Raw genomic sequence first — 57,671 nt, 5'->3', positions numbered from 1 at the left:
ACCTCCATTCGTGGCTTGGCCCGACAACTGTTGGATCACCCGCTCCCGCCGGAGCAAGAACGGAAGTATTTGCAGATTATCGATGATGAGAGTTCTCGGCTGTCCGGTCTAGGGCGGCAGCTCCTGACCCTCGCGGCGCTGGAGAGAGGGAAAGAATCGCTGAAGCACGCCCCCTTTCGGTTGGACGAGCAGTTAAGACAAATCATTATCGTGCAGGAGCCTCAATGGGGCGAGAAGAATTTACAGCTGGATTTGGAGCTTGAAGAGGTCGTCATTCATGGTGATCCAGGTCTGCTTCATCAAGTGTGGAGCAATTTGTTGAGCAATGGGATCAAATTCACTGAACCCGGAGGCCAGCTCCATATACAATGTAGGAAACTGCTGCATGAAGTAGAGGTGATATTTTCGGATACGGGTGAAGGTATCCCCGAAGAGGCGCTCCCCTATTTATTTGATCGTTTTTACAAGTATGACAAACGAAAGGGAAATGCCCACGGAACCGGACTTGGGTTATCAATCGTGAAACGAATCGTTGAATTGCACGAAGGAACCATTCGCGCGACAAACAATACCGGCGCGGGAGCGGCATTTTCGGTCAGGCTTCCGGTAAGGGAGATATGAAAGACACGGGTTATAGAGCCATTGTAACAGTCCATTCATCTTCAGTTCACAGTTCTCGATTATACTCGCTACAAGCGGTACATAATCGTCGCATTAATTGAAAAGGAGATCATCACGTTGAGAAAACTATATGTAACTTCTTTTGCCTACGCTATTCTCGGCTTAGTGGCGGGTATCTTTTTTCGCGAGTTTACTAAAATAAACGAATACACGGCCTACACGACACTCAAACCGCTGCATACGCACATTTTGGTGTTAGGATTTATGTTCTTTCTCATTCTTACGCTACTCGCCAAAACCTTCCGCGTCCACGAAACACGCTCGTTCGATCCATGGTATTTCGTATATAACGGCGGTCTCATTGTTACCTTAATCGCTATGACAGTCCGCGGCGTCTTACAAGTAAACGGAACGGATATGAACGGATTAAATCACATCGCGGGCTTGGGACATGCCATACTTGGCGCTTCTATCATTTGGTTTATGGTGCTGCTCGGCAAAAAAATAAAAGAATAGCGACATAACTGCCCACTGTCGAATAGAAAGCTTCGTAAATAAGTAATTCGAACTGTGGATTATTTCAGGAGAGGGGGCATCCCCTCTCTTAGCTTGTCTCATCCTCCATTGGATTTATCCAATGAAATAGCATGTAAATCTCTGTGCAGGCAGACTTCATTGGAATTGATCCAATCCATTCACACTCATTTCGCTGCGTTCGCTAAAAACAGCTAATTCCACTGTACAAAATACAGTCCACGTGCCGTTCGACCGTCCAATCCGTACATTTGACTGCATATTTTCCAATGGGGCTTACTTAGAAAAATAATTCATTACTTTATAAGTTGAACTATTGAATTTCTTGTTCAGAGTTTGATACAGCTTCGTTACTTATCTCATATTGGAGAGGCGGTACTCTTTCCATTCGGCGTTTCCGATCACTCTCCCCTCCGCTCAGTAACAACGATTCCAGCATCGCCCATGCGCTCTATGGTGTGGTCGAACGGTTGATGTAATATTGGGAAGAGCGTCTCCAACTGTAGGCGTTGTGATATAAAGGTGATGTTGCTGCATCGTCTGAGAAGCACAACCATATACTATTCAAAATAAAGACCTCTCTAATGATTAATTCAACATTAACCATTAGAGAGGTCTGTCATTAACAGTTCTAGCTTAATCGTCGCATTTCTCCGCCTTGCCCTCATCCTTCGCCGTACGGAAGCTGGAGCCGCACCCGCATGTGGCGATGGCGTTCGGATTGTCGATAGTAAATCCGCCCGACATCCCGGATTCTTTAAAGTCAATGACGAGGCCATTCAAATACGGCATGCTTTCTTTATCAATGACGATTTTCATGCCGCTCACTTCCATATGAACGTCCGCTTCGTTCTCTTCATCATCAAAGCCCATTCCGTATGAGAATCCGCTGCAACCGCCTGGGCGCACGCCTAGACGCAGGAACAAACCCGCATTTTCTTCTTGAGCCATCATTTCTTGTATTTTTTCAACCGCAATATCGCTGATTGTAATCATTCTAATCCCTCCTCGTATTTCTAAGTATAACCATCCAGCTTGGCAGATACAAGAGAACGAAGTTGATGGAAAATCCACCCTTTCAGATCCTCACATGTATTGCCCCATCTGATAGGCAAGAGTATAATGGAAATGACTAGCTAATGTGATACGTCTCACTGCAATCCTCCGACGGAACGTCTCCGCCGCGGAGTTTTTATTTTGTTTGGAGACCGAAAACAAATACCGGACATGCTTCATAGTGTCATTCGCAATGTTGCCACTAGCAATGCAAGGCATGAATAACAAAGGAGGCCTGTGTATGACCACAGTCATGACACGACATGCGGATGCCCGCATGGCTGCAATCGCGGATAAAGTTGAACGCGGTGAACGTTTGACGCTGGAAGACGGCGTATATTTATACGAGACAGACGATTTGTTAACCTTAGGTCAATTGGCCAACCTTGCGAATCTGCGCAAGAACGGCAAAAAAGTGTATTTTATTGAAAATATGTCGCTCTACTTTACGAATGTCTGCGAAGCGCACTGCGCATTCTGCAACTTCCGCCGTGATCAAGGCGAAGACGGTTCGTACACGCTGTCCGGACAGGAAATGATTGACTTCGTTGATCAGCACATTCATCCTGACGTGCGTGAATTCCACATTGTAGGCGGACACAACACGCACGTTCCGTTCCAATACTATGTGGACTCCTTGCGTATCCTGAATCAGACTTATCCGAATGTGACGCTCAAGGCGTATACTGCCGCAGAAATTGATTTCTATACCCGCATCAGCGGCTTGAGCATTGAGGAAGTGCTGCGCCAATTGATGGATGCGGGACTTCAATCCTTGACGGGCGGCGGCGCTGAAATTTTGTCGGACGAGTACCGCAAGAAGATGCGTGTTGAGAAGGCCGGCGTAGACCGTTATCTGGAGGTGCACCGCACCGCGCACCAGCTCGGCATGAAGACACACACGACGATGCTGTACGGCGCAATCGAATCGCATGAAGATCGTGTAAGCCATATGATCAAAATTCGCGAACTGCAGGACGAGACGAACGGATTTCTCGTATTTATTCCGCTCTCCATGCAGCCGAAGAGCCCGAAGGCGAGCATTAAACGCCGCAACTCGGCGTACGAGGACTTGAAGACGATCGCGATTAGCCGTCTCATGTTGGATAACATTCAGCACATTAAAGCGTATTTCATTAATATCGGGACACAGCTTACCCAAGTGGCGCTCACTTTCGGCGCTTCGGACGTGCATGGCACTATCGTGAAGGAGCGAATCAGCCATGCGGCAGGCGCGCTCACTCCAGAAGGCTTGACACGCGATGAGCTGATCTGGCTGATCAAAGGGGCAGGCCGCATTCCGGTAGAGCGTGATACGTTCTATAACGAAGTGAAAGTGTACGAGTAATTACTAATTTTGATTTTTAGTGTGCAGAATTAGGATATAGAGATAGAGGAACCTGATGTCATTGTTGGATAGACAACGTAAGAATCGGCAACCTAGACAGACAGTGGGGCCATACGACGTACTCGCCGCTAGCGGCGGCACACATCTTTCTAACATATTCGGCATCATGGGGGGAAGTCGAAAGGATGAAACGATACGTCATTTTAGGAGGCGGCTACGGAGGTTTGGCCATCATCGGGCGTTTGCTTGAGGGCGAGCTGCCTTCTGATGTACAGCTTGTATTGGTTGACCGTATGCCCTATCAAGGTTTAAAGACAGAATACTATGCACTGGCTGCCGGGGCGGTGTCGGACATGGAGATTCGCGTTCAGTTCCCGAGCGATCCGCGTGTACACATCCATTATGGCAACGTGCAAGCGATTGACTTGGACGCGCAGCTTCTCCATTTCAGCAACGACGAGCCGCTCAGCTATGATCATCTGGTCATAGGACTCGGCTGTACTGACAAATACCATAATATTGAGGGTGCCGAGCAGTTCGGCAACAGCATTCAATCGCTTGCGAGCACAAGACGCACCTATCAGCTGTTGAATGACATTAAGCCTTACGGACAAGTCAACATTGTCGGCGGCGGTCTAAGTGGGGTTGAACTCGCTGCGGAACTGCGCGAGAGCCGAGCTGACTTGAACATACGCATTTTGGACCGCGGTGGGCGCGTGCTGTCCTCCTTCCCGGAGAAGCTCTCGCGCTTCGTGTCCGGCTGGTTCAATGAACGCGGGGTCGAGCTGCGTTCCCATGTTAACGTCAGCCGTTTGGAAGACGGCGTTATCTACAATCGCATCGATGATGGGGAAGAAGAAATTCATTCTCACGTGACCGTATGGACCGCAGGCATTCAACCAGTGGAAGCGGTGCAGAAGCTCATTGTACCGAAGGATCCACAAGGGCGAGTTATCATTAATCCGTACCATCAAATTCCGGATTATCCGAACGTGTATGTCGTCGGAGACTGTGCAAGCTTGCCCTTCTCTCCGAGCGCGCAAGCGGCGGGAGCCCAAGGCGAGCAGATTGCTGACGTCATGCGGGCGATGTGGCAGGGAAAAACGCCGAACCTTGGTAAAATTAAGCTGAAGGGTGTCCTCGGCGCACTCGGCAAGAAATCCGGATTCGGCGTTGTTGGCAAACGTGCCGTCGTTGGTTATGTGCCTCGTGTCATCAAAAGCGGAGTATTATGGATGTCCAAGCATCATAAAGGATAAACAAACAAGGGAGCAGCGACGTCAATCGACGTCCAACTGCTCCCATGCTTGTAGTTCTTCAATTTTTGCCATAATCTTATTATATAGCTCCTCAGCGGTTTCCGCTGCTACGATCTCTCCGTTGACATAAGCGAAAGGAAACATATAACATTCTCCACAATGGCCGAGACACCCATACTCCAGAACGTCATATTCTGGATTCTGTTCGAAGCGCTTCATAACGCTATCTGTTCCATGATGCATATTGTTGACGCAGAATTCTATGATCGGTCGCATTGACTTTATCCCCTTCTTTCATCTTGCGCCTTTGAATTCAGTTAGCTTTATAATATAATAAAAGCAGCATGGATGAAAGGAGTTGGCAAAGATGAGCGAAAATACACAAGTCGGCATGTACGACGAAGTGCTGGAAGTGTTAGATAAACTGCGCCCGTTTCTGCAACGTGACGGCGGCGACGTTGAATTGGTCGACGTTGAGGACGGTATCGTAAAACTGCGCTTGATGGGCGCTTGCGGCAGCTGCCCTAGCTCCACCATTACATTAAAAGCGGGTATCGAACGCGCTTTGGTGGAAGAAGTGGAAGGCGTTAAGGAAGTTGTTCAAGTATTTTAATTGAGAAGAGGCTGTATGCAAGCGGCAGGTTGCCGCTTGTTACAGCCTCTTTGTTTATACCGATGAGATTAGGAGATATGCGTCCCGGCTGTTCCTGTCAGAGCCAGAGCGGCATCTTCAAGTGAACATATAATGGCGTGTTTGCCCTGCTCCGCAAACGAAACGGCCGCCTCCATCTTCGGTCCCATACTGCCGGTGGAGAAATGCCCCTCCCCGACATACCGTCTCGCTTCACACGTACCGACATGTCCTAGCGCCTGCTGTTCAGGCTTTCCGTAATGAATAAACACATTCTTCACATCGGTCACCATCATAAAAATATCGGCGTTCGCTTCCTGGGCCAATTTGCGGCCGCTGCGGTCCTTGTCGATCACCGCTTCGACGCCTTTAATCGTGCCATCCGCTTCTTGGACAACGGGTATGCCGCCACCGCCGGAAGCAATGACAATCGCTCCGCTCTCGACAAGCTTCATAATTGTCTCTGACTCCAAAATGGATTGCGGCTGCGGAGAAGGAACGACGCGACGCCACCCCCGGCCCGCATCTTCCCGCATGTTCCAGCCCTTCTTCTGTATCATCTGCTTGGCTTCCTCTTCGCTGTAGAAGGTGCCGATAGGCTTAGTCGGATGCCGGAAGGCTTCATCTTCCTGAGACACCTGCGTTTGTGTCAGCACACTTACGACCTGCTGCGTCAATCCCCGCTTCCGCAGCTCATTCTTCAAGCATTGATCGAGCATGTAACCGATCATTCCTTGAGACTCCGCATTGCACACGTCTAGCGGAAATGGAGGGACGACCTCTTTCGCTTCTTCATTTTGCTGCAAAATCAATCCCACCTGCGGACCATTACCGTGCGTAATGACCACTTCGTAGCCCTTTTGTACGATATCGGCAATAATTTCGCTGCTGCTGCGTACATTTTCAAGCTGGTTCTCATAGGTTGCTTCTTGATGAGGCTGCAAAATGGCGTTGCCCCCCAATGCAATCACAACTCGTTCTGACATGTTCATACCTCCTTAGGGCCATGATGGCATTGGCGATCCCGAATGCCGTATCGATCCCGGAGCTGTGTCCGGTGTGCAGCAATTGTGCAAGCTTGGCTTGAAAATGAGATGTATCTTCCGTAAACATCGCGTTCAGTACATGGGTTACTTTGTCGCTGAAACGGCCATGCAGCGCATGGAGCAAATAAGCTTTGCTCACGTCCGTCGTGATGTCTTCTCTTTCCACAATATGACGCAAGGTGGTCAAAAACGCCGGATGAAAAGCTTGTGTCAACGTATGAACCGCCAACAATCCGACAAGAAAGTCGTCTCCCGATGGCGTCAGCCCTTTCCCGCGGCCGAGAAAATAGCGCAAATGCGACTCAATGACACGGACTTCGCCAGACAACAAGGCATCAAGCAGTTGTTCCGCATGCTGTACCGTGACGTACTGCGGGTCATCCGGCATATAATCATTCGCGAGAAAGCGGTCCCATTCCACATCGAGTCCGGTCGGCACGCCCCAAGAAAGACATGTTTCCATAAATGAACAGACGTGAAATAAATCACGATTCATCCGGTAACGCTCGGCACAGATTCCATAATGGAACGGCTCGGCTTGCGAAAGATCAAGCGTAAGCGGATATGTCGGATGATTGAATTGAATCATGTCTGGCGTTCCGGCAACTACTGCGTCATTGCGTCTGACATAGAAGCGCAGCCTTCTCACGCTCTCTTGTCCCATATGAATCCCGAATGGAAGTCTGCCGTTCTTCGTTGTCCCGACAAATACGAGCGCGTCTCCCATAGCCAAGTTGATTCCGTTCTCGAAGATGCTGTGGACGCGCCCGATCGGCCTCCGGGAGAGGAGTGCCGCAAGTTGAGCGTGCATCTCCTCCCCCATGAGACACGACGTATACAGCGGTGCGCTACAGAAGTCCGAGCTTGGACGCATAAGCTTCAAGCGCTTTCTCAAAGCATTCGACAGGCGGACGGACCGTACCGGCGCCAATCTGCCCCACCCCCGGCTCCTTGTGGGCGATACCGGTATTAATGACAGGTGTAATTCCTGTTTCCACTACCTTCCGGGCATCGATACCGAGGCAAATGCCACGGAAGTTCCAGGTCGGGACCGTAAAGTTCGGGTTCTGGTCGATTGAAATTTCGACCATTTCGTTGCTCGTTGCCAAGGCATCTTGAAATCCCCCGGCGCCGACAAACCGCGTAACGCCCGGCGCGGCAATCATTGCCATCCCTCCGACGCCGAATGTTTCCGTAATGGCGCTGTCGCCGATGTCCGGATTGGCGTCTGCTTGCGAATATCCGGTAAAGAAGAGCCCTTGCGGCGTGTTTACGGGTGCGGTAAACCATTCGTCTCCCATGCCGCTGATGCGGATTCCGAAGTCTCTTCCGTTCCGGCACATGGCGGTGACGACCGTGCCTGCTTCGATCGTGCGGGCGCCATCCATCACGGCCTTGGTCGCTGCCATCATAATGTTCAAGAAGAACTGATCGGTGTCCGCCAAAAATTTGATAACGTTCCGCATCTCTTGCTTATCCATATCGAGATTGACGATATAAGGGCTGATTTCTTTCAAAAAGACGAGCGAAGCGGCAATGTTGCGTTGATGGAATTCATCTCCCATCGTAATCGCCTTCGCGATCATGACGTTCAGGTTAAGTCCTTCCTTCGTCGCCTTGAGCGCCCGGGAAAGCACCGGACCAAGCACGTCCTTCATCCATGTCAAGCGGGTGACGACCTCTTCCGAATAGGCGCCGAAGCGCAGCACCTTGCCGATGCCTTCATTCATGATGCAGTAAGCCTCATTGCCTTCGGAACGGTTATTGACTACGAATACTGGCATATTTCCTGATGTGATTCCTCCCATAGGGCCGACTGCCTTGACATGGTGGCACGGGATGAAATGGATGTCGCCCCGTTCAAGCATGCCGCGGGCCTCCGTTTCATCCTTCGCCCAGCCCTCGAATAAAGCGGCGCCTACGCATGAGCCTTGCATCGGGCCCGTCATGTCCTTGTATGCTATCGGCGGACCCGCATGCAGCAGCATCTTGCCTTCCAACTCCGGAATGACGGTGCGTGCCGGCACCACATCGACGAGAAACGGCGTTCCTCCGGTAATTTTATCAATAACCGCCTGATTGGCTTCATCAATTGTCTGATATTTCATATGAGATTCCCTCCCGGCTGTTCATTCGCGACGTCGATAGTTCATCGTTGACGCGGTTAATTCGCAGTTGATTCACAGTTAATTCGTAAACCGGTAATCATTCAACTGGCTTAATATGCGCTGCATCTTTACGCTGCCGCCCGCAACCGGCCTCCAATCGTACTGGATCGCCTTGGCACCGCTTGCAGTAATGGCTTCCGTAAATTTCTGCAAACCCACGTTAATGACGGATGGCTTCCCTCCAAGCAGCGCTTCGACTGCGGCAGATGCAGAGAACCCTTCGGAGATAGTCGCTGCCGCTGGACGGTGCGCCTTCGGCACTTCTTCGAGGCCGAGCTTCATCATGGCTAGCACGGTGCGTACTGCTTGATTGTTGCTCTCTTTGACAAGTACGCCCGCCTGTTCGAACTTGCGCTTCTGCTCCTCATAAGACTGCGGATCTAGACGAGTGCCGCACAGAGCAGCCACAAAGTAGAGCTTGCGCCCCTCCGTCTGTGCCTTGGCTGCCGCTTTCTCGATAGCCGGCGCCAGCACACTCGCCATGTCGTCATGGCCACCGTACCCCAGTACGACGTCGAACAATATAACCGCCGTGGTTGGGTCTTGTGCAGCCTTCTCGATATGCTGAATCCGAGTAGCCGGATCGATCATTGGATGCGGCTTGCCTTGCGTGTACATATCGTCGCCCAAATCAACTATGGCATGACCGTTCGATTTGAGAACATAACCCGCTTCATGAATAAGCCCGTCCTTCAGTTGAAGCGCATCCGCGATGAGCATGGCCGCTTCGGCAGCCAATGTGCCGCCGGCATACAAGCCCTGAATCGAGGTCTGCCCCGGATTCAATGCTGCCTCCGGCACTTCGAGCGGTAAGCTATATAACGGTTTCACTGCGGCGCCTTTGGCCAGATCGACCGCAATCATCGCCGCTTCCTCCAACGTATAGGCTTGATAGACATTCCCTTCATGCGCGGCGGGTTTCTCTCCGAGGAAGAGCGTGACCACCGGCTTGGACAGCCCTTGCAGCTGGCCCATAACCTTATCGCGCACCGCCTTGGCCGGTGGCTTGGATACGATGACAATCACTTCGGTCCGGTCGTTGTGCGCCAGTCCGCAGATACCGTCCAGCATCGTAATCGCCCCGACGGTTTCTGAGAGGTCACGTCCTCCGGTACCAATCGCGTGACTGATGCCGCCGCCCATGCGGTCGATCAGCGTCGTCACCTCTTGAATGCCGGTGCCCGATGCGCCGACGATGCCGATATTGCCCGCTGTCACCCGGTTTGCGAAGGCGAGCGGAACGCCTGACAAAATACCCGTACCGCAATCGGGCCCCATCACGAGCAGCCCTTTTTCATGCGCCTTCCGTTTCAGACTCAACTCTTCTTCCACCGGCACATTGTCGCTGAAGATGAAGGCATGCAGACCATGATCGAGCGCTTTTCCCGCTTCTGCCGCCGCATATTGGCCTGGTACCGAAATGATGGCCAGATTAGCATCCGGGCTCTCCTTCAGTGCGCGCTCCCACGAGCGGACGCTCTCGATTGCGGACTGACTGCTGCTGACGGATTGGTCGCTTAAAAAGCTGTCAACGGCAGCGAGAATATGATCTAGCTTGCTTTGCGCCTCGGCATTGATGACAATGCACATGTCGTTGGCTCCAGCCTGCTCCAGCTCACCCGTATACAATCCGGAATTGCGCATAATATCCTTGTTGGCCGGCGTTCCCATCATGATGGACGCTTGCGTTACGCCTTCAAGCGCAGAAATATGATTGGTCAGAAGCATCAAATTGACTGAATCTTGATACGAATTTTTTTTAATGATCGTATGCAGCATTCTGGTTCACCTCTGGTTGTCCATTTTGATTGTAATGACATTCCCGTAATGCACGTGTTACGTGGCAAAGGGATCTTTATGATCGTAAGTGTTGTTATGAACGACATCGGACGCGAGATAGTCATATACCTCATCTACAATCTCAATGCCGTTAGCTTCGTTCTCCTGCTCGATCAGGTCATAGTTCTGCCCCGGGTAGAGAACGCGCTCGAAGCCAGGCGCTGGATTGATGCCGTTCAGATCACGCATCGTCTTCGAAATGTTGCGCCGGAATATTTCTAAATCGGTAAAAAAGGACGGGTCAAGCACAATATGAAGCTGTCCCAGATTCCGGCCCTCGGTCAGATCGTGGTACATTGAGCTGACCTGATTGCCGAATGGCAGACCGAGCAGAATGCCGGACAGCACATCGACCATCATCATCAATCCGTACCCTTTCGGGCCTGCAATCGGAAGCAGCGCGTGCACTTGAAACGGATCACTCGTCCTCACGCCGCGTTCATCCACCGCCCACGTATCCGGAATCGTCTCGTGCTTCGAACGGGCGTGTAGAATCTTCCCCCAAGCTTGGACGGTAGTCGCCATATCGAAGGTCATGATCGTGCTTCCTTCGCCAGGAGCGGCGAAGGCAATCGGGTTCGTGCCGTAGTAGGGTTCGGCCCCTCCAAAAGGCACGACCATCGGATCGGATTGGCAGACAGAGATGCCAATTAGCCCTTCCCGCGCCGCTTGCTGCACATAATAGGACAGCGATCCGCTATGCCCGATTTGTCTTACCCCAACCACGGCAACGCCATGTTCCTTGGCAATATTAACTGCCTCTTCCATTGCCTGCTTAGCCGCGACATGCCCAGCGCCGTTATCCCCATCGAACACGGCGGAGCACGGCCCTGTCTTCTTGAACGTAAAGCGAGGATTTACGTTCGTTCCACCTTTCGCAATACGTTCCGCATAATATTCGACCCGCATGGCGCCGTGCGAGTGGACGCCGCGGACATCAGCATGAACGAGCACGTCCGCCACTACATCCGCATGATCGGCAGACAATCCGGCACGGGACAATTTTGTTCGGATAAGCTCATGCAGTTTCTGTTTGGTTACTCTCATGTCAATTCCCTCTTTGCATGTATTCCGCCTTCTGCCTGCTGCTGGACCGAGCTAGGTCTGGCCAGCAGCAGGAAGCGGTTGATCCATCTCGCCTACAGGGGCCCCTTTTGATCACGAAGCGTTTTAGGAAATCATTCGACATCGAATCTTGCATTCACTCTCGAAGACCGGTGCTCATGTGGTCTCGCCCACACTGCGCTCCTCCTTCTTCGAGTTCTTGCAACCTTCTCGGTGCTGAAAAGGGGCCTTTTTGAACATGCACTTACAAGGAGGCATCCCGGTTACAATCTTTGGAATACAAGTAGGCGAACGATTCTCTGCCTACAGCGTAGGTCGCTTGCGGCACGTAAGGACCCATGTACAAGTAATCCCCTTTTTTAATCGGAATCCATTCATTGTCCAGATTGTAGACGCCTTCACCGGATAGCATAATCGCCCCGTGCTCTTGATAATGCGTCTCCACAAACGGATGGCAGCCGCCCGGCTCAAACGACAAAATATGAAAATTCATATCGAACGCGAGGTCAGTTGGAAGCAAGTCCTTCAGCTTGACATTCGTCATGCCGTCATAATCAATCGCCTCAATATCGTGCACGTTCCCTGCAACGACCCATGGGGTATGGGTATTCCCTTCAAGCGGCGTATATTTTTGCTTGTACAAAAACAATCGCGTGACTTCAGCCAACTCGTTCTCCAAGTACAGCTTCACGCCCGGCGGACAGTACAAGTAACCGCCTTCCTTCAGTGAGAATGACTCTTTATTAGCGGAAGCCTTCACCTGTCCTTCCATACAGTACACGAATGTTTCCACGCCATCTTCGCCGAAACCTTGTGCATTATTGCCCCCCTCGTGCATCGTCACCACATAATCGACGAATTTGGCGCCAAGTCGCGGGGAGGCCAATATCGTCACATCGCATTGTTCAAAGCCAGGTACGATATTTTTGACCAATCCTTCTGGCGGAATTAAGGCGAAGTTGCCGCGTTTGATAATGGAACGGCTCGATAACAAATCTTGCGGATAACCCATGTTTCACACTCTCCTTTTTCTAATGAACCCATTTGCATTACGAATTTTAGAATATTAGATTTTGAGAACAGAAGTATCAAGACGTCTTAGGCGTCTTCTTCACATTAGCCAGCAGCATAACCGCCGCCCCGACGACAATGATGATGGTTGCCAGATAGAAGCCCAATACCTTGCTGCCCGTCGCATCAGATATGAGACCGGTGACGAACGGAGCTACGACCGATGACATCATGCCGAAAAAGTTGAAGAAACCGAACGTCGTCCCGATCCCTTGCTTCGGCGCGATATCCGCCACATACGAGATTAAGAGAGGCTCAACGGCCAGCTTGCCGAGAAAGCCGTACAGAATCAGACAGATGATGAGCAAGGTGTTCGTATTAACTGAAACGGTCAAATATAACATGACTGCCGCCAGCAGTTCCAAAATAATGATGAACGTAATCTTCTTGTGCATGAACTTGTCGGACAGCCGGCTGAAGAGCAAGGCGCCTGGTACGGCGCTGAACGCAACCAGAGCGGCTGCAAAGCCGATAGCTGTCCCATGAAAGCCCCGTTCTTCCTGCAGATAAGACGGAAGCCATGTAACAATCATGTAATAGCCATAGCAAGTCGCAAAATAAAGCACATAGGAGGCAACCATCTTCGGATTGGCTAACAGCCGCTTCAATGTCGCCTTATCCTCGACATTCTCCTCCGTATCCGCCGCTGCCGCTTTGGATTGCACCGTGTTCTTCTTGATGTTCTTGACGAATACCAGCATTAAGATGAACGCCAAACCTGCCGTAATAAAGAGCAGCACCCGCCAATCCCAGCCGGCATCCTTCACAAGGAAGCTTGAACCGATGAGGCCGATGGCCATACCAATGGCGGAACCGCTGTTAATGATAGCCGTGGAAATGCCCCGCTTCTCCTTCGGGATCGTCTCCGACGAGATGGAATATGCCGGACCGTAGTACGTGCCTTGTCCTAACCCCGTAATGAAGCTCGCTACCAAAATGAACATGAGCGAGGTGGAGAACCCGACGAGAACAGCCCCGACGGCAAACAGGATAAATCCCGGAATGATTATCGTCTTTCGTCCGAACCTGTCCGCCAGCAACCCCGACGGAATTTGCATCATCGTATAGGCGAAGAAGAACACACTGAAGATGAGGCCCATGCTCGCGTCTGATGTAACATTCAAATCACGTTGAATTTCGGGAAGAATCGGATTCAAGATGGTGCGGTAAATCCAAATGACCGTCCATCCGAGACAAAGCATAACGATGACTTTTTTCCAATATTCCCACTTTCCCTGTTCGCTTGCGTCCCTCACATTACCCACTCTCCTCAGCGCAAATCGATTTGTGCCTGTCTTTCGTTGCCAATCATGCTTGGTACGCCAACTCATACAGCGCATGGGTCAAAGCTTGTATGCCGTCTGCAAGCTGCTCCGGACTGGTGTACTCTTCCGGATTGTGACTGATCCCCTTGCGGCTTGGAACGAACAGCATCGCCGTAGGCACAAACTTCGCCATAATCTGAGAATCGTGTCCTGCTCCGCTGTGCATCGATTTGAACGGAATGTTGTGTTCCCGGCATTGCCGTTCCAATACATCGAGAATCCGGTTGTTCATCGGAACGGGATCCTCATCCATCCACATTTCTATGTTCAACTCCACCCCGATTTTTCTCGCGGTCCGTTTCATCAACTCTGTCACTTCGTCGGAGAATCGGATCAGTTCCGCTTTGTCCGTATGACGGATATCCAAGGTGAATAACGCTTTGCCCGGCACGACATTAACCACGTTCGGCTTCACTTCAATCTTTCCTACCGTCGTCACAAGCGGATCACCATGCGCTTGCGCTTGATCCAGAATTTGTTGAATCATCCGGCCCGCCGCATGAACGGCGTCTTTGCGGTATCCCATTGGCGTCGTTCCGGCATGGTTGGCTTCTCCGGAGATTTCGACGGTAAAGCGCCGCTGGCCGACAATGCTGTGAACAACGCCGACCGACAGGCCTTCGTGTTCCAACACGCTGCCCTGCTCAATATGCAGTTCGACAAACGCTTTAATATCGGTGCGTGGTTCCGCCGATCCATCGCGGAAGCGGAATCCCGCTTGCTCCATCGCTTCCGTGAAAGGCACGCCATTGAAGTCGGCGATGTCTTGGACATCCTCCTTTTTCGCCACGCCCATAAGATTTTTGCTCCCCCAGAACGTATAAGGAAACCGGCTGCCTTCTTCTTCCGCAAACGATACCACTTCCAACGTGCGCAGCGGTTGACCATACTGCCGCTTCAAGGCCCGCATCGCCATCAAAGCGGCGATGATTCCGTATTGCCCGTCATACTTCCCGCCGTTGCGCACCGTATCCACATGGGAACCGCTCATAATCGTTTCATCGGGGTGTTGGCTTCCTTCCAACCGTCCGTACAAATTGCCAATCTCATCGTAATAAGTGGTGAACCCTTCCTCTTGCATGTACTGCTCCAATGCTTTCTGTGCAGCCGTCCATTCCTTGGAATACAGCAGGCGCGAGACGCCTCCATCCGGGTCATTGCCGAACTGGCTCAGCCACTCGACAAGGCGAATGGTTTCCGTTTGGATATTTTCCATAATTGTATCTGTCCTTTCTGTAAGATGTGTGCATTATCCAAGCGGGATAAACGGCGTTCCGCTTATCCGTGGCGCAACCATTTATGGCCGTTTTTGCTTGCAACTTGATTGTAAACGCTTTAAAAAGGAATAACATCGAGGCATCTCGATAAAAAACATCCCTTTTTTTTATCCAAACAGGATAAAAAAGATCAACAAAAAAACTCCGTCCCATGAGAGCGGTTTTGCCCTCATGAAGCGGAGCCTGAATGTCAAAGGCCATATTGTTCCGTGATCACACGCCTGCTTGCTCTGTTTGTAAAGATAGAGGCCTATCGCCAAGCAGGACGAGAATTTTCAACCCGACCTGCACAGACAGCATCTCATCCGGGTCATCCATATCAATACCGGTAATCTCCTTAATGCGTTCAATTCGGTAGGTCACGGTCTTATAGTGGACGTACAGATCCTCTGCTGTTTTGGCAGCGTTTTGATGGTGCTGTAAAAACGTTTGCAGCGTCTTGATTAAATCTTCCCGGTTCGGCTGTTTGTAGGCGAGCAATTTTTTTAACGAAGGCGGAATAAATTTCGCAAGCTCGTCAGCATCCTCGATTTGACAGAGTAATCGGTATATGCCCAAATCCGAAAAAGCCGCAATCGCGGATTTGCCCTTAATCATCGTCCCTAGCTGTAAAGCATCCTGGGCTTCCTTATAGCTTCTGGGCAACTCGGATATCTCATAGGCCGCATTTCCGATGCCAACCTGCAAATCAAGATGCTGTACACGCTTGCAAATCGTTTGCTGGATGCTCTTAGCCGCCTCTTTAATCGTGCGCACGCAGGCTAATTTATCCCCGTGAGCGCTTTCAACATTCCATAACACAATAAGTTGATCGCTCCGGTTCCGGATGGTGCCTTCCGGAAGCTCCTGCTGAATTAATTCATGAAGCATGCGGTGATAAGGATTGTGGTAACCGTACAGGTCCATCTCCTTCTCATTGCAAGCATCCATGCTCCGCAGACGGAACAGCACGACGACATAGGTCTTGTTCAAATCCCAGCCGATCAAATTGGCCCGCTGGTATACGCTCTGCAGCGATTCAATCTTAGCGTGCAGCAAATCATCGATTAAATCATCTTTGAATTTCATTTCCACTTCTGCCACGGCGTATTGCTTGACGAGCTCAAGCGATAAGGAGGTGGCCGCGTTCTCAATCGCAACGAAATCAAGCGCTTCCACTGTTTTGCACGTCTCATGGATAACGAGATGGATCTTGATATGATTCACCGTTTCAACCGGAATAACAAAATGGTCGCACGTTCTGCCGCCCCATTCTGGATAGATGGCACGCTGCCGATAATAAGGAAATTCCGTATCCATCCGGGCAGCATCTGCTTCCTCGCGTTCCAGTACCTCATACTGCACCAAATGCGGATCGGTCGCCGATATGGAACAGAAGTTCCGGTCGTACAGGGTGACGGGATTTCCAATCAACCTTTTGAGGGAATTGATAATGTTCCCCGATCCTTTATTAGCAAGTGTAAGTGCAATAAATCGATCGTGAACTTCCTTGAAATACCTGAGCTTGATCACTTGGTTGTTAAAGAGAGATTCCATAACCGGATACATGATCTCACGATAAGGAACTTCTTTCGGAATTTGAATGACGGGCAGATGGTGCGTCTCCGAAGCTTGAATGATGCCGGAAGGGATGTCGTGAACAAACCTGCCCGTTTTTATAATTAAAGCGCTTACTTTTTTCTCGGATAACTGTGCCATGAAGTCTTGCTGCTCGCTATGATTGTATGATTGCAGCGGATATAGACTGCTCAGCAGCAATTCCCCCCCGTTAATCCACTCCGCAATATCCGGAGCCTCAATAATTGTTACTCCGCGAATCGGATTGTTCAGGCCCTGCTTGCCGCTGACTACAAACGCTTGCTTCAATGTATCAATTTGAAACAAATCTTTTACCCTGAATTCCATCATTTCCCGCTCCTATCGATGTAGAGGTAGATTAGTCGAGCAAAGAAAGAAACAAGCCAACTCCCCTATTCCCTTGAGAATGAGGTGGTTCAGACCGTATTGTTCGTTAAAAAATTGGAGTTGTCTTCTATTAAGAGTAACGTAAGTCAGCATGAAATTCATCATTTTCGGCAACTGCGCCATGAAATTTTTGTGACCGAAATTAAAATAACTATAGGCTTGAAATCCTCCCCAAAAGCAATAAATAGTGATGAGAAAACCTCTATCGAGACATTTCTAAGATGAGCGACCGCGTTTAAAGGTTGGTTTTAACGCCATAAGGAATATTTGGTTTCACATTTTCGCTTACAGAACTTAATCATTCCTTAATGGTCAAAAAAGAGGCGGCCCCTTCCAAAAAGGAAGCATCCGCCTCATATCACCATGGTATTACGCTAGATTGCTGCCGCACTTTAACGCCATAGCAATGTTGCGTGCCGTCTGTTCCATATTGCCAGCGGCTTGTCTCATCGCATCGTCCAAGCTGCATACGCCAGGCACGATCGTAAACACCATGTCAATGCCATGCTCATGCACGACTTCATGTCCATCCGACAGCGTGCCCGCGAGGCCGATGACCGGCACCCCGTATAGCTTGGCCGTCTTGGCGACCCCCATCGGCGTCTTGCCGTAAATCGTCTGACTGTCAATTCGGCCTTCACCCGTAATGACGAGATCCGCGTCCCTCACCTGCGAAGCAAGTCCTGTCGCTTCGATGACGATGTCAACGCCCCGCTTCAGCTCTGCTCCCAAGAAAGCCAGCACGCCAGCGCCAAGCCCTCCGGCAGCTCCTGCACCTGGAATCTGTTCCACGTCGCTCCCCAAATATTCCTTAATCATAGCGGCATAATGGACGAGATTGTCGTCCAACTGCCGCACCATGTCCGCTCCAGCACCTTTTTGGGGACCGAATACGGCCGAAGCGCCTCTCTCTCCGGTTAGCGGGTTATCCACATCACACGCCGCCACGAAAGTAACTTGCTTCAGCCGTGGATCGGCTTCACTCATATCGATGCGGGCAATACACTGCAGCTCTCCGCCGCCTTGGCCGATGTCGAAGCCATCTTCGGCAAGCAGCCGCACCCCAAGCGCCTGTGCCATCCCCGCGCCGCCGTCGTTCGTAGCGCTGCCGCCGAGGCCGAGAATAATCGTGCTCACTCCCTCGTTCAACGCCGACACAATGAGCTCCCCCGTCCCGCGCGTCGTCGTCACTAGCGGATTGCGCAGCTCCTGCGGTACAAGCGCCAGGCCCGATGCCGCCGCCATCTCGATAATCGCCGTCTTGCCGTCGCCAAGCATGCCATAGAACGCTTTCACAGGCGTGCCGAGCGGTCCCGTCACTTCACAATGAATCAATCGTCCTCCTGTTGCATCCACCAAAGACTGCACCGTGCCTTCCCCGCCGTCAGCCATCGGCACCTTTACAACTTCCGCATCGGGAAATACCTTGCGCCATCCCTTCTCTATAGCATGACATGCCTCTAATGCGGATAAGCTCTCTTTAAATGAGTCTGGAGCAATAATAACCTTCATTCTCTCCACTCCCTCCCTATCAACCTTTACAGAACCGTTCAGATCTTGTTACAGGAACCAACCGAACACGCCAAACACCAACGTCGATACAATGGCCAGTACCAGACCGATTAATGTTTCATACGGGATAAGACGCAGGCGTTCCTTCATCGCCATATTGACGCTGCCACCCGTTGCGTGGAAGAAGCTGCCGTGCGGCATATGGTCAAAGACGGTCGCCCCGGCGTGAATCATCGCTGCGGCCCCTAAGGAAGCAACGCCGAGCTCCATAATCGTCGAGCCGAACACTGAGCTCGCTACCGCTGTTCCTGCAGTCGTCGAAGCCGTAGCCAATGACATTAACGCACCGCTTATCGGCGCAAGCAAGTAAGCCGGCAAGCCGGAAGAAGCCAGACTGTCGATAATCACGTTCTTCAATTGCGAATTGGATATAATGCCAGCCAGCGTGCCCGTGCCGAGCAGCATGACAGCCACGCCGGTCATCTTGCCCAAGCCCGATATTGCATATTGGTTAATCTGCTTAAGGCGGCCCATGCACAGGGCACCGACTAAGCCGCCGACCGGCAAGGCGATAATCGGATCAATGACCCAGCCCGCCAACGGACGAAGCGACAATAGAGCAATGGCCGTTATCGGAGCCATCATCGCTGCAAGAAAGCTTGGAAGCTGCTGCTCCCCATTATCCACACTTTCTTGTGCCGCAATCTTCGTACCTTTATTGGACAACCGCTTCGCAATCATATAAGTGACGAAGAGTCCGATCAAGGCCGGTACAATCCCTGCCATCATCATCGATGTCAACGGAATGTTGAACGCCTCCGCCGCCGAGATCGCGTTCGGATTCGGCGACATAATGTTGCCGGCCTTACCGCCGCCAATCATGGCGAGCAGTATCGCCATGCGGGACAAGTCCGCGCGCTGCGCAATCGCCAGCGCAATCGGCGCTACCGTAATGACCGCGACGTCAATGAATACGCCGACCGCCGTCAGCACCATCGTCGCGAACGCCAGCGCGAACAGCGCGCGTGTCTCGCCGACCTTGCGGACTAACGTTTCGGCAATCGTCTTCGCGCCGCCCGATTCAATTAGGACTCCGGCAAGCATACCGGCTGCCAGGATGCGCAGCACGGCCGGAATCATCCCCTTCGCGCCATCCATCATCAAGTTCACAGAATCAACCAACCCGATTCCGCCAACAATCCCACCGGCAAGCGCCCCAATCATCATGCCATAGGCTGGCGGGACTTTACGCAATATAAGCACAATGGCCACGACCAATGCCGTCAAAGCACCGAGTACAGATACAGATACGTCCATAGTTCAATCCCCCTAAGGTGTGGTAGCAATTCTTTGTACTATTACTGTACCTGTAATCTGAAAGCGCTTCATCATGCACAAAAATGAAATACAGCGCTTTAATGAACGTGTTTTTTGTTCAAATGCACAATTCAATTCTGCCCTTTCCAGACGTTGTCTGTTTCCGGCTCTTTCTCTTCCAGTGCGCTCAACCAGCGGGCCGTCATCAGGGTATATAAGTCGCGAAAACGTTTCGGATCTTTGCCAGCCACATCATGAATACGCTGCAGACGGTAACGAAGCGTATTACGGTGAATCGCTAACCGCTCTGCTACGCGCTGCTGTTCGCCATTCTCCTCATAGTAAGCCTGCAATGTCTGCTGCAGCTCTCCGCTCTTATCCTCCTGCACAAACCCCCGCCACAACTGATGCAGCTCTTCCACAACCCAAGAAGGCTTCACGTTGGCTGATACCGTCTCGTTCGGCATATCTTCGCCATAGTATACCGTCTGATCGGGGAGAATCGCTTGCCCTGCCCGCATTGTATCTTGGGCGGAACGGTATGAAGCGATCATCCCATCGATGCCTGAGTAAGCTTTGCCAACGGCAATGCAGAGCGGCGCGATCTGCTTGTCCTCCAGCAGCCTGCGAATTTGCCCGATGCCTTCGCAAATGTCGGTGTTGGGCTGTCTCGGATGGAGATGGGGCTTAAATAGCACGATTTGATGCGTATTGCGAATGGCGATTAAGTCGATGGTTGGCCGTCCCTCCAGCAATTCCACCACCCGCTTGAGCGTAGGCAGCGAATCGGCGTCATGCGCGCCTCTCAGCTCCATAATGCACGCGACCCGCGCCTTATCCGGATGGAAGCCAATCCGTTCCGCCTGAATTCGCAGCATTGCAGTATCCTTCCTGTCCGCATGAATGACGGACAGGAGAAAATCTTCCTTCATCCGCTTGTCCCATTGGGCCTTTTCCAACAGATCGGCTTGCTCCAGATACATTTCCGCTGTCATTTTCACTAATTCTCCGTACTTTGTCACCTCGTTCGGATCACCCGTAATGCCAATGACCCCAACGACTTCGCCTTGGAATTGAATGGCCAAGTTCGTGCCAGGCAGCACCCCCTGCAGCTTGCGGGCGCTTTCCTTATCAATTTCAAATCGTCCCTTCCGCTCGATCGCAATGAGCGCCCCTTCATGCTTCTGATATAAGCGCGAACGGTCGCCGGAACCGATAATTCGTCCTCGTTCATCCATGACGTTCACATTATAATGAATAACCTGCATCGTGCGTGTTACAATTTCCTGCGCCAATTCTTTCGTAAGTCGGCTCATCCTTGTCTACCACCTATCTATGTCAATAACGATATGAAAAAACGCCCTCCATCCGATAAGATCGACGACTCACGTCCTTACCGAAATGGGGGCATTAAGATTACGTTATGTATCATCATTCCACGCTCACATCAAGCTGCCAATGTTGGCCCGTATCGGGTCAAGCCCGCCGGATACATTCATAATGTTGCCGGTTATAAAATCCGATCGTTCCTCACATAGAAAGCGGATCACCCGGGTTACGTCTTCACCGGTTCCCGGACGGCCGCGCGGCGTTTCCTCATCCTTAACGTCCTGCACCTCATCGATGCGCCGCTCTTTATTATCACCTCGGATATCTCCAGGGCAAATCATATTTACCGTAATGCCGTGCGGGGCTTCTTCCACGGCAAGCGTCTTCGTAAAGGAGACGAGTCCGACCTTGGCCGCGGCATATACGGCACGATGCGGCCATGAGCGCGCTTCTCCAGCATGTCCGAATCCGTAATGAATGATTCGTCCCCAGCCTTTGCGCCGCATCGAATCAAGCAGCAGATGATCGAGCAGTATGACACCCGTCAAGTTTCCGTTTAACAAATATAAAATCTCTTCTTCCGTGTAATCAGCAAACAAACGGCGCTCCCGTATAAACGGTCCGGCATTGTTTACGACAATGTCGGCGGGACCCATCTCATCCTTCATCGTATATACTAGCCGTTTAATTTCGTCCATTTTTGAAATATCGGCTTGAATGGCACTACAACGGACACCCTTCGCTTCAATTTCCAGCTTCAGCTTCGCCGCTTCCTCTATACTATGCACGTAGTTCAAGACGATATCGTGTCCGGCATCGGCTAACGTCATGGCCGCCATCTTGCCAAGGCCCTTGGCGCTCCCCGTAATCAGGGCAATCTTACGCTGCTGTTCCAACGTCGCAATCCTCCTCCCGGCGCTTCAAAGAACATCCATGTCCAGTATAGATTATTTATGAGGGGAGAACAACAGAACCCAATTATCGGACCGGATCGTCATCCTGAATCGAGGTAAGCAGCTCCACCCTTTTGCTTCATTCTCCCCTTCCATCAGGAAGCGGCACAACCAATTGCCACTCTGATTCACTCTCATCGTGATCGGCCTCGTTATGGATGGTACCTATACGATGCGTCATGTCCCTTATCCTCCACGTTATCCCTCCTGACTGTATGGGAGCTTGAAGCTAAGAGCATCGTAATGCTCCGTTCGTGCAGTGACGCGCTCTGACTGACTGTACGGGAGAATGGAGCTAAGGGCCATTGCACAGAAGCCACAACATGTTCTCGTTTGAAAAGGAAGGGGGGCTGCCATTCTGAATGAAGGGGAGATCGAGGCAAGGGATGGAACAGGCTCCAACAATGTAAAAAAGCCTTGGCGTCAAGGCTGCTCATCTTTTCAATGAATATGCCGTAAAGCGCCAAGGCTATGCGAGTATGTTCCATTCAACTGCAATAATTAGAACGCTGGAACGATCGCTCCTTTATATTTGTCCTCGATGAATTTCTTCACGTTGTCGGATTGAAGCGCGGCAACCAATTTTTTAATTGCTTCGCTGTCTTTGTTATCTTCACGTGCCGTCAAAATGTTTGCATACGGTGAATCTTTATCTTCGATGAACAGCGCATCCTTCGTCGGATTCAATTCAGCTTGCAGTGCATAGTTCGTGTTGATGAGCGCCATATCGACTTCATCCAACGCACGCGGCAGCATTGCGGCTTCCAGCTCTTTGAACTTCAGATTTTTCGGATTGTCTGCAACGTCGCGAGCTGTCGCTTCAAGGCCTGTGCCCTCTTTCAGCTTAATGATGCCTTGTTTCTCAAGCAAAAGCAAGGAACGTCCACCATTTGTCGCATCATTAGGAATAGCGACCGTAGCACCGTCTTGCAGCTCATCGACGGATTTAATTTTTTTGGAGTACGCGCCGAACGGCTCCACATGCACGTTACCGACGCTAACCAGCTTGTAGCCCTTCGTATTCACTTCGTTGTCCATGTATGGCTTATGCTGGAAGAAGTTCGCATCAAGCTGCTTCTCATGCACCTGTACGTTCGGTTGAACATAGTCGGTAAATTCCTTGATTTCCAATTCAATGCCTTGATCCTTCAACAGCGGCTTGATATGATTCAAAATTTCTGCGTGCGGAACCGGAGATGCGCCGACGACCACTTTCGTCGTTTCGCCACCCGCATTGTCTGAGGCGTTCGTTGCATTGTTGTCTGCCGCCGGCTTGCTACCGCATGCGGCCAGCACCATTACTAACGTTACGAGAGTCAATACATAAGTCCACTTTTTCATTGCCAACACCTTCTCCTTCCAAACTGCCCCAATTGAATTTTTTGTATTTATGAGGTTGTTCAAAATCCTCTTAACCTTTTTGAACACTCACTATATGTTGAAGCTCCAAAGAGCGGGCTTCCCAAACCTTATTTGCGGGTAAACTTGCGCACCAACGCATCGCCAATCCACTGCAGCACCTGCACGAGCAGCACCATCACGACAATCGATACAATCATCACTTCGAATTCGTAACGGTGATAGCCGTAGCGAATAGCCAGATCCCCTAGACCGCCACCGCCAATCATTCCTGACATGGCCGTATAAGTGACCAGCGTAACCGCCGTAATCGTCGTGCCGGCAATAAGTCCAGGCATCGCTTCCGGGAGCAGCACCTTGCGCACAATTTGCCATGTCGATGCCCCCATCGCTTGCGCTGCCTCGATGACGCCGCGATCCACTTCTCTTAGCGACGTTTCGACCAGACGGGCGAAGAACGGAGCAGCCGCGATGACGAGCGGCGGTATTGTTCCTTCCACACCTATCGAAGTCCCTATAATAATCCGGGTAAGCGGGATAATGGCAATCATCAAAATAACAAACGGCACCGAGCGTAGAATATTGACGATAAATGACACCACCGCGTACACCGGCTTGGCCGCTGCCCCATTCGATTTGCCCGTCAAGTAAAGCAATACGCCGAGCGGAAGTCCGATAATGAAGGTGAACAATACGGAAAAGAGCATCATCGTCAGCGTATCGGTCGTGGCCGTGCTTACTTCTTCCCAGTTCACTGTAGAGAAATCAAGCTTCATTATGCAATCACCTCCACTTCCAAGCCTTTATCCCGCAACGACAGGAGCGACTGTTCCACGGCCGTCTTCTCTCCGTCAAGTCTTACGACCAACTGGCCGTATGGAACGTCCTTCATGCGCGAGATCGTACCTTGCAGAATGGCGAAGCTGACACCGGCTGCAGTCAATACTTGATGGAGCACCGGCGCGTACGTCACGTCGCCCAAATAATTGATCTTCACCACGCGGGAATGTTCGGTCGCCTGCGTCTTGAAAGCTGCCCAAGGCTGGAGCTCCGCATCATTGCGCTCTTCTAGAATAAACTCACGCGTCACCGGATGCTGCGGCTTCAGAAATACGTCGATGACCTTACCCTGTTCCGCAATTGCACCGGCATGAATAACGGCGACGCGGTCGCATATCGCTTGGATGACGTGCATTTCGTGCGTGATGAGCACAATCGTAATGCCGAACTTGCGGTTAATATCGAGCAACAGGTCAAGTATCGCGTTGGTCGTCTGCGGATCGAGCGCCGAAGTCGCTTCGTCACACAACAGTACCTTCGGATCGTTAGCCAAAGCTCGTGCGATGCCAACCCGCTGCTTCTGTCCGCCGGATAATTGCGCCGGATATTTATCGCGGTGCTCCTCCAGTCCGACGAGACGGATTAAATCATCCACCTTCGCCTGCACTTTTTCTTTCGGTGTGTGTGCAAGCTGCAGCGGAAAGGCGATATTGTCAAATACCGTCGCAGATGACAGCAGATTAAAATGCTGAAAAATCATGCCTATCTTGCGGCGCTGCTGCTGCAGTCCTCCCTGCGTCAGCTTCGTCAGCTCGACACCGTCAACGATCACCGTTCCAGATGTCGGCCGTTCCAGCAGATTAATGCTGCGCAGCAAGGTGCTCTTGCCTGCCCCGGAGTGGCCGATAATGCCGAAAATTTCGCCATCCGCCACTGTCAGGCTTACATCGTTCAGCGCTAGCGGTCCGCTTGCTTTGCCTCTCGCATCATATTGTTTGCTTATATGTTCCAAACGAATCAATGGAATCGTCACCTTCCTTTATGCATCGCGTATGCATGATGCATACGCGTTATTGGCTGTCAGCTTATTCATAATCGGACAGCTCATGAAAGTATTATACAGGATTATATATAAAAAGCCCCCTCTTGGCAGATGCCAAAAGGGGGCTACGTCGATTCGCTGTCTCTTGCAGTTGAAACTGGCGGTTGTTCGCAACTCTCCCTTTTCTTATCTGCCAGAACCGTCACGTTCTGAAGGAATTAGCACCATTGACATCTTGCAAGCATATAACGCACCGAAGCGTCATATTGACCGGGTTGCAAGATCGGTTGCCGGGCTTCACAGGGCCTGTCCCTCCGCCACTCTTGATAAGAAAACGGTTATGAAATTTAAATTGAGTATAATCCAGCATTTGAAAGTTGTCAATTAACTTTTTTTACCTTACGTTTCATTTTTCCAGTTTGCACAATTCCTCAAAGGCGATCAGCAACGTTTTGCATGCCATATGGAAACCATCCTGTAAATCCTGCAAATTCGCTTGGATATCCTCCAGCTTGATTTTATCGCTTAAGCTGCGGTGGCGCTGCCATAAATCATCCTGCATTTCCGCATTCATATGGTGAATTTCCGTATTGCGGCGCTTGCGGAGACGCTGAAGAGCATCGCCGTACTGATCTTTCAAGGCGGTTAACCGTTCGGCCAAGCGCGGATGGCTGCCTTTGAACCGGATTTGACGCAGAACCGTGAAGTAAGAAAAACGATGCTTCACCTTCTCCGTCTCTAATTGCAGCACCGTGTTCAGGAGCGTACCGAGCTTGTCCAAAATGGAGAAGACGCGAATGAATCCGTTCTTGTAGAAATAGACATGCCGATAGTAATCATCCAGTTCCTCATCGTCCATCTCCGCTTGATATCGCTTCGTTACGCGCTCCGCAAACTTATCGGAAGCATAAACGCTTTGTTCTAGCTCATCCAAGGATGTCTTTAACCCGACGGTCCAGACTTCAATTTTGCGCCAATAGTGCTCCGGATCGCCCTGCTTGTCCATTTGCTTGCGCACAACGTTCAAGTAGCGCTCCATCAACACCATGGCTTCCTGCAATTCTCCTTCGTCCTGACGGGGCGGTTCACCGAACAGAATGCGCAGCATAGAACTCCTCCTTGTCGATACTAGCACGTGAATGGATCCGTGATTATAAGAGGTCCCGTTCAACAACCGCTTATAGTCCGTTCGGGAAATAGTCTTTCCAACGTTGGTCAACCTGTTGCACGATATCTTCACGCGGGAACAATTCGTCTGGGTAACCCGGCTTCATGCGCGCATCGATGACAATCGGTAATTTATAGGCAAGATGGTGATTGCGGACTTCCATTCCCGCGTATATATCAGATGCAGGGTTAAATCGCGTAAATACCGTCCATAGAAACGGAAGCTGTCCGTTCGCGACTTGGGCATCATCCACTAAGAACACAAGCGGCCATTTCGTCTCTTTCTCCGTGAGACGCGCCAATACGCGTTCCGCCAGCTGCGGCTCTGCCTCATACGAAGCGCCGGCTACTGTCAAGCAGCCGCGGCAAAAGACAGCGACATCATGAATCTCGCCAATTTCGCCCTCCTCGTACGTATGCGGCAGTTCCCGCACTGGATCGCCTACGCCAAGCAGAATGCCTTTGCTGCCATGGTTCAGCTTATGCCCGGTATAATCGAGCGTATCGTGCGACGTGTTATTCATCACATACAAGTCGCTCTCTGGCTTAAATCGCTCGAGCACCGCTTCGGTCAGCTCAGCAAAGTTCTCTAGGTCAACGGGCTGATCCGTCAGCATGAGGAACTTCGTCAAGCTGAGCTGGCCTTCACCGAGAATGCGGAAGCCGGACAGAAGCGCTTCACGTGAATAGCTTTCGCGCACGACGGCGGCGGCCAAGGAATGGACGCCCGTTTCTGGATATGGATGCACCTTGCGCACCGTCGGCATGACGAGCGGGAACGCCGGGGACAACAGCCTTACCAAATATTCGCCCAAGTAATAGTCCTCTTGACGAGGCTTGCCTACAACCGTCGCCGGATAGATCGCATCCTTGCGGTGATACATCTGCTTCACATTAAGCACCGGGAACTCGTGCGCCCATGAGTAATAGCCGTAATGGTCACCGAACGGCCCTTCCATGCGGCGGACATGCGGCGGCACATAGCCTTGAATTACGAAATCCGCTTCAGCCGGAATACGGTGTCCTTCAAAGCCGCTGTCTACGACTGGAAGGCGTTCGCCCATCACGAACGAGGTCATCAACAGCTCGGGCAGCTTCTCAGGAAGCGGTGCAATGGCTGCTGCAATGAGTGCAGGAGGTCCGCCGACAACTACAGATACTGGAAGCGCTTCATTGCGCATTTCCGCCTCATGATGATGAAAACCGCCGCCTTTTTGAATTTGCCAGTGCATGCCAGTCGTCTCTTCATCGTATATTTGAATGCGATACATGCCGAGGTTATGATCGCTTCCTTTATGTAAGGGATGCTCGGTATAGACGAGTGGAAGCGTAATGAACGGGCCACCGTCCAATTGCCAGCTCGTTAAAGCAGGAAGACCTTGCATCGGCTTATCCGTACGCTTCACTCCCATAATCGGCGCTTGCGTCGGCGTAACTTCCTTCATGCCCACCTTCGTCAAGCCGAGCAAATCCTTCACTAGGCCGCGCTCTTCCCACAACTTCTTCGGCGACGGCGGCATCAAGCGGTGAATCGCCTCGATGCACTTGTTCGCAAACTGCTCTGGACGCGGTCCGAAAGCAAGATCGACCCGCCGCATCGTTCCGAACAGATTGGTCGCGACCGGAAAAGGACTGCCCTTCACATTTGTAAATAAAAGGGCAGGACCGCCTTCAGCGATAACGCGTCTGTGAATTTCGGCAATCTCTAAATACGGATCAACTTCCGTCTCGATCACTGCCAAATCATTCTCTCGCTTTAGCATGTGGATGAAATCACGAATATTAGAAAAAGACAATACGAGCCCTCCTTGAAATGTTCCGTTATCGTTTGGGTTGACGTTTCTTACATATAAATTACATGTAAATTACATGTTTCCTCTATAAGTATATCTGTTTTTCATCCGAACCTAAAGCGTGCCTGTTAGACAACTTACGACATTGTAAGCTAGGCGTAAGTTGATTCCATGGTACCTGTCGTCCGTCTCCGATACAATAAAGACATCAAATGAAACGCAAACCACAATTGAGGAGGTAGATGTTCATGAAAAACAATCAAATGGCAGTACGTAAACCTTGGAATGTTCGTTGGTTAGCCGCAGCCAAAGCAGCTGCTTCAGTCGTCCTGTTCGGCACGCACGCCAATGAAACCCGCAACATGCAAGAAGGAGCGTAAAAAGAATGACTGAAGCAATTGATAACCTTTCATTTCCCAATAAAAGAAGCAGCTCGCTGAATCACGCTAACCGGAACAACTTCCGAAAAACGTCAAGCGACCTGCTTCTTTTACATATTGCAACTCGTGGGCCTTATGCCCTTATCATTGATGTATGTATGTCTTCTTATTACTTCCTAAGCTGCCAGACGCGGATGCTCATATGGCACAGAACGCTGAACAACCCGCAAATAAGCGTCGTATGCAGCAAGCTTGCCAACAGGAACAGGTTAGCATCCAGCATTGAAAGGACCACAAATGCCCCGCTGATGATTTGCGCTGCGCAGAGCGCAAGCGACCATATGCCGCACAATTGAATCTCCCGGTTATCCTTATGGTTGTGGTAGGCAAAATGAGCCATAATCGCAACTACGATGAACAGCAGCGCCGCCGCTACACGATGCCAAAACGCAATCGCCGTCCCACCGGACAATTCAGGTATCCATTCCCCGTTGCAGAGCGGCCATCCCATACAGCCTCCCGATGAATCGGTATGCCGTACGAATGCGCCTACATAGATAACAATGTAGGTATAAAGCAAAGTAAACCAGACCCCGTATCGAAATTCCGCACGAATCGGACGGCCTTGATCCGCCTGTACTACAGTTCCCCGTTCATACCGACGCAACACGACGCACAACAGGAAGGAAGAGGCAAAGGCGAGCAAAGAAATTCCGAAATGAAGCGCCATTACGGGTGGAGATTGCGTAAACACAACAGCCAGAGCGCCCATAATCGCTTGAATAATCGTAAATAATAGCGTAAGGAAAGCGTAGCTTACCGCATCGCGTTTGTCTCTCGCAGCGCGCAGAACGAAGATGAACGAGGCCAAGACGAGCAGACCGACAATTCCAGTGACGAAACGGTGGGAATATTCAATCATGGATTCAATCGTGTAAGCGGGAACAAATTTGCCGTTGCAGAGCGGCCAATCCGAACCGCACCCCATTCCGGATCCCGTCTTCGTTACCAATGCTCCGTTCAGCACGACAAGAAACATTCCGATGCATGTAACGTAAGCCAATTGTTTCATTCTACGGTAGATGTTTGAATTCACTAGTTTCACCTGACCCGTTGTTCATAATTGAAGCCGTTCATTATAAATAATAAGAAAAGTATTCCAGTCCGTCTCCCATTATACAAGATTTCCTAAATGAATGTACGGCTAAATTGTGACAAATATTACACTCAGCAGCAGACCATCGCCTTCTTACTCCTCTAAACAAGAAAATCCGTCCGCAAATGGGACGGATCATGCTTTCCTATCCAGTTATACAGCTTCGGACACCGCAAGGGCCCGCTCTACGAACTGCTCGATTTCCGGGCGTGTCTTGCGCAGCTTGTTGACGAATCGAATCGTTTCCTTCCCGTCTTTAAAAGCAACGAAGCTCGGAATGCCCAGTATATGATATTCCTGCGCCACATCGAGGAGTTGCTCTGCATCGACCTCGACGAAAGTCGCCTTGCCTTCAAATTGCGCTTCAAGTTCCGGCATGAACGGATCGATGAAATGACAATCCGGACACCAGGAGGTCTTAAATACTGCAATAATTGTCTGAGATTGAGCGATTACTTCCTGGAACCGTTCGACGACTTGTATTTTTTCCATAGCGCTTCACTCCCTACTTTGTTCAGTTCAAGATATAACAAATGCTTGCGAAAAGTCAAACACGCTGAGTGTACGTCCTCGCTTGAAATTGGACATACTGAGAAGGAAATGCATTAAATTTGTTATTTTTCAGCAGCCTTATCGATTACGCACTTTAACAAAAGGAGGCTTCCCGATGCTTTCCAATCTGTCCAAGCGGTGGCGGCACGCTGTGCAAATGATGCGTCAAGCAGCTGGCACAGTTTACGATGCTATGCGGATGACATGGACTGAACTGCATAATCAGGTGACGCTCATGCGCGAGAGCCGCACGCTCGAATGGAATCGTGCCGCGGCAAAGCGCACGGAGGAACACGTGAACCGCATTCTGCTGGAACGACAGCGGCAACAGTTCGTCAGCGGCAGAAGAGCAGCCGCTTCTTCTTTAACCACGGAGGAATCGATGCTGCTGCGCCACATTCGAAACTCCGTTCGCATGGCGAACCGGAATAACGTCACCCGAACGGCAGCATACGGGCGCATCTACAAATCATATCCCGAGTTGCATTGGGCCTTTCTTGCCCATATGGTGTCGCGTAATGGCGGTTGGAATATGACCGACCTGCAGGGTGAATGGCTGCCGCGCATTATGAGCGCGAATCATCGCCTGTGGGCGTATCGCTTGCTTGAACGATCCAATGCGCTTATTTTTCACGATGCGTATCCTCAACTCTTGCTCTATGCAGCAAGCCGCCGCGAGGGCAAAAGCTTGTTTCACTTGCTGCCCACACTTGACATATCCGCCTTTATGACACCGTTTTGGGAAAGCTTCTGGGTTCAGCCGAACAGTTCGCTCTTAACTACCGCCCTTATCGTCAATGAACAGAATGTTATCGAAGGCAGAGTCGTGCAGCATCCGGATTATCGGGAACACGTTATTAATAAATGGGACTTTCGACTACATGGATGGATGCAAATGAATCAAGTCATCTTTCCCCTCGGCGTCCCGTCGTTGAAAGAACACGAGGCCGTGCCTCTAGTCGGCTTGACCCTTGAAGATTTCTCTGATGTAAATGAGCGAATCTTCTTCGGCCGCAAGCTGTACGCCTTGTTATTCCATACTCCTGAAATTTACGGAGGCGCCTTGCGCTATATGCGTGCCGTACCGCATACCGGCTCGCGATCCGATTATTGGCCGCATATATTTACGAAGAAAGCAGCGGTTCCAGAACATGTCAGGCTCCCAAGCGCTCACCGCGCGTACAGCCCAAGCCTTACCGATGTATGGCAGGACGAGCCCTATACTCCGATCGAACCAGGTGATTGGTTCATCGACGATCGGATGCTGAAGCATATGCAGCCGACACGTCCTCCTCTGCATATTGACATGACTTTGCCGCATGATCGGCTATGGAAGGAAACTGCTTCGCTAGCCGGATTCATTCAACCAAGCTAATCACAACTTGCTGAAATTCATTACAGAACATCATCTCTCATGCCCTTGTTGCTTTAAGCAGGGGCTTGATGAGGAAATATCGACAATATGAGCTGCATAGTATACTATTATCGTTACTAAAAGTAAGTGCTTGTATATATTTAAATTGCTTACTATAATAAAGTAAAGATGACATGGAGGAATGATTTTATGGCTCAACTCAAGATCGTTTCCGACTTCGTTTGTCCGTTTTGTTTTTTGGGAGAGAAGGCAGTGGAAGAAACATTTCAACCTGATGACATCGAATGGATTCCGTATGAACTGCGTCCGGAAGGCAGCGTACCGCTTGATCCGAACAGCGCATATGTACAGCAATCGATGAAGCAAAGCGTCCTGCCAATTGCTGAGCGATTGGGAGTAGACATCAGTCTGCCGGACATCTCACCTATTCCGCGTACCCGTTTGGCTCATATCGGCTTCTACTATGCGAAGGAGCACGGCAAGGGCAATGACTATTTCGTCGGCGTCTTTAAAGCGTATTGGCAGCAAGGACTGGACATTTCCCAGTCTGGGGTGCTTGCCCAAGTGGCGGAGCAAATCGGTCTGGACGCCCATTCATTCTTATCTGCGCTGCAAGATGAGCGCTATGCCAAGCAGCACGAAGAAGGACTCCGGCAGACAGAGAGCGTACGAGCGGTTCCAACGTTCTTCGTCGGCGACCGGGTTCTGCAAGGAATCCAATCCAAGGAAATATTGGAGATCGCACGTGACGAGGCCGCACGGAAGGATACAGCTCAACCGTCTGCTTCCTCGACCGACTCCTGCTCGATTGATGGCTGCTGATGTTAGCTGATGTTAATAATGACTTGATATAGGAAAAAGGACTTTGCACCGTCAGTTTACGATGATGGCCAAGGTCCTTTTTCTCATTCTTATCCATATCGCTGCATCTTACCTGAACAACTTCGCAGCCATCGTCGTCAACTGAGGACTGAGACGGGGCTGAACGTCCATTCGTGCAATAATATCCTCCGCAACGTCAACGCCCTGCGCCACTTCGATGAGCTCCAATTCCCCGCGGCTTAACCGGAATACGGCGCGCTCCGTCACATACAGAACCTCAATGCCGCGCGACGCCGCATATGCAGCATGGAACGTCAGGTGCTCCACCTGCCGCACGAACTTGCGGTGCCTGCCTTCGCGAACAATGCGCAAGCCGCCGTCTGCGAACTCCACCTGCAGGCCGCCGGCCGTAAATGTCGAGCAGAACACCAGCTTCTTCGCGTTCTGGCTTATGTTGATGAAGCCACCGCAGCCCGTTAGCTTGCCGCCATAGCGGCTCACGTTCACGTTGCCCTGCGCGTCTGCCTCCGCCATGCCGAGGCAAGCCACGTCCAGGCCTCCGCCGTCGAAGAAGTCGAACTGCGACGGCTCGTCAATGATGGCTTCGGGGTGCGCGGATGCGCCGAAGCTAAGGCCCCGCGCCGGAGTGCCGCCGATGGGTCCAGATTCGAGCAGCAGCGTCAGATCGCCGCGTCCGGCCTCCCAAGCGGCGTAACCGACGCCTTCGGGCAGGCCGATGCCAAGATTCACCACGCTATGCGGGGGAATCTCTTGCAAGGCGCGGCGGGCGATGACGAGGCGCTCGTCCCTGTCCATAGGAGGCGGCTCTGCCCGGGATGCACTGTCACCGCCCGCATATGCCGGGTTATAGTGTTCGGCGAACGTCATCGCATGCTCTTCCGGCTCCGCCAGCACGACGGCATCCACGAACACGCCCGGGATGACGACCCGCTTCGGGTCAAGCAAGCCGGCCGGCACTCTGCGCTCGACCTGGGCGATGACCAGCCCGCCGCTGTTGCGTGCCGCTTGGGCGAGCGCCAGCATTTCCAGCGTTACGGCTTCTCGTTCCATCGAGATATTGCCGCGCTCATCCGCCGTCGTACCGCGCAGCAAGGCCGTGTGAATCGGGAAGGCCCGGTACAGCAGCTGTTCACGTCCGCCGAGCTGAACAAGCTCGACCAACTCTTCCCTTGTCGCTGCATTCAGCTTGCCTCCTTCCGCTCGCGGGTCGACGAACGTGTGCAGACCGACATGCGTGACCGTTCCGCAGCGCCCGGCAGCGATATCGCGATACAAATGCACGATTACGCCTTGGGGGAAATTATAAGCCTCAATCCGGTTGGCAAGCGCTAAAGCGCCAAGGCGCGGAGCCAAGCCCCAATGGCCGCCGATAACGCGCTTCACCAGCCCCTCGTAGGCCAGATGGTTCACGCCGCGCGCCACCCCGTCGCCTTGACCTGCCGCGTACACGATCGTCAGTGCAGATGGCGCTGCTTCCGTCAAGTAACGCCGCTCCAGCGCCGCCGTTAGCGCTTCTGGATTCGCACAGCCTGCGAATCCCCCTATCCCGACCGTCATCCCGTCGGCGATGAGGCGCACCGCTTCATCCGCGTTCATGAAGCGGACGCCTTGCCGCGGCGCCCGTGTCTTCGGCATAATAGGAACACCGTTCAAATAGATAGCCCTCCGTTCACTTCAATGACGGCGCCGTTAATATAATTCGCCGCGTCGGATGCAAGGAACAGATAGGCCTGAGCCACATCCTCCGGCCGTCCCAGACGGCGCAAAGGCACTTTGTCCCGCATGCCGTCGACGATCTTCTCCGGCATCTTCGCCACCATCTCCGTCGCAATAAATCCCGGCGCGACCGCATTCACACAGATGCCTTTATATCCGAGCTCTCGCGCCCACGTCTTCGTCATTCCGATGACGCCGGCCTTGGTCGCGGCATAGTTCGTCTGCCCGATGTTCCCCTGCACACCGACGATAGAGGACGTGTTAATGATCTTGCCATGTCCTTGGGCCGCCATGTAAGGAGCGCCGTATCGGGTGCAATAGAACACCCCGTTCAAGTTCACGTCAATCACATCCTGCCACTGTTCCGGCGACATCTTCATCAGCATCGCATCGCGGGTAATACCCGCGTTATTGATCAGCACATCAATCGCACCGAAGCGCTCCATCGTCTGCTCCATGAGCTGCTGTGCGCTCTTGGGCTCCGCTACATTGCTCTTAACGAAGATGGCACGCTCGGCCGCAGACGGTCCAAGCTCATTCAGCAATCGAAGTCCCGCCTCTTCATTGAAGTCCGCAATGACAACATTCGCTTCTGCTTCCATGAACAACCGGACGGCCGCTTCGCCAATGCCGTTTGCTCCGCCCGTAATAATTACCGTCTTATCGGTAAGCTTCATAATGAATCCTCCTGTCTGCCGACAATCCGCACTCGTCATGCGGATATTAATGGTGATGAGTGGAGATCGATGCCTCCGCTGACAAGAACGCTTCCATCGCTTGCAGCAGCTGCGGTAAATCATCGACGAGCGGGGAATGCCCGCAATTCTTCAGCGATATGAACTGCGCAATGTCTCCCAAGTCTGCCAGCGTCTCCGTCGTCATCGCTTCGTTAATGACCATGTCCCTTTCTCCGCGAAGCACGAGCGTTGGCGCTGCAATCCGCTTCACCGCGCCGCTGCCTGCCGCAGCTTCGTTGTCGAACACGCTGATGTTGAACGTATTCAACGCATAATACACATCCATCAAGTTCCGCTGCGTCAGGATATCGTCGATATACGCTTCATAGCGCGCTTCCTTAGGGCGATTCTTGTCATAGATGACCGACTCATACAGCAGCTTCATGAAGGCACGGTCACCCCGTGCGTTCGCGTCCCATACCGATCGATTGCGCGCCAATGCTTCAATGCCTTCATAGGTTGCAATCCGCTTGGTCACATCTGGCAGCCCATTCTCACCGTCTTCATAGAATGGATACCCGCGCGTGGATACCGAGGCCAGCAGAATTAGCTTCGTGACCGTATCCGGCCAGTCTGCAGCCAACTCCATCGCTACACCGCCACCTGTGGACCAGCCCATGACGGCGAACCGTTCAAGTCCAACTGCGTGGGCAAACAGCTTCACATCTTCAGAAAATTGTTGCAGGGAACGAATCGGTTGATGGTACGTCGAGATGCCGAATCCTCGCAAATCGATCGCATACAGCTTGTAGCGCGCATCCAGATGCTCCAGCACCACATCCCAATGATAAGAAGAATTCATGTTGCCATGAATGAGCAGGACGACTTCATCTCCACCTTCTCGTTCGCGATATCCGAGCGTTTCCCCGTTCGGCAGCAGCACCGATTTCAACTCTACCCTCATTGGACTTCCCCCCATTTCAAAGTGAGCGCCCCCCATGCATAGCCGATGCCTGCCGCGGCTAGCACCACCACGCTTCCCGGATGAATCAGCCCTTGCTTCATGCCTAACTCTATGCAAATCATCGGGTCAAATTGACCAATATGTCCGAATTCATCCAAATATACCGACCTTCGGTCTGGAATGCCTAACGCCCGGAGCACCGCTTCATGCGCGGAGCGCTTCATATGAAGCAGACCGATAAAGTCAACCTGGTCAAGACTGTAGCCGCTGTCCCGTACCGAGCGCTCCACCACTTCGGCGAAGCGGTCCATCGATACGGCGTCCAACCGGCTTTTCATGCTCTCGGGGTCAGGCACACGGAATCGCGGCTCCCCTTGCGCGATAAGCTCCGCCGTCAGCGGCTGCTTCGTCCCGCCCGCCGCGATGATGACATCTTCGGCGAAGGACCCGTCCGTTATAATCGCTGTCTCCAATACTTCCGGATAAGCGGTGCCAGCATCTGAGCCCCGGCGCAATATCATTGCCCCGCCGCCGGCGCCGAGATTGATCATGAAACGCGTATAAGGATCGGTCACATCAATCAAATCGCCATTGCGGTATCCGCCTGCTAGCAGAACGGTCGAAATGCGCGCATCGCCCCGCATCATCGCCTTCGCCGTCTTCACGGCCATCAGTGTCGTGCAGCAGCGGGACGCCAGATCGAACCCCCATGCATTGATGGCTCCGATATCATGCTGCAGCTTAAGAGCAGCGGTCCATACGGGATACTCCTTATGCTCTTCGCCGATGTAGATAACGAGGTCGATCTCTGCGGGATCGATGCCCGCCCGTTCCAGCGCTTGCCGTGCCGCGCGCGCTCCCATCGCGCAAGGATGATCGTCCGGTCCGGGAACCGGTTTTTCCTTAATGCCAAGCTTCGTCTCCACGATCTCCCGCGGTATGCCTGAAGCCTGTGCGATATCCGCGCTCGTCATCCGGCCTTCCGGTATGTAGACTCCTACCGAAAGCAGCCGAACCACGTCATCTGCTGTATTCGCGTTAACGTTCATGTCATTCCATCCCCCGTTTCATCCGCTGCTGCATGAAGAGCACCGCCTCTTCCCATGAAGCGACCGTCATCTCTTCCTGACCTTGGACATAAGTGACCCGAATGCGCCAAGCGTCACACAGAGCTTCATCGTGGTGCGCTTGGCAGCGGATGACAAACGAACCGACCGCCGTTCCGCCTTCCGCTGCACCGCCTTGCTCTCCTTGGAGACTGCATGCATTCGCCCGCTCATGCTGGCCGTATGCTTCCTTACTGTCGCCCGCCGTCATCCCGCCCCCTCCTTCCGAATCGCATTGGAATCAGCCTGCAGTGACTGCTCAAGTCGACGTCCTCTGCGCTTCAGCCACCAGAGGCGCAGCGTGCCAACAATTCCTGCCGGGAACAGCAGCACGACCACGATGTACAACAAGCCGAAAAAGATAATCCACCGTTCAAAAATCGGATGGAACTTGGCCAATTCCGATAATCCGTGATGCGCCCATTCAATAATGGAAGCGCCAATAATCGCGCCAAACAGCGTGCCTACCCCGCCGATAATCGTCATTAACAGAGCATTCAGCGTCATATCCATCCCGAAGACAGTCGTATTGACAAATCGCAATGTCAGCACATACAGAGAACCGCTTATACTGGCCGCCATACCTGCAACGACGGTCGCAAACACTTTATAATGAACGATCTCATAGCCGAGCGACTCGGTTCGCTGTTCATTCTCCCGAATGGCCAGCAGCACCCGGCCGACCGGGGATTGCGTGAAGCGGCGCAGCAGCAGGAACATAACCACCATGACCGCCAGCGCGGTGAAATACAGGACGGTCCGGTCCTTCATCACGGACGGTATCGGAAACGTAAAGCCGTCATTGCCGTTCGTTAGCGAGCGCCATTTCTCAGCCAGCACTAATAGAAGTCCCGAGAACGCGAGTGTCAACATCGCATAAAAATGACTTTTCAACCGCAAGGACAGCATCCCCACAATATAACTGAGCAGAGCAGACAGCAGCACGCCGACCAAGACGGAAAAGAGAAGCGTTCCGATGGAAGCGTCGAGGCGATCGAGCATTACCCCGCTCGTGTAGGCGCCGATTCCGAAAAACATACAGTGGCCGAATGATACGATGCCAGTAAATCCGAGCAATATGTCATAGCTCATCGCAAAGACAGCGAAGATGCATATTTGTGTCATCAAAATAAGAAAGCTGCGCGAATCATTAATAAAAGGCAACGCCGCCAGGCCAGCGACAAAAATAACGAACCATATCGTTCCGATTTTTGACGTTCTCATCCCGCTCACCCCTTTGCTCCGAACAATCCCGACGGCTTAATGAGCAGCACAATAACCATAAGCAGCATATTTGCCGCAAGCGACAATTCCGGCACGTAGTAAGCCATAAATGCTCCTGATAAGCCAACGAGCAGCGCCGCAAATGCAGAGCCCTGAATGCTGCCCATGCCGCCGATGACGACGACGATGAAGGCCAGAATGGCGAACTGCATGCCCATTTCGGCGAAGATAACACCCGAATACGGTGCCAGGAGTGCGCCGCCAAGCGCTGCCAAGCCGGCTCCCGCCATGAACACCAGCGTAAAAACGCGGCGAATAGGAATGCCCAAAGCTTGCACCATCTCGGGATTCATGACGCCAGCTCGCACAATGAGACCGATTTTCGTCCGCTTTAATACAAACAGCAATCCGGCGAATACTATCGCACCAATACAGATGATGAACAACCGATATTTAATTAAAATGACGCCTTCTACCTCCCAGCTGCCGTTCAAAAGCGGTGGTACATCTGCCTTGAGAGGATTCGGGCCAAACACTACCTTCAGCAGCTCGCTTAAGACGAGCATGGCACCTAACGTCACGAGAATTTGCTGAATATGATTGCCGTACACCGGGCGAATGACAAGCCGCTCCAGCACAAGACCAAGCAGCATGCCGATGACGACGGCACCTAAGATGGCAACGAAGAACGAACCCGTCGCAGCATACAGCCATACCCCTCCATACGCTCCCCAAGCGAACAATCCGCCATGAGCAAAATTCAGCACGCTCATCAACCCGAAGATAAGCGTAAGCCCCGACGCCAACAGGAAGATAAGCATCCCCGTCGCCAGCCCGTTTACGAGTAAGTTAATGATGCCATTCAATATTCGTGTCCCTCCGTTCACGGGCTTGCTATGCGATGCCCAAATATTTGCGTCTTGTCGCTTCATCCTGCTGCAAGTCCGCCATCATTCCTTCAGAGACGATACGTCCTTCATCCATCAAGTAGTACCGATGTCCGATGCGGCTTGCCATCATGAAATTCTGCTCCACTAAGAGCACGGTCGTCTTCGCCTTCATCTGCTCAATAGCAAGCATCAGCTTCTCTACCATAATCGGAGCCAGCCCCTTGCTCGGCTCATCGATGAGCAGCAGCCGATTATCGTTCACATAAGCCCGGGAAATCGCCAGCATCTGCTTCTGTCCTCCGCTTAACAGCCCGCTCTTGCGCCCCCAGAATTTATGCAAATCCGGAAACAGCTCCAGCACCCATTCAAGCCGTGCCTTCGTGTGGTCGTCGTTCAGCCTCATCGCAATGCGCATCGTTTCACCTACGGTCAAATCGGGGAAGATCCCTTGATCCTCTGGAACATATCCGATGCCTTGCCGCGATATCCGATGCGTCGGAAGCGCTTCCACACGTTCGCCTTGAAAGCGGACTTCGCCCTTGGATACCGGATTCAGCCCCATGATTGAGCGGAGGGTCGTCGTCTTGCCCGCGCCGTTGCGTCCAAGCAGCACCGTGATTTCCCCTGGCACCACCTCGAAGGTCACGCCTTGTAAAATATGATATTGACCAATATGCGTCTCAATCCCCCGCACTTGCAACAGCGTCATCGTACAACCCTCCCAAATAAGCCGCTTGAACCGTCTCATTGTTCATAATGTCCTCTGGGCGGCCGTCCGCCAGCAGCTTGCCATTGAATAGCACTGCGATAGAATCAGATAAATCCAACACCATGTCCATCTTGTGTTCGATCAGCACAATCGTGCGGTTGCCGGCTTCCTTCACTTTGCGGATGACTTCAAGAATGGCTGGCACCTCCTCAATGGAAATGCCGGCTGTCGGCTCGTCGAGCAGCAGCAGATCCGGCTGCAGCGCGAGCAGCATCGCCAGCTCCAGCTTGCGCTTCTCCCCATGAGCAAGGTAGTTAGCCATTACGCCAGTCCGGTTGCCAAGCAGCACCATATCAAGCCAATGCTTCGCCTCCTCTTCGAACCTGCGGTACGCTTTCGCCGAAGCATACCAGTTCAAGCGGACACCCTGCTGCGACTGAACGGCTAGCCGCACATTTTCGAGCACGGTCAAGTTGGGGAATACGTTCGTAATCTGAAAGGAACGCCCCATTCCTAAGCGCGTGCGTTGAAACGGAGCAAGCGGCGTAATGTCCTTACCTTTGAAGCGCACATATCCGGCCGTCGGGCGCAGCTGTCCGCTAAGCAGATTGAATAGAGTCGTCTTGCCCGCGCCGTTCGGTCCGATAATGGACTTGAAGCGGTTGCGCTCCACCTTCAAGCTGACCTCTTGAACGGCCACATGACCACCGAATGCAATCGTCAGCCCTTCGGTTTCCAATATCATGTCATTTACTTGATCTGTTCTCGTTCCACTCATGACCCCACCTCCTGACTAGCGTTTGTTGCGTATTGGCGGAGCCGTTTCTTCCGGTGACAGCTCGCGAATCAGCACCGGAACCGGATAATCGATCCCGTCCTGCTGCTCCAATTTAACCGCATACAGCGTCTGCAGCGCTTGATGATCCTCTGCTCGGAACGTCATCTTGCCTTTTGGCGACTCGAAGCTCATTCCTTCCATAGCCGCAATCAATTTCTGCGTGTCCATCTCGCCATCGGTTTTCTTAATCGCTTCGATAATCGCGATCGCGGCAGACATGCCTCCCGGCGTGAACAGATCCGGCAAATCGCCGTTGAACCGTTTCTTATGCTCTTCCACCAACCATTTATTCACGTCATTATCCGGCAGCGTGTGATAGTAGACCGAAAATCCTTCCATTCCGGTCAGCTCCTGCATCGTCTTAAGCGATGCGATATCCGGCGCGCCGGTTGATATCTTAATGCCCTGTTCCCTCACCTTCATATCCTGCAGCTGCTTCCATGGCGTGTTCGCTCCGGCCCACACGACGAACAAATAATCCGGCTTGGCGCTCACAATCTTCTGAATGTTCGCAGTAAAGTCGGTTGCCGTTGCGTCCGCGTACTGTTCCTCTACAATTTCCGCTCCAAGCTTGACCGCTGCTTCCGTGAACGCTTTAATGCCGTCGCGGCCGAACGCGCCATCAGGAGCGAAGGTGGCAATCTTCACGCCCTGCTTCGCAATCGCCGCGGCACCAGCCACCGCATCCTGCGAAGAGTTGCGCGCGGAGCGGAACACATATTTGTTCCACAGCTCGCCGGTGATGCTGTCGGCAACTGCCGGTTCAACGACCATCACTTTCTCATACTCCTCTGCAAGCGGAAGCACGGCAAGTGTATCGCCTGAGCTGGAGGAACCGACGAGGAAGTCAACTTTATCGGTCTCGAGCAGCTTGGTCGCTTTCTTCACCGCCACGTCGGGCTTCGTCTCTGTATCTTCGATGATGAATTCAATTTTCCGTCCGGCTGCCGTCTTCGTGCCTTGAGTAGCATAATCAATACCGAGCTCGAATCCGCGTGTACTCTGCTTGCCGTAGCTTTCCAGCGCGCCTGTCATCGAAGCGAGGACACCAATTCTAATAGGTGGTTTATCGGCGGCTTCTGCGCCTTTGGCCTCGCCATCCTTATCTTTGTTCTCTCCGGAATTACTGCCGGAGCTGCTGCCCGATGCATTGCCGCCATTGTCTGCACCCGCGTCTGTTCCGCCGCTGCTTGCGCATGCGGTAGCAAAAAGAAGGACGAATGCAAGCAGTCCGAACATGCAAGCGCGTGACAATCGGTGAGAGATACCAAAATTCATAGACACACTAAAAAACCCCCTTACGATTCAATTCCCGTTCATCATAAGAGGGTTCGGTTACAAATGAGTTGCACATCATCTTTTCATTCTACTAGAAGTATGGTGAATAACGGCCAAAAGATGTAAAAGTACATGTAAGTAGCCCCAAAACCGGAGTATCGCCAAAAACGGCCAAATTGTACTGCACTTATGCAGATTGCTCAAGGTAAACGGCGCTCGATACTCCATTGACCTGCACATTTGCAGTTTGTCGTGACTATTTCACCGGACTTCTAAAGGTTGTCTTCAAAGCCCCCTTGCACTACTATCGAAGTCATCAATTCTCGAATACTTGGCATAGGCTCGATGCCAAGTTCATCCTGCAGAGCTTTGGCGCACTTGCGGTACCATTTCAGCGCTTGGATGCGATTATTCAGCCTAAGATGGCATGAAATCATGATGCGGTACGCCTCTTCCCAGCAGTGGTCCTTGACCGTCATCGCCTCTGCCCATCGTATCGCCTTATCGTAAGCTTCCACCTCGACATAATAGAGAGAGAGCCGTTCCGCTCCGCGCATAAACAGCACCTGTAACCGTTCTCTCTCCTCGATGCACCAATCTTCATAACGCCGTTCCGGCAAATAGTCCCCTTGATACCGATGAAGCCCTTCTTCCAGGAGGGGGATCGCCTCATCCGCATCATTCGCTTCCAGCCCGTACACGATCGATTGCTCGAATCGATTCGCATCGAGCACCCAGCCTGCAGCCGGATTCAACTGATAGGCCGATCCCCGGCGAATGATGAAGTAAGGCGTAGCTCGGGCGCGGCGATGAGGCTCCAAAGCGGTATTCAATGCGTTGAGAGCAACCTTGAAATCGCGATTGGCCGCTTTCTCTTCCGCATCGGGGAACAGCTGGACGAACATTTCCTCCTTCGTCAAGGGGCGATGGCGACGGGTGACCAGCAACTGGAACAGCTCCTTCGCTTTACCGCGCTGCCAATCTTTATCTTCCAGTTCCACATCTCCGAGGCGAACGCGGCATTCGCCTAGCGTATCGATATATAGCGTGTAGCCGGGATGATAGGTCAATCGGTCCATTCCAAGCTCTGTCAGCAGTGAAGCAGCATAGGCGCGGCATAGGCCCAGCCGCACAGCTTCAATGAGCAGCGGAATGAGCTGCTGCGTATCGCTTGGACCGAACAAGGTGCGCCGTGTAAAGAGAAATGCGTACCCTTCCTGCTCGACCAGTGTCAAAAGGCGTTCCATCGAGACCGCAAACCAGCCGTCCTGCTCCAAGCGATAGGCTGTCAGCGCCTGCCACATTTCCGTGGACGCGCATCCGAATTTGTCTCCGCATGCGACGAAGCGCTCACCGCATTCACGGAACACCTGCTCCGCTTCCTCGCAGCGGTTGGCGTAGAACAGCGCTATCCCCATGCTCAACCGAATGAGCGCGGTCAGCCAGCCGTCGTTCGCGCTCTGCGTTTCATCCCAAGCGGTCTGGCCGTAACGAAGCGCTGTTTCCGCCGAGCGGGCTTTGCCGAACAACAAACATAATCCCATATACGGCTCTGCGCTCCCCCGCTTCACCTCCAGCCGCTCCATGATGGTCAGCGCCGCATGATAGCAATCCGATGCCACCTCGGCATCGTAAGTGCCCATCAATTGCGCGGCATGTCCCATTCTCATCCAGCCGCACGCTTCCACGAACGGCGCCTTCAAGCGAATGCCGTGCATCATGCCTGCTTCCGCTGCCCGCTTAGCCGAGGGCGGTTCGCCGCACATGCTGTAGATAAGCGACAGCAGCAGATCAATTTCGCGATGGGATCGCGACAGCGTCTTCGGATGATAGCTGAGTCCTCGGTATATTGTCCCTTCCTCTCGTTCCAAATGCTGCGCTCGTATCAGCTTCGCCTTCGCTTCGCGAAGCCGTCCAGTACGCAGGCATAGCCTTGCTTCCAAGAGCCAGTCACGGCTATCCTGCTCCACGCAAATCGCACGGTCATACCAGATCTGCGCTTCCATCCCTCTGCCAGCGTTCAGCATATTTTCCGCCATCATCGCATACAGCCGCGCCAGCCGCTCTCGCTCTCTTGTATGGCCATGCCACGCAGAGTAATAAGGGGCAGCCGTAGCTTGAACATTTGCATTAGTTTGGTTCCCAGACGGCGCAAACCAATCTGCTCCTCCTTCTTGCTCCAATGGCGGGTAATATCCGCACAATGATTCCGCCAGCGCAATGGCCCGCTCAAGCAGCGGCTCCGCCATTCCCGGCCGAATCGTATCCAAATATAAGAGCGACTGCCCTTCGAGGGCCATCATCTGCACCATCCGATTGCCTACGCTTCCGGCTCCATACTCTGCCAGCCGATACTGCTCAAATGCCGCTTCATATTGACAGTGATAACGCAAAATATCGCCTTGAAGCACAAGCAAATAGGGATGGCGATGCTTAATCCGTTCCGGCAGCTTCATTAATGAGGTATAGACAAGCTCCAAATGGCCGTTCTGTATCAGTTCACTGCCTCCGTCCTGCAGCAAGAGCGCCATTTCATCCTGATCTTGCAGCGCAACCGCTTGCGTCATCGCAAGATCGTATCGTCTGCGGGCGGCAAAGACGTGCACCGCCTGCCTCAGCAAGGAACCGTGCCACTCCGGCTGCCTCCTGAGCTGTTCCGCTAGAAATTCCCGAAATAAGGCATGATAACGGAACTGCCGATCGTCAATCGCCGTCAACAGCCCGCTTCCGCACAGCTGAAGCAACATGGCGTAAGAGCCATGCCTTCCGCATACCGCGTCGCACCACTCTCCGGTTAGTTCGTCAAAGATGCTCGTCTCCAGCATGAACGTGCGGATGGAGGACGGCTGCTTCTGGAACAGCTCCAACGCCAGGAATTGGAACAGGTCCTCCATTGTCTCCCGCGGAGCCTCGAGCACCTCATCCAACGATCCATTTGATGAAAGTAAGCGCTGCCAAATGAATTGGACCGCAATGATCCATCCTTCCGTTTGCTCGTACACCTGATGGATTTGCCGCCTCGTCAACGGGTAATCATAATAATCGCTGAACAGAACATCGATTTCTTCTTCATTAAAGGTGAGATCTTCTTTGGTGAGTTCAAGTAAATGTCCACGGATTCGCATAGAGGCCAGTCCTTCCCATTGCGGGCGTGAACGGGAGGAAAGGACGAAGCGCAGTTTATCGCAATCAGGCAAATAAGTGAGCACATATTGCATCCATTGCTCAATGCTGTCGGTTGCTTCCACGAGATGATAGTCGTCGATAATGAGCACTGTCAGCTGTGGAAGTCCGGTAAGTTCATTCAGAAACAAATCTGCCAGCGCATAGATGTCCTCGCTGCTGCTCCGGTTTCCGCTTCTTAGCTCGGCAAGCATCGTCTCTCCGAATTCGGGAACCGCTTGCCTAAGCGTGTAGACGATATGAGATACAAAAGGAATGAAGTCATTGTCTTGGGGAGATACGCCGTACCATGCATACGTCATGTCAGAGGAACGAAGAAATGCGGAGAGCGCCGTCGTCTTGCCGAATCCCGGACCTGATGTCAATACGGTGAGCGGGTAGTCCGGTATGCGGGAGAGCCGCTTGGCTATCTGAGGACGGTGAAGCAGCTGCTTTTTCAAAGGTGGCGGCATCAACTTCATTTTAAGCACGCGTCCTTCTTTCATGCATAACCTCTCTTTTCCAACATTCTCCTGTTTATTGTAGCATATTTGATTTGATTTCCACTGTTTTTTCACAAAAAAATGAGCGGCTGACTGCGTCAACCGCTGAACCATTGCTTCATTTGTTTTTTGTCCAATTTGCCCACCGCCGTCTTCGGCAGCTCTGTGACGAACATGAACCGCTTCGGCACTTTATATTTCCCGATGCGGGCAGAGCAGAAAACGATAAGGTCAGCTTCCGCAACAGAAGTGACTTCATCAGCTACAATTACCGCTGCAACGACCTCTCCCCACTTATCGTCAGGCAGGCCAATAACAGCCGCCTCCTTGACGTGCGGATAGCTTGCCAGCGTCTGCTCCACCTCCAGCGGATACACGTTCTCTCCACCGGTAATAATCATATCTTTTTTGCGCCCGACAATATAGAAATAGCCTTCCTTATCTTGTTTAGCCAGATCGCCCGTCAAGAACCAACCCTCCCGCAGTGCGCCAGACGTGGCCTCCGGGTTGTTCCAATAATGCGAGAACAGGTGCCCTCCCCGAAGCGCCAGCTCCCCGACCTGATCCATTAGTAAAGCATCTCCTTCCGTTGGGATGAGCTTCACCTCGCTGAACAGCATCGGGAGACCGACGGATCCGGGTTTCTGTGCCGCGATGAGCGGGTCAATCACGAAGTTGTTCGGTCCCGATTCGGTCGCTCCATAACCTTCTTTGAACGGGAGGCCCTTCGCCTTGAAGGCATCATATACCGACAACGGGCAGGGAGCTCCTCCAGACAGGAACGTTCGCATCGTCGGAAACGCCGACCGTGCAAACTCGTCGGATTGAATAAGCATATGGTACATGGTCGGCACCATGAGCGCTATCGTACACCGTTCTTCGTTCAACAGCCGCACCATATCCTCACTCTGAAACGATCGCACCATGATGACTGTTCCCCCCGCCATCAGCATCGGCAGCGTCAGTGCGTTCATCCCGCCGGTATGAAACATTGGCAGAATCGTCGGTGTAACGTCATTTTCCGTCAACTGCCAACTGATGACGGTGTTGATCGCATTCCAGAATACCGAACCGTGGGTCAGCACAACCCCCTTCGGCTTTCCAGTCGTGCCGCCGGTGTATATCATCATCCACGCATCATCAAGTGTCAGAGCCGCCCGTTGCACCAGCGTACGTTCACCAGCTGAATGCTCTCCCGCTGAACCGATGTCACCGTTCGCATTTCCTACTGAACTCACATTGGACGCTTTATCCGATTTCTTGTCCGATTCGTTATCGTTATCTGAGTCCTTATCTGATTCAACATCCGCTACAGACAACAGGACGCAGGATACTAGCTGCAGCCCTGACATAATCCCCTTCATATCCGCATCCTCATCGTCATACAACAGCACCTGCGGCTCGCAGTCCAGTATGATTTCGTCGAGCTCCGGAATCGATAACCGCCAATTCAATGGCACCGCAATGGCACCGAGCATCCCGCAGGCGAGCATAGCTTCCAGCATCTCCGCTTGATTGTGCAGCAGGATGACAACGCGGTCGCCCAGCTTAATGTTGGAAGACTGCAATGCGGCAGCCAAGCGCTCCGAGCGAAGATGAAGGCTGCGGTAGGTGAGACGGAGCCCGCTTTTCCAGTCCACCACTGCAATCCGATCCGGTGTATGCAGGCACCGTTTATCGAACCAGTGAACTGCACTATCATGCACAGCTTCATCCCTCCGTTCTTGTTCAGCCTCGTTCGACAACAACAGCGACACCATGACCGCCTCCCACACAGAGAGCTGCTGCGCCATATCGAACTTGTCTGCGTTGCATCTCATGAATCAAGGTAACTAGCACCCGCGTTCCACTCGCCCCGATAGGATGTCCGAGAGCAATGGCGCCGCCGTTCACGTTCACTCGCTCTGGTTCAAGTTCCAATTCATGCATCACGGCTAGCGCTTGGGCCGCGAACGCCTCGTTGATTTCGAACAGGCCGATATCTTGCAGACGCAAGCCTGCCTTGAGCAGCGCCTGCTTGATGGCGGGAACCGGGCCAAGCCCCATCCACTCCGGTTCAAGCCCGACAGCGGCATACCCGCGAATGGAAGCGATAGGCGCGAGCTGATGCGCAGCAGCCGCCTCCGAGCTGCACAGCACGACAGCAGCCCCGCCGTCATTGATGCCTGACGAGTTGCCCGCTGTCACCGTACCTTGTGCGCTGAAGGCGGGCTTCAGCTTCCCAAGCGCCTCCATGGTCAATCCCGGCCGCGGATGCTCATCGGTCGCGATAAGCCGCGCGCTCCCCTTGCGGTCCGCAATGGATATCGCAACGGTCTCCTCTTCGAAGCGCCCCTCCCGCATCGCTGCTTCCGCGCGTTGCTGACTTTGCAGCGCAAAGGCGTCCTGCTGCTCGCGCGTCAGTCCGTAGCGCTCGGCAAGACGCTCCGCCGTCACTCCCATCGGGTGCTTGATGATGGCGCACGTCAGTCCGTCAAGCAGCACCGAATCAACCAGCTCCCCATGTCCGTATCGGTAGCCTTGACGCGCCTGCTTAAGCAAATAAGGGGAATGCGTCATATTTTCCATGCCGCCCGCCATAATCACGCCCGCATCTCCAGATCGTATGCATTGCGCTCCCAGCATCACCGCCTGCATACCTGACCCGCATACAAGATTCACGTTCGTTGCCGGAACGCACACCGGAATTCCTGCCTTCACTGCTGCCTGTCTTGCGCCATTCATTCCAATCCCGGCCTGCAGCACCTGGCCCATATAGACCTGGTCTATCCGCTCACTTGCAATATTCGCACGTTTACAAGCTTCCTCCATGACAACCGCGCCCAACTCCACTGCCTCCATATCCCGGAAATTGCCCTGAAACGCTCCGATTGGAGTGCGCACGGCACTCGCAATGATCACTTCATTCAAGTCGTCCACCTCATTGTTCGTACTAGAGTCGCTTCCAGTAAACAGGATGGCGGTTACAAATCAGTTGCACCTGTCGACAGCCTGAAAAAAATCCCCCCAGGGTGTCCCACTATCGAGAAACCCTTGAAATCAAAAAATAGAGGGGATCCGCTGGAGTAACCTGACGATTGCCCTTGAATCCGTGTCACTTTTGTATACTCTTATTCTTATTGAATTGAATTAGCAGTGACTATGGTGAAAATACCCCACCATTCTTTTTTCTTCTCAATTTTCTCAATATATTTCGGGTTTCTCGTCAAGCTCAGGCCCCCCACGAGTGTTCCATGCAAACATCTCGTGTTCGCAAATGGGTTACCGAAGAGACTGAACGCAACTGAGTGAACTGAGCGAGACTAAGCAAGACTGAGCGAGACTTAGTAGAAGACTAAGTAAACTGAACAAGACTGTGTTAAGGTGCAAGGAATTTGCCGCGTGGTCTGAGAGTTTGGGAGAGTGGATGAAAGAGCAGATCAATGGATGCAAGCCGAACATACGTCCTGCTGATGCTGTTGCTGTTGCTGTTGCTGTTGCTGTTGCTGTTGTTATTGCTGTTGTTATTGCTGTTGTTATTGTTATTGTTGTTATTGTTATTGTTGTTATTGTTATTGTTGTTATTGTTGTTATTGTTGTTATTGTTGTTATTGTTGTTATTGTTGCTATTGTTGTTATTGTTGCTATTGTTGCTATTGCTATTGCTATTGCTATTGCTATTGCTGTTACTGTTGCTGTTTCCCTGTTAATGCTGCTGTTGTGCAATTTGCTATTCTTGCTGCATCATCCTCCAAACAGTCGTTCCATTGGAATACGTACAGTCTTCTGCCTGTTTTCAAGCGTAAACTCACCTTTCCACTGGAAATCTTCCAGTCGAATCGTAATTAAGCCTTGAGTTCAGCCGTTTGAGCATGTTTCTGCTGGATTATTTCCAATGGTTCACCATGTTATCAGCCTAAACCTTCAAATCCATTGGACAGAATCCAGTCATTATCCACAATAGAAAAACCGTCAGGGTAAAATCACTCTGACGGCCTTTAGGATTGGCGGACAACTGTAATATTTGCGCGTGCCCGTATATTTATGACTTGAAGCGTGCAGATAACTGCTGCAAATCATCAGCAATGCTTGCCAAATGATTCGCATATGACGCCATTTCCTGCATTGCTGCATTTTGCTGTTCGCTTGCTGCTGCGACGGTCTCCATTTCCATTAACGTACCATTCGTCATTTCGCTCGCGGCATCGAAAGATTCGATCATGTCAGCGTTCGAAGACGCAAGCTGCGAACCCAGTTCCGTCACGTGATTCAACTGAACGTTCATTTCATCGATCGCTTGGAAAATATCTGTAAAGCTATTCGTTACCGATTCGGTTAACTGCTGTCCAACGGCCACGGACTCTACTCCATTCTGCATGGCGGTCCATACAGAGTCAGAACGCTCCCTAATCTGCTGCACCATGCCCGTAATCTTCCCTGCGGCCTCCTTCGTCTCCTCCGCCAGCTTGCGCACTTCGCCCGCTACAACTGCGAAGCCACGCCCATGTTCACCTGCGCGAGCCGCTTCAATAGCTGCATTCAATGCAAGCAGTTCCGTCTGAGCAGCCACCTCTTGGATAAAGGCAACGATACGATGAATGTGATGCGATTGCTCATTCAATCGCTCTGTCTCCGCCTTGGCCTGTTCCGTGTTCTGCGTAATGGCATCCATCTGCATGCGCACGCTGTCCAGTGCCTTTCCTCCACTCGCTGCCCACTCGCTCATCTCTTGTGCCGCATGAGAGGAACTGCCTACGAGTGTTACGACACGATGCAGCTGTGATGCAGATTGATGCGCTTGTACCGTTACGGTATTCAAGCGTTCATCCAACAGTGCCGATTGAGTCGACACTTGCTGATAGGAGGCCGCGACCTCCTGCAAGGAGCTTACGTTCTCCTCCGAACTAGCGGATAGCTCCTCGGCGGAAGCCGCAACCACTTCGGATACTTCACGTATTTGCGCCATAATGTCGGATAAGGAATGCGTCATCGAGTTGAAGTTCTTTTCCAGACGGCCAATTTCGTCCAATCTTCCGTCTACCGGAACTCTAACAGAGAAATCACCGTCTGCAATCCGCTCTGTCAATTGCTGAATCCGCACGACGGGGCGTATGATGTTACGAACGAACTTCCACAAAAACAAACCAATAAGACCGATCAATACGACGAGAAATACGGAGGCGATAATGACGATTTCATTCGCTTGGGCGTTAATTTCACTTCGACTCAAGACCGAGACGATGTTAATCCCAAGTTTGTTTCGCTTATCATAGCTGATGAATTCATGCCTGCCGTCAGCGTTCGACATATACTTGCCATATTCGTCTGATAGCAGCTCTTTATATTGCTCTCTGTCCAGTTGGGAGCCCTGCTTATGTACCGGATGGGATAGCACGTGATTGTCCTTATCAATTAGGCTGATATACCCGCTGTCCCCCACCTTGAATTGGCTAACCGATTGATTTAAATTGTCGATTGAGACATCAATGCCTGCAACCCCTTCCCCATTCGGTAACGAACGGGAGAACGTCACAATCATTTGTCCCGTAATCATATCTTGATAAGGCTTGGAGACGATGACTTCGCCTTCATGCTCTTTGGCCAATTGATACCACTCGCGTTTTTTCGCTTCATTGATGTCAATCTCACTGCCGCTGTTGTCGATATATTTATCTCCAAGCAGGACATAAGCAAACAATATGTTGCTGATGTCTGAAGTCAGGTCCGTGACCCGATGTTTAATCCGCGTCACATCCTGCGAGTTCTCGCTTATGCTGGCCGCCAGACTGCTTACAATATGCCCATTCGTCTCATAAGTCTGATTCAGCATTCGCGAAATGGATTGTGTCGCTTCATTGACCTCGTCATACATCATGTTTTTCGTGTTGTATGATGCCGTTATCGTTAAGATAACGATGAGGGCAATCGTAGGAACGATAATGAAGCAGGTGAGCAGGAAAATAATTTTTTTATGTAGAGAACGTTGAATCGATTGAGCCCAATTTCTATAGTATTTCAATGTAAAATCCCCTTTGCCAATCTTGAAGTCAGACACTTTTCGTATATCGGAAATATTGATAATGTTTTTATACTTTTCAGAAAATATACATCAGGTAATTAAAGGAAATTCCGGTTAACGTCTCTCCCCTGCAACCCCAAAAAAAAGACTGCGCCCCTAAGCTCTCCTCGGCACAGTCTTGCTATCATTGTATAACTCTCGCTTATCTCCGCGAACGTCCCCGTGTCGAGCCGCCTTGCAGTCGCATTAATGGACGCAGCGCCTTCTGAACGGGACGCGGATAGCTCCCAAGTTCATCCTGACGCACGACGCGGAAAGCAACCATTCCAACTACGAACAAGGCTACGACGACTAAAGCTACAATACCAGCTGTGAACATGTATACTAGCTTGGCCGGCAGTATTCCGACCAACTGCTCGCCCAATTTCTCGACTCCGAAGCCGATGCCGCCGGCCAACACAACGGTGAGCAGAAAGCCCGGCCAACGATTACCGAGCACATCGAACGGAACTACCTTCTTCATGACGCGAAGATTAAGCCACGTAATGATAAGGAAGCTTATCGCCGTGCCTCCAATGATGCCGTAAATGCTGAAGAAATGAACAAGTCCAAAGCTGGCGAGCAATTTAATAATAATGCCAAGTGTTACGCTAATCATAGCGATATAAGGCTTACCAAGTCCGATCAGAATGGAGCTCGACGTCATCATCGTAATTTGAAAAATGGTTCCAAAAGTAAGCATGGCAATAATTCCCGCACCATCCAGTGTACTGAACAAGAAGCCGTTGACAGAGTATGCTCCGACCGCAAGGGCCAATACGATCGGCATGCCGCTCAGTACAGAAATACGCATCGCCAAAGAGGTCTGGCGTTTCAAATGATTCAAGTCCCGCTTGGCAAACGCCGCAGAAATGACCGGGATAAGCGAAGTGCTGAGCGCAATCGCCAAAATCGGCGGTATGCCTGCAATCGATTGTGCCCTTTGCCCGAGGATACCATATAAATGCGCGGCTTCTACCTGTCCGAGATCCGGAGCCAGCAGCGGAATCGTAATGGACGTATCGATAAAATTCACCGCAGGAACAGCCAGTGAAGACAGTACGATAGGGACGGACAAAGCAAAGATCGAACGGAAAATATCACTTAAAGGAACCTTCTTAGCCCCGGTGCGACGCGCACGGACACCTGCCTTACGGTCTGCCTGGCGCAGCTTGCCGAGGTAATACACCATAATGATGAAGGCGCCGACACTTCCCAGCACACCGCCGAAGGAAGCTGCAGCTGCCGTCCATTCCTGGGATGCTCCGTTGTGCATGAGCACGAAGGCAAGTCCGATCGCGGTCACGACGCGGAGTACTTGCTCCACGATCTGAGACACTCCGCTCGCTTGCATCATGTTGCGTCCTTGCGTATAACCGCGCATCATAGCGATGACCGGGAACAACAACAGCGCCGGCGCTAACGCACGAATGGCAAGCGCGGCTTCCGGCAACTGGATCATGTCTGCATAGAACGGTGCAAATATGAACAGCAGGGCCGTCGCGACGACGCCTGAGACTAATCCGAATAAGAGCGCCGCATAATAGACTCGCTCCGCTTCACGCACTTGGTTCAGCGCATAGCGTTCGGAGACCATTTTGCTCAGTGTGCTTGGAATACCCGCCGTCGCAACGGCAAGTATCATAAGATATACCGTCTGCGAAGCCGCGAACGATGCGTTCCCGACGGAACCTAGCATATGCTCGAGCGGCACGCGCTGGAATAAGCCAAGCACACGCGCCACTAACGTTGCAGCGGCGATGATGAGCGTTCCTTTTATAAATGATTCCTTTGCCAAACGTTTCCCTTCTTTCTTTATGCTAGCCCGTACCTCATCAGGTCATACAAGCAGGAAGAGCCTCTGTCGAAGCTCTTCTAGAGGTTGTCCAAAAAGCCCCCTCGGTGCTGAAAAGTGACCTTTTTGAACCGCTCTTCTACATTAGAACATGAACACCCAAATGAAGAACAGAATAATCATCCCAATTTGCAAAGCAAATTTAACCACGATACTTGAAAACAAACCGACGACCGCTCCAATAGCCGACTTAGCTGATTTCTCAACGTTAGCTCCTGCAATAATCTCCCCGATAAACGCGCCGAGAAGCGGCCCCAATATGATGCCGAATGCCGGAATAACGAACGGCCCGATCAGAATTCCGACCGTACTGCCAATAATCGAAGCGCGTGATCCGCCGAACCGTTTCACGCCCCATGCATTGACGACGTAATCAGCTATGAACAACACGGCGACGATAAGTGTCTGTATCGTCCAGAACCAGAATCCGAACGGTTCGAAGCTGACGAACAAGCCATATACAAAGAAGGCTGCATAGATGGCTAATGCTCCCGGCAGAATCGGGTAGATCGCACCCGCCATGCCAAGAATAAATAATGCGATCACACATATCCAAGCAAGGATGGTCATAGACAGACGCCTCTCATAGGTTTTCTACAATACATATTCCCGGATTACCTGAGCCACACCATGTTCATTGTTCGAACGTACGACGACATCTGCCGCTTTCTTTACTTCATCCTGCGCATTGCCCATGGCAACACCAAGTCCTGCCGCTCGAATTACCGCCAGATCGTTCAAGCTGTCTCCTACGGCAACCACCTGTGACATCGAAAACCCGAGCAGATCGCACACGGTCTGAATGCCCGACGCTTTACTGATGCCAATCGGATTGATCTCTATATTATGTGGTGAAGAATTGGTTAATTCCAGTCCGCCCATCGCCCGCAGCTCTTTCCACAGCTGTTCCCGAATCTGGTCATCCTCCGTAAAGTAGCCGAATTTCAGCCATTCCTCTGCGTCAATATCGGCATCCCAGTTCTCTCGATTATATTGCCGCTCTGTGGAGTAAGCCCAGAACCAAGCATCATACTGTTCTGACATCTCCACCATTTTGCTGACCGCATCGCGGTCAAGCAGGTGACGCACAAGCAGCTCATTCGAATTCTTCCATACTTCACTGCCGTTTACCGTCACCATCGGCGACTCTAACCCGAGCTCCTCTGCATAAGGCTGAGCGTTCTGAAACGCCCGTCCTGTGGAGAACATGACAATGATGCCGGCATCGCGCGCAGCATGTATCGCATCCGCCGTTTCAGTGCTGATGTTCTGATCTTCATCCAAAACCGTTCCGTCCATATCAAGGGCCAACAATGTATATTTACTCATTTCAGCATTCACTCCTAGTTCTGGCTGTCCCGCTTCAGACTCGTTGCCGTCGTTCTTGTCGAAGCTTGTATATTTGAATATGTTGAAGTTTGTCATACGTAAATTTGCATAACGACATTGTATCATAACGATGCGGCTACAACAAAGACTTCCTTCCTATTTTACTCTCTAACTAGAGGTTGCTCAGAAAGCCCCCTTTTGATCACGAAGTGGTTCTGCAGGCAGACTCGACATCGAATCTTGCACCACGTCATACGAAAAAAAGCCCCATTACCCGATTGTATCGAGCAAGGGGCATTCCCCGTATCCAAATTATGCAGTCATTTCCGCCATCCTGCGGCGCTTAATATAGGTGCGGGTCGACACTCGGCCCCATTAAACCGATATCATCCACATGCTCGCCGCCAACTTCTTTGACGACGTCCGCAATCATTCCGATCGTAGGGGGCACATTCAGCTTGCTGTCCCTCACGGCAGCCTTCATGCCTTCCTCTGCCTGTTTCCCCTCGTTCGTATTGCCGCAGGCCGTAAGAGCGAATACTACGCTCAGGAACAACACCGTCATAACTAATCTCTTTAACGCCGAATTCCATTTCACTGTACTTGCCGCTTTCCCCATTTTCCTAGTCATTCTACCTACACTCTCCTATCTTTTCGGTTCCCCTAATTGTGATAATTTTGATACTCCCAAAAATTTTGTTATAGACCTTATTTTTTAAATATATGAAAAAATGTTTTACCAATGCAACTTTTTCAGCAAAAAAAAAGGAAAGACTTTGTCATATCGTATGCGGACACCCCATTACTGGTGCGCTTTCCGGATAGTGGACAAAGTCTTTTTATTTTTGTTATGTCAGTATATCTGTCTCGCGGCATTGTCTTCTTTATTCATCCGCTGCTGTCTCTGATTCCGCAGCATCCGTCTTCGCCTTCTTCTTCGGCACGCCGTCCAAGCCGTATTCTTCATCGTACGCATCGAAGATTTCACGTGCGATCGGACCAGCCCCGTATGAACCGTATCCGCCTTCTGGCACGACGACGGCCACCGCCAGCTTCGGCTTATCCGCAGGCGCATACGCGATGAACACCGCATTCTCAACACGCTTTCCGCCGCCAACATCCTGCTCGGACGTACCCGTCTTGCGGTAGAACTGATAAGGGAAATCATCGAAGCCTTGAGCGCCGACCTTCAGCATCCCCTGCTCGACGACATCCCAATATGATTCATTGAATTTGGTTTCGTTCAACACCTCACGGCCGAACGTTTTGACAACCTTGCCTTCCCCATCCACAATTTTGCTGATGAACTGCGGCTTGATGCGCTTGCCATGGTTCGCGAGCGTCGCCGTATATTGCGCAAGCTGCAATGTCGTATACTTCCCTAATTGGCCAAATGAAGCACTTGCCAACGCAGACTGGGCACTATACTTTTCCGCATCGGCGATGTAGTCCTTCAGCCCGGGAATCTCTCCCGGCAAACCGCTGCCTGTCTTCACGCCGAGACCGAATGCTTCCATATATTCGTCCCATATTTGCAGACCGTTCTTGCCGTCCTTCTCCGGCATGCTGTACAATCGCTTCCCGATCATGTCGACCATAAAGGCGTTGGATGATTTCTCCAGTGCATACGCCGGCGTCATTCCTGGTCCCCAAGAACGGCGGCTAGAGTTCCATATCTTCCGCTCGTAGCCTTTACGGCCAATCTCCGCATACCCATAATCAGTATATCTGTAATATGGGCCGAAAAATCCCTCCTGCAAGCCAATGAGTACGGTTAACGGCTTCATCGTCGAGCCGAGATAGACGAGTGAGCTCGGATGCTTCATCCGCTCCTTATCATCCTCATAAGGCGCCTGCACTTCGCGAATTGCCCCGTTGCCCATAAAATACTGATTACTTCGATAATTTTCAGGACTTATCGATCCGTTCTTCCACACGTTCGTATCGTAGTCAGGCATGCTAGCAATGGAGACCACGTTGCCTGTGTCCACTTCCATCGCGACGGCAAAGCCGGTACGGGCGTTCGGAGCCGATTCGAACCGGTTGGACGAATTGCGCAGCTTCTTCAAATGCTCCATAATCGCGGTTTCCGATCGTTCTTGAATCTCTTTATCAATCGTCAAATAGAGATCGTTGCCCCTCTGCGGCTTCGTCAATTCCATTGGACCGATAATGCGTCCAGCGACGTTGACGGGGAACTTCTTGACGCCGTTCAAGCCGCGCAGCTCGTCTTGGTACATGAGCTCAATGCCGTCGAAGCCGACATCTTCATATTCCAAATACCGCTCTTCGGTTGACAGCTCATTGCGTTTTTCATGTTTTTCCTTGTAATAGGAAGAGTCCTCGCGCACCCCTTTGAATTTCTTCAAGTAGCCCACCGTCTGCACGGCCACCGAATTGGGATCATAGTTGCGCACGCTGTCCTCGACAATGTCGATGCCTTTGAATTCCGGCTTATGCTCGAGAAAATAGGCAATTTCCTTCTGCGTCAGACCGGTCTTGATGAGGCGCGGCACATATACGAAATATCTCTTCCCTTCTAAATCCATCAATTCATTATAAATGACATCTTGCGTTAACGGCTTCTCGCTCGGAGTACCGAGCCTGTTGAACACTTCGG

The 57,671-nt window shown here is 51.8% G+C and carries 50 protein-coding genes and 1 riboswitch (2 of these 51 cut by a window edge); of the genes, 9 read left to right on the top strand and 41 right to left on the bottom strand.

The genetic code is table 11. From position 1 onward, the window contains the following. Together M3650_RS10110 and M3650_RS10105 are read left to right on the top strand one after the other, a co-directional pair. Nucleotides 1–621 carry the 3' end of a sensor histidine kinase gene (locus M3650_RS10110; protein ID WP_251574393.1) on the top strand. 768 nt of this gene lie to the left of the window's left edge, so the window shows 621 of its 1,389 coding nt (coding positions 769–1,389); its start codon lies beyond the left edge, outside the window; the stop codon is at nucleotides 619–621. Nucleotides 622–738: 117 nt separating this feature from the next. After that, the gene (locus M3650_RS10105; protein ID WP_251574390.1) at nucleotides 739–1,137 is read left to right on the top strand and encodes a DUF2871 domain-containing protein; all 399 of its coding nucleotides are present in this window, start codon (nucleotides 739–741) and stop codon (nucleotides 1,135–1,137) included. A 654-nt stretch (nucleotides 1,138–1,791) separates the two neighbouring features. On the opposite strand, the gene M3650_RS10100 is transcribed toward M3650_RS10105, so the two are convergent. Continuing rightward, nucleotides 1,792–2,151, bottom strand: a complete 360-nt coding sequence (locus M3650_RS10100; RefSeq protein ID WP_019423742.1) for a HesB/IscA family protein — start codon at nucleotides 2,149–2,151, stop codon at nucleotides 1,792–1,794. A gap of 301 nt (nucleotides 2,152–2,452) precedes the next feature. On the opposite strand from M3650_RS10100, the gene mqnE reads away from it, so the two are divergent. Next, the gene (gene mqnE / locus M3650_RS10095; RefSeq protein ID WP_019423743.1) at nucleotides 2,453–3,559 is read left to right on the top strand and encodes an aminofutalosine synthase MqnE; all 1,107 of its coding nucleotides are present in this window, start codon (nucleotides 2,453–2,455) and stop codon (nucleotides 3,557–3,559) included. Nucleotides 3,560–3,744: 185 nt separating this feature from the next. Beyond that, nucleotides 3,745–4,818, top strand: a complete 1,074-nt coding sequence (locus M3650_RS10090; protein ID WP_251574388.1) for an NAD(P)/FAD-dependent oxidoreductase — start codon at nucleotides 3,745–3,747, stop codon at nucleotides 4,816–4,818. Between the two features lie 21 nt (nucleotides 4,819–4,839). On the opposite strand, the gene M3650_RS10085 is transcribed toward M3650_RS10090, so the two are convergent. Then, complete coding sequence (locus M3650_RS10085) at nucleotides 4,840–5,094, bottom strand: YuzB family protein (protein ID WP_019423745.1); 255 nt, start codon at nucleotides 5,092–5,094, stop codon at nucleotides 4,840–4,842. A 91-nt stretch (nucleotides 5,095–5,185) separates the two neighbouring features. Here M3650_RS10085 and M3650_RS10080 point away from each other — a divergent pair, with 91 nt between their 5' ends. Beyond that, on the top strand, nucleotides 5,186–5,431 hold the full coding sequence (locus M3650_RS10080; RefSeq protein ID WP_019423746.1) for a NifU family protein: 246 nt from the start codon (nucleotides 5,186–5,188) through the stop codon (nucleotides 5,429–5,431). Nucleotides 5,432–5,499: 68 nt separating this feature from the next. On the opposite strand, the gene arcC is transcribed toward M3650_RS10080, so the two are convergent. The 18 genes from arcC to M3650_RS09990 all read right to left on the bottom strand — a co-directional run bounded on the left by arcC (nucleotide 5,500) and on the right by M3650_RS09990 (nucleotide 28,460). Continuing rightward, the gene (gene arcC, locus M3650_RS10075) at nucleotides 5,500–6,435 is read right to left on the bottom strand and encodes a carbamate kinase (protein WP_251574386.1); all 936 of its coding nucleotides are present in this window, start codon (nucleotides 6,433–6,435) and stop codon (nucleotides 5,500–5,502) included. Further along, nucleotides 6,365–7,306, bottom strand: a complete 942-nt coding sequence (locus M3650_RS10070; protein WP_285848397.1) for an oxamate carbamoyltransferase subunit AllH family protein — start codon at nucleotides 7,304–7,306, stop codon at nucleotides 6,365–6,367. The genes arcC and M3650_RS10070 overlap by 71 nt, the downstream gene beginning before the upstream one ends. A 37-nt stretch (nucleotides 7,307–7,343) precedes the next feature. After that, nucleotides 7,344–8,603, bottom strand: a complete 1,260-nt coding sequence (locus M3650_RS10065) for a YlbE family protein (RefSeq protein ID WP_251574384.1) — start codon at nucleotides 8,601–8,603, stop codon at nucleotides 7,344–7,346. A 78-nt stretch (nucleotides 8,604–8,681) separates the two neighbouring features. Next, nucleotides 8,682–10,442, bottom strand: a complete 1,761-nt coding sequence (fdrA, locus tag M3650_RS10060; RefSeq protein WP_251574382.1) for an acyl-CoA synthetase FdrA — start codon at nucleotides 10,440–10,442, stop codon at nucleotides 8,682–8,684. Nucleotides 10,443–10,499: 57 nt separating this feature from the next. After that, nucleotides 10,500–11,549: an ureidoglycolate dehydrogenase gene (gene allD / locus M3650_RS10055; protein ID WP_251574380.1), complete on the bottom strand. Its 1,050-nt coding sequence runs from the start codon at nucleotides 11,547–11,549 to the stop codon at nucleotides 10,500–10,502. 262 nt (nucleotides 11,550–11,811) lie between these two features. Continuing rightward, nucleotides 11,812–12,579, bottom strand: coding sequence for a (S)-ureidoglycine aminohydrolase (allE, locus tag M3650_RS10050; protein WP_251574379.1), 768 nt, complete (start codon nucleotides 12,577–12,579; stop codon nucleotides 11,812–11,814). Nucleotides 12,580–12,655: 76 nt separating this feature from the next. Then, the gene (locus tag M3650_RS10045) at nucleotides 12,656–13,894 is read right to left on the bottom strand and encodes an MFS transporter (protein ID WP_251574377.1); all 1,239 of its coding nucleotides are present in this window, start codon (nucleotides 13,892–13,894) and stop codon (nucleotides 12,656–12,658) included. Between the two features lie 52 nt (nucleotides 13,895–13,946). Continuing rightward, nucleotides 13,947–15,179: an allantoate deiminase gene (gene allC / locus M3650_RS10040; protein WP_251574375.1), complete on the bottom strand. Its 1,233-nt coding sequence runs from the start codon at nucleotides 15,177–15,179 to the stop codon at nucleotides 13,947–13,949. A 274-nt stretch (nucleotides 15,180–15,453) separates the two neighbouring features. Then, a complete protein-coding gene (locus tag M3650_RS10035; protein WP_251574367.1) occupies nucleotides 15,454–17,145 on the bottom strand; it encodes a PucR family transcriptional regulator in 1,692 nt (563 codons plus the stop codon). Nucleotides 17,146–17,574: 429 nt separating this feature from the next. After that, nucleotides 17,575–18,717, bottom strand: coding sequence for a glycerate kinase (locus tag M3650_RS10030; protein ID WP_251574365.1), 1,143 nt, complete (start codon nucleotides 18,715–18,717; stop codon nucleotides 17,575–17,577). A 48-nt stretch (nucleotides 18,718–18,765) separates the two neighbouring features. Further along, nucleotides 18,766–20,034: a GntP family permease gene (locus M3650_RS10025; protein WP_251574363.1), complete on the bottom strand. Its 1,269-nt coding sequence runs from the start codon at nucleotides 20,032–20,034 to the stop codon at nucleotides 18,766–18,768. Between the two features lie 131 nt (nucleotides 20,035–20,165). Next, nucleotides 20,166–21,350, bottom strand: a complete 1,185-nt coding sequence (locus M3650_RS10020) for a sugar diacid recognition domain-containing protein (protein ID WP_251574361.1) — start codon at nucleotides 21,348–21,350, stop codon at nucleotides 20,166–20,168. A 126-nt stretch (nucleotides 21,351–21,476) separates the two neighbouring features. Continuing rightward, nucleotides 21,477–22,202: an SDR family oxidoreductase gene (locus M3650_RS10015; protein WP_051004543.1), complete on the bottom strand. Its 726-nt coding sequence runs from the start codon at nucleotides 22,200–22,202 to the stop codon at nucleotides 21,477–21,479. A 615-nt stretch (nucleotides 22,203–22,817) separates the two neighbouring features. After that, nucleotides 22,818–23,657, bottom strand: coding sequence for a MetQ/NlpA family ABC transporter substrate-binding protein (locus tag M3650_RS10010; RefSeq protein WP_251574359.1), 840 nt, complete (start codon nucleotides 23,655–23,657; stop codon nucleotides 22,818–22,820). 128 nt (nucleotides 23,658–23,785) lie between these two features. After that, nucleotides 23,786–24,451: a methionine ABC transporter permease gene (locus M3650_RS10005; protein WP_251574357.1), complete on the bottom strand. Its 666-nt coding sequence runs from the start codon at nucleotides 24,449–24,451 to the stop codon at nucleotides 23,786–23,788. Further along, entirely contained in the window at nucleotides 24,451–25,476 is a 1,026-nt protein-coding gene (locus M3650_RS10000) for a methionine ABC transporter ATP-binding protein (RefSeq protein ID WP_285848396.1), read from the bottom strand. Before M3650_RS10000 ends, M3650_RS10005 begins: the two co-directional genes overlap by 1 nt. Nucleotides 25,477–25,680: 204 nt before the next feature. Continuing rightward, a riboswitch (SAM riboswitch) is annotated at nucleotides 25,681–25,830 on the bottom strand. Nucleotides 25,831–25,903: 73 nt separating this feature from the next. Continuing rightward, nucleotides 25,904–26,605, bottom strand: coding sequence for a Cthe_2314 family HEPN domain-containing protein (locus M3650_RS09995; protein WP_251574353.1), 702 nt, complete (start codon nucleotides 26,603–26,605; stop codon nucleotides 25,904–25,906). Nucleotides 26,606–26,675: 70 nt separating this feature from the next. Further along, nucleotides 26,676–28,460, bottom strand: coding sequence for a UbiD family decarboxylase (locus tag M3650_RS09990; protein ID WP_251574351.1), 1,785 nt, complete (start codon nucleotides 28,458–28,460; stop codon nucleotides 26,676–26,678). 245 nt (nucleotides 28,461–28,705) lie between these two features. On the opposite strand from M3650_RS09990, the gene M3650_RS31910 reads away from it, so the two are divergent. Further along, nucleotides 28,706–28,837, top strand: a complete 132-nt coding sequence (locus M3650_RS31910) for a hypothetical protein (RefSeq protein ID WP_019423766.1) — start codon at nucleotides 28,706–28,708, stop codon at nucleotides 28,835–28,837. A gap of 169 nt (nucleotides 28,838–29,006) precedes the next feature. Here the strand turns inward: M3650_RS31910 and M3650_RS09985 are convergent, their stop codons facing one another. Together M3650_RS09985 and M3650_RS09980 are read right to left on the bottom strand one after the other, a co-directional pair. Further along, nucleotides 29,007–29,909: a COX15/CtaA family protein gene (locus M3650_RS09985; RefSeq protein WP_019423767.1), complete on the bottom strand. Its 903-nt coding sequence runs from the start codon at nucleotides 29,907–29,909 to the stop codon at nucleotides 29,007–29,009. 237 nt (nucleotides 29,910–30,146) lie between these two features. Continuing rightward, complete coding sequence (locus tag M3650_RS09980) at nucleotides 30,147–30,485, bottom strand: thioredoxin family protein (RefSeq protein WP_019423768.1); 339 nt, start codon at nucleotides 30,483–30,485, stop codon at nucleotides 30,147–30,149. A gap of 175 nt (nucleotides 30,486–30,660) precedes the next feature. Between M3650_RS09980 and M3650_RS09975 the strand changes: the two genes are divergently transcribed. Together M3650_RS09975 and M3650_RS09970 are read left to right on the top strand one after the other, a co-directional pair. Continuing rightward, on the top strand, nucleotides 30,661–31,920 hold the full coding sequence (locus M3650_RS09975) for a DUF2515 family protein (protein ID WP_251574336.1): 1,260 nt from the start codon (nucleotides 30,661–30,663) through the stop codon (nucleotides 31,918–31,920). A 189-nt stretch (nucleotides 31,921–32,109) separates the two neighbouring features. After that, nucleotides 32,110–32,742, top strand: coding sequence for a DsbA family oxidoreductase (locus M3650_RS09970; RefSeq protein ID WP_251574334.1), 633 nt, complete (start codon nucleotides 32,110–32,112; stop codon nucleotides 32,740–32,742). A gap of 108 nt (nucleotides 32,743–32,850) precedes the next feature. Here the strand turns inward: M3650_RS09970 and M3650_RS09965 are convergent, their stop codons facing one another. The 13 genes from M3650_RS09965 to M3650_RS09905 all read right to left on the bottom strand — a co-directional run bounded on the left by M3650_RS09965 (nucleotide 32,851) and on the right by M3650_RS09905 (nucleotide 48,740). After that, the gene (locus M3650_RS09965; protein ID WP_311295061.1) at nucleotides 32,851–34,416 is read right to left on the bottom strand and encodes a CoA-transferase; all 1,566 of its coding nucleotides are present in this window, start codon (nucleotides 34,414–34,416) and stop codon (nucleotides 32,851–32,853) included. After that, nucleotides 34,413–35,156: a 3-oxoacyl-ACP reductase FabG gene (gene fabG / locus M3650_RS09960; protein WP_233697972.1), complete on the bottom strand. Its 744-nt coding sequence runs from the start codon at nucleotides 35,154–35,156 to the stop codon at nucleotides 34,413–34,415. Before fabG ends, M3650_RS09965 begins: the two co-directional genes overlap by 4 nt. A 46-nt stretch (nucleotides 35,157–35,202) precedes the next feature. Beyond that, nucleotides 35,203–36,120, bottom strand: a complete 918-nt coding sequence (gene phaZ, locus M3650_RS09955; RefSeq protein ID WP_251574331.1) for an intracellular short-chain-length polyhydroxyalkanoate depolymerase — start codon at nucleotides 36,118–36,120, stop codon at nucleotides 35,203–35,205. Continuing rightward, nucleotides 36,117–37,169 carry a 3-oxoacyl-ACP synthase gene (locus M3650_RS09950; protein ID WP_251574329.1) on the bottom strand — a complete coding sequence of 351 codons (1,053 nt, stop codon included), beginning with the start codon at nucleotides 37,167–37,169 and terminating at the stop codon, nucleotides 36,117–36,119. Before M3650_RS09950 ends, phaZ begins: the two co-directional genes overlap by 4 nt. A 1-nt stretch (nucleotide 37,170) precedes the next feature. Continuing rightward, the gene (locus M3650_RS09945; RefSeq protein ID WP_251574327.1) at nucleotides 37,171–37,437 is read right to left on the bottom strand and encodes a hypothetical protein; all 267 of its coding nucleotides are present in this window, start codon (nucleotides 37,435–37,437) and stop codon (nucleotides 37,171–37,173) included. Continuing rightward, nucleotides 37,434–38,450, bottom strand: a complete 1,017-nt coding sequence (locus M3650_RS09940; protein ID WP_251574325.1) for a branched-chain amino acid ABC transporter permease — start codon at nucleotides 38,448–38,450, stop codon at nucleotides 37,434–37,436. The genes M3650_RS09945 and M3650_RS09940 overlap by 4 nt, the downstream gene beginning before the upstream one ends. A gap of 5 nt (nucleotides 38,451–38,455) precedes the next feature. After that, nucleotides 38,456–39,316 (bottom strand): branched-chain amino acid ABC transporter permease, encoded by an 861-nt coding sequence (locus M3650_RS09935; RefSeq protein ID WP_233697976.1) that lies wholly within the window; start codon nucleotides 39,314–39,316, stop codon nucleotides 38,456–38,458. Between the two features lie 28 nt (nucleotides 39,317–39,344). Further along, the gene (locus M3650_RS09930; protein WP_251574323.1) at nucleotides 39,345–40,049 is read right to left on the bottom strand and encodes an ABC transporter ATP-binding protein; all 705 of its coding nucleotides are present in this window, start codon (nucleotides 40,047–40,049) and stop codon (nucleotides 39,345–39,347) included. Continuing rightward, a complete protein-coding gene (locus M3650_RS09925) occupies nucleotides 40,021–40,827 on the bottom strand; it encodes an ABC transporter ATP-binding protein (RefSeq protein WP_251574321.1) in 807 nt (268 codons plus the stop codon). Before M3650_RS09925 ends, M3650_RS09930 begins: the two co-directional genes overlap by 29 nt. A gap of 15 nt (nucleotides 40,828–40,842) precedes the next feature. Further along, entirely contained in the window at nucleotides 40,843–42,165 is a 1,323-nt protein-coding gene (locus M3650_RS09920; RefSeq protein ID WP_251574671.1) for a substrate-binding domain-containing protein, read from the bottom strand. A gap of 272 nt (nucleotides 42,166–42,437) precedes the next feature. Further along, nucleotides 42,438–45,833, bottom strand: coding sequence for a winged helix-turn-helix domain-containing protein (locus M3650_RS09915; protein WP_251574320.1), 3,396 nt, complete (start codon nucleotides 45,831–45,833; stop codon nucleotides 42,438–42,440). A 95-nt stretch (nucleotides 45,834–45,928) separates the two neighbouring features. Further along, the gene (locus tag M3650_RS09910; RefSeq protein ID WP_251574318.1) at nucleotides 45,929–47,650 is read right to left on the bottom strand and encodes a class I adenylate-forming enzyme family protein; all 1,722 of its coding nucleotides are present in this window, start codon (nucleotides 47,648–47,650) and stop codon (nucleotides 45,929–45,931) included. Continuing rightward, nucleotides 47,559–48,740, bottom strand: a complete 1,182-nt coding sequence (locus M3650_RS09905) for an acetyl-CoA C-acetyltransferase (RefSeq protein WP_251574316.1) — start codon at nucleotides 48,738–48,740, stop codon at nucleotides 47,559–47,561. The genes M3650_RS09910 and M3650_RS09905 overlap by 92 nt, the downstream gene beginning before the upstream one ends. A 496-nt stretch (nucleotides 48,741–49,236) precedes the next feature. Here M3650_RS09905 and M3650_RS09900 point away from each other — a divergent pair, with 496 nt between their 5' ends. Next, nucleotides 49,237–49,665 carry a hypothetical protein gene (locus M3650_RS09900; protein WP_251574309.1) on the top strand — a complete coding sequence of 143 codons (429 nt, stop codon included), beginning with the start codon at nucleotides 49,237–49,239 and terminating at the stop codon, nucleotides 49,663–49,665. Between the two features lie 186 nt (nucleotides 49,666–49,851). On the opposite strand, the gene M3650_RS09895 is transcribed toward M3650_RS09900, so the two are convergent. The 6 genes from M3650_RS09895 to M3650_RS09870 form a co-directional block, all read right to left on the bottom strand. Continuing rightward, nucleotides 49,852–51,828: a methyl-accepting chemotaxis protein gene (locus tag M3650_RS09895; protein ID WP_251574307.1), complete on the bottom strand. Its 1,977-nt coding sequence runs from the start codon at nucleotides 51,826–51,828 to the stop codon at nucleotides 49,852–49,854. Nucleotides 51,829–52,030: 202 nt separating this feature from the next. Then, entirely contained in the window at nucleotides 52,031–53,665 is a 1,635-nt protein-coding gene (locus M3650_RS09890; protein ID WP_251574305.1) for a putative polysaccharide biosynthesis protein, read from the bottom strand. A 141-nt stretch (nucleotides 53,666–53,806) separates the two neighbouring features. Next, nucleotides 53,807–54,292, bottom strand: coding sequence for a DUF456 domain-containing protein (locus tag M3650_RS09885; RefSeq protein WP_019423788.1), 486 nt, complete (start codon nucleotides 54,290–54,292; stop codon nucleotides 53,807–53,809). Nucleotides 54,293–54,316: 24 nt separating this feature from the next. After that, entirely contained in the window at nucleotides 54,317–55,051 is a 735-nt protein-coding gene (locus M3650_RS09880; protein WP_251574670.1) for a Cof-type HAD-IIB family hydrolase, read from the bottom strand. A 343-nt stretch (nucleotides 55,052–55,394) separates the two neighbouring features. Beyond that, nucleotides 55,395–55,682: a metal ABC transporter substrate-binding protein gene (locus M3650_RS31905; RefSeq protein WP_285848395.1), complete on the bottom strand. Its 288-nt coding sequence runs from the start codon at nucleotides 55,680–55,682 to the stop codon at nucleotides 55,395–55,397. A gap of 253 nt (nucleotides 55,683–55,935) precedes the next feature. Next, nucleotides 55,936–57,671 carry the 3' portion of a peptidoglycan D,D-transpeptidase FtsI family protein gene (locus M3650_RS09870; protein ID WP_251574297.1) on the bottom strand. It continues 379 nt past the right edge of the window, so 1,736 of the gene's 2,115 nt are visible here — the last part of the coding sequence; its start codon lies beyond the right edge, outside the window — the gene reads right to left on this strand; its stop codon occupies nucleotides 55,936–55,938.

This window comes from Paenibacillus sp. MER TA 81-3 (assembly GCF_023713585.1).
Lineage (GTDB): Bacteria > Bacillota > Bacilli > Paenibacillales > Paenibacillaceae > Paenibacillus_B > Paenibacillus_B profundus.
The sequence above is the reverse complement of the archived record's forward strand: the minus strand, read 5'-3'. Positions and strand labels throughout refer to the sequence as shown.

Excerpts from the sequence above, each read along its gene's own strand:
- M3650_RS10100 (WP_019423742.1), bottom strand. The coding sequence starts at position 2,151 with ATGATTACAATCAGCGATATTGCGGTTGAAAAAATACAAGAAATGATG.
- mqnE (WP_019423743.1), top strand. The coding sequence starts at position 2,453 with ATGACCACAGTCATGACACGACATGCGGATGCCCGCATGGCTGCAATC.
- M3650_RS10090 (WP_251574388.1), top strand. The coding sequence starts at position 3,745 with ATGAAACGATACGTCATTTTAGGAGGCGGCTACGGAGGTTTGGCCATC.
- M3650_RS10085 (WP_019423745.1), bottom strand. The coding sequence starts at position 5,094 with ATGCGACCGATCATAGAATTCTGCGTCAACAATATGCATCATGGAACA.
- M3650_RS10080 (WP_019423746.1), top strand. The coding sequence starts at position 5,186 with ATGAGCGAAAATACACAAGTCGGCATGTACGACGAAGTGCTGGAAGTG.
- arcC (WP_251574386.1), bottom strand. The coding sequence starts at position 6,435 with ATGTCAGAACGAGTTGTGATTGCATTGGGGGGCAACGCCATTTTGCAG.
- M3650_RS10070 (WP_285848397.1), bottom strand. The coding sequence starts at position 7,306 with ATGCACGCTCAACTTGCGGCACTCCTCTCCCGGAGGCCGATCGGGCGC.
- M3650_RS10065 (WP_251574384.1), bottom strand. The coding sequence starts at position 8,603 with ATGAAATATCAGACAATTGATGAAGCCAATCAGGCGGTTATTGATAAA.
- fdrA (WP_251574382.1), bottom strand. The coding sequence starts at position 10,442 with ATGCTGCATACGATCATTAAAAAAAATTCGTATCAAGATTCAGTCAAT.
- allD (WP_251574380.1), bottom strand. The coding sequence starts at position 11,549 with ATGAGAGTAACCAAACAGAAACTGCATGAGCTTATCCGAACAAAATTG.
- allE (WP_251574379.1), bottom strand. The coding sequence starts at position 12,579 with ATGGGTTATCCGCAAGATTTGTTATCGAGCCGTTCCATTATCAAACGC.
- allC (WP_251574375.1), bottom strand. The coding sequence starts at position 15,179 with ATGGAAAATATCCAAACGGAAACCATTCGCCTTGTCGAGTGGCTGAGC.
- M3650_RS10035 (WP_251574367.1), bottom strand. The coding sequence starts at position 17,145 with ATGGAATTCAGGGTAAAAGATTTGTTTCAAATTGATACATTGAAGCAA.
- M3650_RS10030 (WP_251574365.1), bottom strand. The coding sequence starts at position 18,717 with ATGAAGGTTATTATTGCTCCAGACTCATTTAAAGAGAGCTTATCCGCA.
- M3650_RS10025 (WP_251574363.1), bottom strand. The coding sequence starts at position 20,034 with ATGGACGTATCTGTATCTGTACTCGGTGCTTTGACGGCATTGGTCGTG.
- M3650_RS10020 (WP_251574361.1), bottom strand. The coding sequence starts at position 21,350 with ATGAGCCGACTTACGAAAGAATTGGCGCAGGAAATTGTAACACGCACG.
- M3650_RS10015 (WP_051004543.1), bottom strand. The coding sequence starts at position 22,202 with ATGGCGGCCATGACGTTAGCCGATGCCGGACACGATATCGTCTTGAAC.
- M3650_RS10010 (WP_251574359.1), bottom strand. The coding sequence starts at position 23,657 with ATGAAAAAGTGGACTTATGTATTGACTCTCGTAACGTTAGTAATGGTG.
- M3650_RS10005 (WP_251574357.1), bottom strand. The coding sequence starts at position 24,451 with ATGAAGCTTGATTTCTCTACAGTGAACTGGGAAGAAGTAAGCACGGCC.
- M3650_RS09995 (WP_251574353.1), bottom strand. The coding sequence starts at position 26,605 with ATGCTGCGCATTCTGTTCGGTGAACCGCCCCGTCAGGACGAAGGAGAA.
- M3650_RS31910 (WP_019423766.1), top strand. The coding sequence starts at position 28,706 with ATGAAAAACAATCAAATGGCAGTACGTAAACCTTGGAATGTTCGTTGG.
- M3650_RS09985 (WP_019423767.1), bottom strand. The coding sequence starts at position 29,909 with ATGAAACAATTGGCTTACGTTACATGCATCGGAATGTTTCTTGTCGTG.
- M3650_RS09980 (WP_019423768.1), bottom strand. The coding sequence starts at position 30,485 with ATGGAAAAAATACAAGTCGTCGAACGGTTCCAGGAAGTAATCGCTCAA.
- M3650_RS09975 (WP_251574336.1), top strand. The coding sequence starts at position 30,661 with ATGCTTTCCAATCTGTCCAAGCGGTGGCGGCACGCTGTGCAAATGATG.
- M3650_RS09970 (WP_251574334.1), top strand. The coding sequence starts at position 32,110 with ATGGCTCAACTCAAGATCGTTTCCGACTTCGTTTGTCCGTTTTGTTTT.
- fabG (WP_233697972.1), bottom strand. The coding sequence starts at position 35,156 with ATGAAGCTTACCGATAAGACGGTAATTATTACGGGCGGAGCAAACGGC.
- phaZ (WP_251574331.1), bottom strand. The coding sequence starts at position 36,120 with ATGAGGGTAGAGTTGAAATCGGTGCTGCTGCCGAACGGGGAAACGCTC.
- M3650_RS09950 (WP_251574329.1), bottom strand. The coding sequence starts at position 37,169 with ATGAACGTTAACGCGAATACAGCAGATGACGTGGTTCGGCTGCTTTCG.
- M3650_RS09945 (WP_251574327.1), bottom strand. The coding sequence starts at position 37,437 with ATGACGGCGGGCGACAGTAAGGAAGCATACGGCCAGCATGAGCGGGCG.
- M3650_RS09940 (WP_251574325.1), bottom strand. The coding sequence starts at position 38,450 with ATGAGAACGTCAAAAATCGGAACGATATGGTTCGTTATTTTTGTCGCT.
- M3650_RS09930 (WP_251574323.1), bottom strand. The coding sequence starts at position 40,049 with ATGACGCTGTTGCAAGTGCGGGGGATTGAGACGCATATTGGTCAATAT.
- M3650_RS09925 (WP_251574321.1), bottom strand. The coding sequence starts at position 40,827 with ATGAGTGGAACGAGAACAGATCAAGTAAATGACATGATATTGGAAACC.
- M3650_RS09920 (WP_251574671.1), bottom strand. The coding sequence starts at position 42,165 with ATGAATTTTGGTATCTCTCACCGATTGTCACGCGCTTGCATGTTCGGA.
- M3650_RS09915 (WP_251574320.1), bottom strand. The coding sequence starts at position 45,833 with ATGAAAGAAGGACGCGTGCTTAAAATGAAGTTGATGCCGCCACCTTTG.
- M3650_RS09910 (WP_251574318.1), bottom strand. The coding sequence starts at position 47,650 with ATGAGATGCAACGCAGACAAGTTCGATATGGCGCAGCAGCTCTCTGTG.
- M3650_RS09900 (WP_251574309.1), top strand. The coding sequence starts at position 49,237 with ATGAAAGAGCAGATCAATGGATGCAAGCCGAACATACGTCCTGCTGAT.
- M3650_RS09885 (WP_019423788.1), bottom strand. The coding sequence starts at position 54,292 with ATGACCATCCTTGCTTGGATATGTGTGATCGCATTATTTATTCTTGGC.
- M3650_RS09880 (WP_251574670.1), bottom strand. The coding sequence starts at position 55,051 with ATGAGTAAATATACATTGTTGGCCCTTGATATGGACGGAACGGTTTTG.
- M3650_RS31905 (WP_285848395.1), bottom strand. The coding sequence starts at position 55,682 with ATGACTAGGAAAATGGGGAAAGCGGCAAGTACAGTGAAATGGAATTCG.